The organism is Paenibacillus sp. MAHUQ-45 (assembly GCF_058133325.1).
This window is the reverse complement of record NZ_JBYUPV010000011.1, coordinates 77,331-124,701: the sequence shown is the minus strand read 5'-3', so window position 1 is coordinate 124,701 and position 47,371 is coordinate 77,331. Positions and strand designations below refer to the sequence as shown.

The window sequence follows — 47,371 nt, the reverse complement described above, 5'->3', positions numbered from 1 at the left end:
TATGAGTATGAGTATGAGTATGAGTATGAGTATGAGTATGAGTATGAGTATGAGTATGAGTATGAGTATGAGTATGAGTATGAGTATGAGTATGAGTATGAGTGTGAGTATGAGTATGAGTGTTAGTATGTATATGAGCATGTAGTATGGATTACGGAAGGAGATGTACACTGTGGAAGTAACTGCGCAGGATGTTGCCGAGTGGATGGTCAAAGAGATTCGCTTCACAGGAACCCTTTATCAGACGGCGGCAATTGAATATGTGAAGACGAATTTCGGCGAGCAATTTGTGTTTGTGAATGAGAATGGGAATGCTTCTCTGGACAAGGAAGTGAAAAAAGCCTTCCGCAAGCTCCACGGCGGCAGGATCGCTTGGGACCGCGATGGATTCTTGTGGGCCTGGACCTAAAAAAACGACCGGTGAGGGTCGTTTTTTTAGATTCAAGAGATCTGGACGGACGGGTTAAGGATCATAGCAGGTATGGGCTATTGTAGGCAGATAAGTAGCATAGTAGATAGCCAAGCTAGCGTCGGGGTCTCTGGAGAATAACAGGAATTACTCCTGTTATTCTAGATCTAGATCAGCAACACAATAATTTAACAGGAAATTCTCCTGTTAAATACTGAATGGAGCCCCGATTTAGCTTCTTCCCGGGGAATTAACTGGAGTTTTTCCAGTTAATTCTGGTTTATTGAAGAAAATCGCCGGATTAACGGGAGTTTTTCCTGTTAAGCTTGGCTACTTTCCTTTGGTTCATATAACAAGGGATATACGAGCTACTTGTTGGTAGCGTGACTAGCGACTCGTCAGCAGAATGAGTTTAACCACACAAAATTAGTTACCTAACAACAGAGAGTCTAATCACATAGGCTAGCTCTCCGCAACAGAATGAGCCCGATCACACAAAACTAGCATTCTCTAGCAGGACAAGACCAACCAGACAAATTATTTACTTTGCAACAGGATGAGTCAAATCACACATGCTAGCTACTCCGCAACAGAAACAGAATAAGCCTTCCCTCGCTCCGGGCTCAAGTTTGTCTAATTGACCCCGCTCTATCAAACTAGCCACAGCTTAATCTTCCCCCAAAGCGCGTTCTCATTCGTATTCTTTCTTACTTTCTCTTACTTTTTCTTACTCTTTCTTTCAAGCTGACCTAATGTCTCAGCTACCTAACTAGACTATATCTACATGTATCCCTCTATACCGGGACAACCCGGGTGCTCTTCTCCATTGGTGTGCTGCACAGCGGGCAGGGCTTGGAGGCCAGATGGTCCTCGGCCCCGCCTGCCTTCATGCGTGTCCAGCCGGGGCAGGACGCGCCGGTGCAGTTCCACACCGGCACGGTGTGGGTCCGGCCGGCCGGAGTTCTGGCGGCAGGCAGCGCCTTGGCCGTGACGACGGCGGCGCTGCGGTGCCCGGAGCCCGTCCGCGTGGACCCGGCAGCTGACCCTGTGGCAGCCGCCGAGCGAAAAGCGGACAGCATGAAGCGTGAGACGTCCGCTTTTTTGCCCCTGTGCCGGGCCGGGGAGCTGATGAACAGCTCCTCCCGAGCCCGGGTCACGGCGACATAAGCTAGTCGCCGCTCCTCCTCCAGCGCCGCTAGCGCCAATCCTGCGGCAGCGGCGCTACTGCTCCCGGCCCCGGATTTGCGATCCTTGAGCCGGTCGGCCTCCAGTGCCGAGCTATGCGGCAGGATGCCTTCAGAGGCTCCGATCAGGAATACGACCGGGAACTCCAGCCCTTTGGACTTATGAATCGTCATCAGCGCAATTCGGTCGCCTTGTTCCTTGAGTCCGGATTGGCGGCTGTGTTCGTTCCGTTCAGTCACATTGTCTATGAAATCAATGAATGTCTGGATGCTGTCAAACCGTTCTGCCGAGGCTTCCAGTTCATCCAGCATTTCTTTTAGCGTCTCCCGGTGTAGAGTAGCTTGATGTCGTTCATTAGCTTCGATGAAATAATCATAGAATTGTTTGCGGATCTGCCGAATTGCTAGTACCGGAATCTGTTCCCGCAGCCCGCGGATCAGATCCAGCCGCTCCCGCAGCTTGACGGCCTTGAAATCCTCCATGCCCGGCAGGGATAGCAGATGGATCAACGGGCCTTGCTTCGGCTGCACGGCCTCCATGCGGCGAATATGTTCCATTCCCTTCTCCCGGTTCATGTACAGGGTAGGAAGGATGTTCTCGATGGCGGCAAAATTACGCCGGTTCAGCGATAGCCGCAAATGGTCAACCACCGGTGAGATCAGCCAATGCTCATAGAGCAGCTGGCCTTCGCCGTAATCGACATACGGAATGTCGCGTAGTAGCAATAGTTCCAGCAAAGCCCGGTTGTTGCTGGAAGCCCGGTAGAGCATGGCAAAATCACGGTACTCCCGTCGCCCGGCTGCTACCTCGTTGACGATGAAATCCACCATCTGCTCCGCTTCCTCATCCGCTGTCTGCGGACGCAGATAACGCGGCTGGCTGCCGGTGCCTTTGGCGGCTTGCAGGGTCTTGGAACGTCGCCGCTGGTTATGGCGGATAATCCCGTTGCCGAGCCCGACAATGGCCGGGCCGGAGCGGTAATTAATATCCAGCGTAATGACCTTGGCCCCAGGATACAGCTTCTCAAATTCCAGAATGAACTCGCTGCGGGCACCGTTAAAAGAGTAGATTGTCTGGTCATCGTCCCCGACTACCATCAGGTTGTTCCGGGGCTGGGCGATCATTTTAACCAATTCGTATTGCAGAGCGTTGGTGTCCTGGAACTCGTCCACCATCACATAATGAAAACGCTCCTGGAGATCACTCAGCAGCCGGGGGCGATCCTTCAGCATCTGGTAGGCAATTAGCAATACATCGTCGAAATCGATTTTGAAATGCTCAGTCTTCCATTGCTCATAGAGACGCAGGACGGCCTTCATCTCTTGCTCGGCGATGGTGGACTCCGGCAGATCTTCCACGGTGCCCATGTTCATTTTGCAAGTTGACAGCACGGTCAACAGTGTTTCTGGCGGATAGGCATCCTTGGGTAGTCCCAGCTCGCGCATGATTTGTTTCAGTAGAATATGCTGACGGCGTGTTTCGCTAAAGATCTCCTGTTGCAGTCCCTGTCTGCGCAGGAAATACAGGAAGAAGGAGTGAAAGGTTCGGGCTTGCAGCCGCGAGACATCACTCTCATTCACACCTGGTAATAGGGCAATGCGCTCACGCATTTCTGCCGCCGCTTTATTGGAAAAGGTCAGCAGCAGCAACTGGCTTGCGGCAATACCACGCACAGACAGCAGATAACCGGTTCTGGCGATCAGCACTGAGGTTTTGCCAGAACCGGCTCCGGCCAAGGTCAGCAGCGGTCCAAGATGATGCCGAACAGCCGCGATCTGCGGCTTGTTCAGGTGAATGCCACCTTGTTCCAGCCTGCGAAAATAACCTGCATCCGATTCGCCGGACTTGACCAGCTCCTTGCTGGTCATAGCAGAGGCCACAGCCGCCTGCGGAATACGTTCCCCGGAAGCGCCCAAGGGGATATTATGAAATAAGAGCTTGTTCAATGAAATCACCTTCGTTTAATCCTTCTTATGCCGTAAAACAGACAATCTACAATATATCATCTGATTCCGAATGATGCACAAAGAAAAACTGTAAATCATGTATTTTGAGATAAAAAGTCAAATCTCCCAAATCTCGATATGATAATTTATAGACAAAGGAGGGAGCGCACCCATGAGAGACAAAGGGCATTCCAGAGCGGTGAAGAAATCGCTAGAGTATATCGAGGAGAATCTGACGGAAGCAGTGACGCTGCGCGAGGTATCGCGGCACATTACCTTCTCGCCACAGCATTTCTATAGAATCTTCACTGCGGCGGTAGGCAGCACTGTTGCGGGCTATATCCGTAGAAGAAGGTTGGCGAAAGCGGCGAGCGAGCTGATCTATAGCGATAAACGGATATTAGATATCGCTTTGGAATACCGTTTTCAATCCCAGGAGGCCTTCACCCGAGCATTCAAAAAGGATTATCGACTAACCCCTGGTCAATATCGAACCTATTCCAGAGAACTCGTTAAAGGAGGAAATACAATGCTTACAACAGATAAGGCGTTGCAGGGCTGGACTGTAACAGGTCAAAATAGCGGTAGCTACAAGGTGTCCGTGGACCAATCGGAGGTGCATACTGGGAAAGCTTCGGCACTGCTCCAATCAGTTCACTCCGTTGCTACTGGATTTGTTACTCTAATGCAAATGTTTAGCGCACAGGCTTACTTGGGCCAACGTCTCAAGCTGACGGCTTTTGTCAAAGCGGAGAACATCGAGGATTGGGCCGGACTATGGATGAGAGTGGATGGCAAAGGTGGAGAAATGCTTAAATTCGATAATATGCAGAATCGCCCTATCAAGGGTTCCAGTGACTGGAACCAATATCAGGTGGTCCTGGATATTCCGCAGGAGGCCCATGGAATTGCATTTGGCATATTGTTGAGTGGCACTGGAAAGGCTTGGAGTGACGAATATCGCTTTGAAGTTGTGGATGCCAAGACACCAACGACTGACGAATCTGCGGAAGATGGTCTGCCGCTGGAGCCAGTGAACCTGAATTTTGAATTGTAACTGAGTTTTTGAGAAAAGGCAGCTCGCTCCCAAAAGTCGAAAAAGCAGCGGGGAATTCTGCAGCGGGGCTGCTTTTACACTGAGTCAGTGTCCCGCTCTATCCAGAGCGGCGATTCTCCCCAGAATCTCGTTCACATGCCGCTCGAATAACTTGGGGCGGTCTTCTTTGATTTCCTCCAGTAAAAAGGAGAGCACCCGCTTGACCTGTGGTGGCATCCCTGCGGCAATATCGGCGTATTCGACCCGGCAGAAGTCATCTTTTAAAATTCTTTTATTCAGCACAATCGCCCAATCCCGGGCCGGTTCCAGCATGGCAGGCAGCGACTCTAGCAGCTGGGTCAGATACATCTCCGTCTGGTAGCTCTCCACGAAATGAACAAGGCTGAACATGACCTCCTCTTGCTCTGTTTCATCATCGAACACCCTGAAAATCTCATGAATGATTCTGTCTTCTGTATCCCCTGCAAGGCCCTCCAGTGTACGGTCAAACCGTTCGCATTCCAGCTCCGTGCGAAGAAACCGATTCTCGTATAGCGTGGCAATGCCGGGGTGCAAGTTTTCTTTCAAGGATATGACTCTCCTTCTCTTCACATTCGAATTAAATCCGTAATTACATATCTTTTATTTTAGAAGCCGTAGAAGAATATTTCTACCTTATTCAGCAGTGCTGGGATACAATATTATAAGATTTATCGATAGTTCATTTTACTGTGCGGGAGCTTGCTAGCATGAATAAAGGCTTGGTCTATAAAGTTGCATTGTTGCTGCTGGGCATAAGTTTGTTGGGATATTTTCTGGTTCAATTCTCGCTTGCTGGGGCCGGTACCAAGCTCAATGCAAGGGCAGGTTATCTGGATTTAAGAGGCTGGGATTTTAAAAAAGACGGCAACGTGGAATTGATGGGCGAGTGGTCATTCTATTGGAATAAGCTGCTGACGCCTGATGAGCTACGTGCCGCTGCCGCAGATGAGGACATCATCAAGGTTCCGGGAAGTTGGAATCGTCATCTTGAGGAGCAAGGAATAATGCAGCCTACTGGGTATGCTACTTATCGTCTGAGACTGCAATTAGATGATCACCAGGAGGGGATGTACGGCATCCGGACCGCCAATATCCGAATGGCGAACCGTATTTTTGTCAACGGAGTAGAGATTGGGGCAAGCGGTTCTCCCTCTTCGGACGGAAGAGAGGGCCGACAAGGTAACGTTCCTTATGCTAGTTTTTTCCCGTTATCAGGGGGAACGTCGGAGATTGTAGTGCAAGTATCTAATACGTTATATGCTTCGGGTGGAATGATCTATCCGCTTCTGTTCGGAGCGCAGGATGATGTTTTAGGTGTAAGAGAGCGCAGCGTCTTTAAGGATGGGGTACTGATCGCTGGTTTTTTTGTACCTGCTGCCTACTTTCTGATCTTATACCGGTTACGCAAACAAGAGCGATCAACGCTGTATTTGGGGCTTTTTTGCCTCTTTGTGATTCTCTATATGATGACACATGGTGAGAAATTGCTGGCGATGCTTATTCCGTCGTTGCCTTACACGGTTTTGATGAAAATACAGCCTATCTGCTCCACACTCGGCTACTATTTTCTGCTGCTATCTGCGGTTGAGTTAAATCCCCAGGCGATTCATAAAAGAATTGTGCAGGGGGCTCACTGGCTTATGGCGGTTGTGGTATCTTCAGCGCTGGTGCTGCCGATGAAGACGTTTTTTAAATGGGATCTTCAGATGATTGGGCTCGGCTTTTCTATGCTGCTGTTTGTAATGTACATTATGGCCAATTCGATTCGGACGCACAAAGCGGATGCTTTCTATATGATCATGAGTATGCAAAGTATTTTTGCGATTGTAGCCATCAGCACCATGCAAGTTCTAGGTATGTATGACGATCAAGTCCTCATTCCTTATGAAATGTTGATCTTCGTTGCTGCGCAAGCATTGATGTTTGCCAGAAGATTCGCTGAATCGGTCCGAGAAGTCGAGGCACTATCGAGCAAGCTACTCACGCTGGATGGGCTCAAAGACGAGTTTATGGCCAATACATCCCATGAACTGCGTACGCCGCTGCACGGCATGATCAATATTGCAGAATCGATGCTGGAGAGTGCTGCCGGTAACGCTAATAACGAGAAACAGGCCGAGAATCTGGCGATGATTGTGGCGACGGGCAAGCAGCTTTCCTCGCTGATTAATGATATTTTGGATTTTTCCAAGCTAAAGAACGGGGAGATTACGTTGCACAGGCGGTCTGTAGACCTACCTTCTGTAGCCCAATCCGTACTGGAAGTGATTCCTTATCTGCTCAAAAGAAAACCGGTGAAACTCGTGCAGCAGTGGCCGGATCAGCTGCCTTTGCTGGATGCCGATGAGGATCGGCTGAGACAGATCCTGTACAATCTGCTGGGCAATGCTGCGAAGTTTACAAGCAAAGGACAAATTACGCTATCCTCACATGCTGAAGGAGACGATGTCGTAATTATTATAGAGGACACCGGCATAGGGATTGAAGCGGAGCGGCTGGAGACGATCTTTGATGCTTTTGATCAGGGTGGAGACGCGGTTCATCGCGACTATGCGGGGACAGGACTTGGACTCTCCATTACCAAAAAGCTGGTCGAGCTAAGCGATGGACGGATCAGAGTGGAATCTGTGCCGGGTCAAGGTTCGCGATTCATTGTGTACCTGCCTTCTGCGAAGACAGTCTCGTCTCCAGTGTCGGCCGTTTCGGACAAGCCAACGAAGCTTGTTGAATCGATAGACTCCGCTTCTGGATCTGTTCGGTCAGTAGAAGTGCAGGAGCTGCGGTCAAGCCGGGCACGGGAGGCTGCGGATGCTGAATACCGGATAATGGTCGTTGACGATGATCCAGTCAATTTGCAGGTGCTGATCAACTTGCTAGAGCTTGAACATTATGAGGTAACGGCGTTCAGCGGGGGAGAGGATGCACTGGCAGCTCTGACTGGGACTCAGTCGTTTGATCTCATCATCACAGACTGGATGATGCCAGGCATGTCAGGACTGGAGCTTAGCCGGACCATCCGTGAACGTTTTATGCTATCAGAGCTGCCGGTGCTGTTGCTCACGGCCCGCAGCCGGCCAGAGGATATCCGGATTGGCTTTGAGGCGGGAATTAACGATTATTTGAGCAAGCCGGTGGACGCTGGGGAGTTAAAAGCAAGGGTGCGTACACTTCTGGAACTGCGTCAATCCGTGCGAACGGCGATTCAATCGGAGCTGGCTTTCCTGCAAGCCCAGATTAAGCCGCATTTTCTATATAACGCTTTGAATACTATTATCGCCATTTGTCCAACTGAGCCGTATCAGGCTATGGATTTGCTCATTGAGCTTAGTCAGTATTTGCGCAGCAGCTTTGATTTCCGCAACCGTGATCGCTTGATTTTGCTGGATAAGGAATTGGAGCTGGTTCAATCTTATCTGACGCTGGAGAAGGCGAGATTCAACGAGCGGCTCCAGGTTGAGCTGAATCTGGAGGGAGACCTTCGCACAATGATTCCGCCGCTTAGTATTCAGCCATTGGTGGAGAATGCGATTAACCATGGCATTATGAAAAAAGAATGTGGTGGCGTGGTTAAGGTATCGGTAAGCCAGAGCGATGACCATATCCGTATTGAAGTAACGGATAACGGTGTAGGTGTAACAGAGGAACGGTTGTCGCTTGCATTATCGGATAGCGAGGGCGGTAGAGTAGGTATGAAAAATATCAATCGCCGGCTGTTGATGCTATATGGTGAAGGTTTGCAAGTAGAAAGCGTGCCGATGCAGGGAACAACGGTTAGCTTCCGCATTCCGATGAAGAGAAGATAGTAGGACTTGAGCTTGTGGGATTCAATGCAGGCAAACTGCTGCCTGGATAATGCCAAAATGTACAAAAACAAGACACCTTCTCAGAAAGAGATAGGTGTCTTGTTTTTGCATTTTTATCCGGAAACCGCTGAGGGGATTGAGATTCTTTAGCGATCTCCATTTTTTCAAAGCCAAAGTACGGAGAACGAGAAAGTGGATCGTGCTCCGTACTTTTAGTAGGGACTAGTGTTGCATAAGAGATTGGTAAAGCGCAGTTGTCTTCGAATCGGGCTCGCTACCAAGCTCCTTGTGCAGCATCTCTGCGAATGAATGATAATAGGTTTGCAGCAACTCGTAATCTCTCAGGCTGGCACAAGCCTGAAGGAGTTGCTGGCAAATCTCCTCAGAGTAGGGGTCCTTATCCCGGGCGGACACCAGCCTTTTGATGGCTTGCGTCTCATGGCCCGCCGTCGTTTCTTCCCTAGCGATGGCGAGCACCAGCTCTATATATTGCTGCCTCAGCTGCTCTTGTCGCGGCTTGGCCCACCAAAAGTCGTGCTCCTCCAGGTAATGTCCGGAGTAGAGGCGAAGCGCATTGTCGTAATGGTGTGATGAAGCATTGGGGGAAGGAGACGGGTCCTTCAGAATCCTCTCCAGTTCCTGCACGAACAGTTCGACATCGGTAACTATTCCCTCCAGCGTCAGCCGATAACAGTCCTGTGCAAATTCAATACCAGCGCCCTCGTCCCATTCCCGTAGCAGCTTACGAATCTGATAGACAGAGGTATGCAAATGGGTCAATCCTTTGTCTGGGGCATAGTCTGGCCATAAAGTGTCTAGCAATAGGTTTTTGCTGACCCACTGTCCTTTGCTATGGAGCAGGAACGCGAAGAGCTCCTGCGCTTTGGAGGTTCGCCATTTCAATTTAACACCGGGCGTACCGCCCCGAAGCTCCAGACGGTGAAAGCATAGGATGGACGGCTCGTATTCTGTCTGCGTAGCCTGAGACAGTGTGTTGTTCTTACGGCGATAAATATCTAACATGCGTGTAACAGTTTTGGCAAAGCGGCCAGTGCTGACAGGCTTGAGCAAGTAATCAAGGGCATTTAGCTCGAATGCTTCGACGGCATATTCGGAGTATGCGGTGACGTAGACGATGCGAATGTCGGGGTCAAGCTGCAAAATATATTCGGCAGCAGCCAGGCCGCTCATCTCCGGCATGCCGATGTCTAGAAAGACAAAATCAACTTTGCATGTACGGAGATACTCCAGGCTTTCTCGTACGGTCGTGAAGGCGCCGATAACTTCGATCCGTCCGTCTGCTTTAATTAGTCTTTCCATTTGGATTAGTGCAGCCTTCTCATCATCAATCAATAGGGCTTTCATCGCGTTGGAAAAGAGGCTCCTTTCACATTATCTTCATGAATGAAATTGTATTTTATCGTGAAGCCAGATTTGAGACATTACTCATAGACACTTACCAGTGGCTAGAATTATACGATAATTTGGCCTCACTTAATATGGAGTTTATTGGTAATTAGAGAGGACTGCCCTCTTTGAAGTCTGTATTGGGAAAGAAGCCTTCTTTTTGCCGGGGCCCATTCGTTCCTCCACTGTCGTTCATATCCTAAAAGTAAAATGATAAATCTGGAGATGAACGTATGTCACTGCCAAATAAAGCAGGGATCTCACAAGCGGCCAAGATTGATGTGCTGATTCCTGCCATTGAAAAGGATCTGGCGACCTTACCACATGTGGTGAAAGCTGTTAGAACCCATGTTAAGCACCCCATTGGCCGAATCCTCATTGTTGCCCCGCGAAAGGAGCGCCTGCTGCATTTTTGCCGGGAGCACAGCTGTACTTTTATAGATGAGAATACAGTGCTCCCTATTACGAAAAAAGACATACATTACCGCTCACGTACTTGGGAACGTTCTGGCTGGCTGTTTCAGCAGCTGCTGAAGCTGGGCGGCGACAAGCTCTGTAAGGCCGATTACTTTCTGGTCATCGATGCTGATACGGTGCTGATTGCCCCGCATCGGTTTCGTCAGAACGGTCGAACCGTGTTTTTCAGCCGAAGCTGGAGCCAGCCGCAGTATTTTGTCACGTACAAAAAACTTATGGGACGCAAGGCCAGCGCACCGTCTTCGCTCGTCACTCATTATATGCTCTTTGAGCGGAGCAAGCTTTCCCGGATGAAGAAGGAGATCGAAGCCCGGCACGGCGTGCCCTGGTATTCGGCTATCCTCCGCAGTATGAATCGGAGTAAGCAGTTTGCTTTTTCGGAATTCGAGACCTACGGCAATTACGTGTACCAGAATAGCCCTGGCGGGATGCTGATTCGTAAGGCACGCAACAAGAGTCTGCACCGTAACGCTGGCGAGGTCTCCCAGACGGAGAAGGCGATGCTGGGCAAGAGTTATAGATCCTTGTCCTTTCATAAACGCAAAGGGTATTCCCGATCATCGCAGGCCAGTCGCCACTGATTGAAGGTGACGGCTGCCTGACATCAGAGATAAGGGGGCGTCAATGTGCGGATCGTTCTCCTGTCCGGAGGCTCTGGCAAGCGGCTGTGGCCGCTCTCCAATGAGATCAGGTCTAAGGTGTTTCTGAAGCTGTTGCGTTCTGACACAGGCGTTATGGAATCCATGCTGCAGCGGATGTGCAGAGAGCTGGACCGGGCCGGGCTGCTGGCATCCAGCTGTATTGTAACGCACGCGTCGCAGGTTGATATTACCGTTAGTCATGTGGGGGAGGGCATTCCCGTGCTTGGCGAGCCGCAGAAGCGGGGCACCTTTACCGCCGTTGCTCTGGCGGCCAGCTATTTCTATTCCGTGCTAGGCGCCAGCCCGCAGGAGACGGTGGTAGTTCTGCCGGCGGATGCTTATGCTGCGCCGTCTTTTTTTCAGCTCCTGCAGAGCTTTCCGGATGTGCTTAGAGATGGGGCGGCAGAGATTGCGCTGATCGGGAGTGTGCCGAGGTTTCCCTCCGAGGAGTTCGGATATATAGTTCCGCAGACAGGAAGCCCGGGCGAGGGCTATTATCATGTAGACCGCTTCGTCGAAAAGCCTGATTCGGCCACGGCGCGAACACTGATTGCGCAGCAAGCGCTGTGGAACTGTGGCGTCTTCGCCTGTTCATTGTCTTTTCTCTTGAATAGTCTGTCTGAACGGGGAATCCCACTAGCATATGACCAGCTGCTGAAGAGCTACGACGGGCTCCCTCAGGAGAGCTTCGACCGCGAAGTGCTGGAGCATTCGCGCCACACGGTAGTGATCCCGTACAGCGGTAACTGGAGTGATCTGGGGAGCTGGGATAGCTTATCAGCCCATCTGGAACACCAGGTTACTGGTAAAGGTAGCGTTTCTCCTGATGCGCACCAGACGTATCTGGTCAATGAGCTGTCCCTGCCGGTACATGTTATTGGCCTGACTGGCGCCATTGTAGCGGCTAGCCCGGACGGCATTCTCGTTGCGGACAAGAACCGGGCTAATGAGATCAAGACGGCGCTCGGGAGCAGTTATTCTGTGCCCAGATACGAGGAGACGCGCTGGGGAACCTCTGTCATTCTGGACGATGGCTCCAGTGAAGATGGACCTGTGACCATAACCCGAAAGCTGCAGATCCATCCTGGCAAGCATACCGAGTATCATCTCCACCACAGGATATCTGAAGTGTGGACAGTAATAGAAGGCACAGGAAAATATAGACTGGATGGAGCGGAGCATGCTTTATCCACTGGTGACATTGTGCAGGTTCCCGCAGGGGCGGGGCATGCGATCAAGGCGGTGACTTCGCTCATTCTGATTCAGATTGAGACGGGTGGACGACCGGAAGAAGCTGATTATGTAAGTTTAGCTCGCAGTTGGAACAGTGGGGCGGAGCAATCTTAGCCCGTCAGGTGAAAGGGTATGGGGTAATGAAGAAGCGAGAGGGAAAAAAGGACCGGGCGTGAATGCCCGGTCCTATCGTGTAGAAGAGGTTCTGTAACGAATGCTGGTGCTGCGTCGTTATTTTTTATTTATCACATGCCGAATTCCTGCAGCCACGCCATCTTCATGGTTGGTCGTTGTGATGTAGTCACAGTTCTCCTTGAGAAGCGGTGCGGCATTTGCCATGGCAATACGGTAGCCGGCAGCCTCGAACATTGGCAGATCGTTATAGCTGTCGCCCATGACTACGGTTTGCTCCATCGGAATACCGTAATGGGCGGCCAAAATGGCCAGGCCTGAACCCTTGTTGGCCTCTTTATGGTTGATTTCGATATTATTGACATGGGAAGAAGTGATGATCAGGCCAGGAATGGAAGCAAATCTCGTAGAAGCCTCTTTCAGCAGCTCGCGGTTAAGCGAGAAGGCTAGCGTTTTATAAATAACACTCTCTTCTTTGCTCCAGACCTCCTCCATGCTCTCTACATAGGTTACGGCTGCCTGACGGAACTGTTGATCGATAACGCTTTTCAGCAGTAATTGCATTTCTTCTGGGAGTTCGTCACCGCCTTGTGTGGACAGCTTCTCCAAGTGTACGCGTTTGTTCAGCTCTACGTAGACGTTGTCTTCTGTGTAGACCTCATAATATAAGTCAGGGATCTCGCTCATCCAGCGCAGCGCCGGGATCACATCTTCTTTATGCAGCGGCTTGCTGGCAGCAAGCGTTCGGTCCTGTAGCGTGACTACAGCGCCGTTGAGACTCACCACCGGTAATTCCAGCTCGGCCAGCCGGAGCTGCTTTTCTGCATCCATATACGAACGTCCTGTAGCAATAATGACAATAGCCCCATGATTTTGAGCCTGTACAATAGCTTCGCGGTTCCCCGGACTGATATTGCCGTTATCGTTCAACAGGGTGCCGTCCATATCCAAAGCAATCAGCATATTCTGGCTCTCCTTTAACGTTAGTAGTCCCTGTAAAGGGCGATGAAAGTGTCAATGATATTTTATCACTAGTTTCCTGAAAACGTAAATTCCATTTTCATCAAATAGACACTAACATGTACAGAATGGGGGCCAATCGTGGTACAATAATGGATAGTGAACTGATAGGCCGGACAAGGTCGCCAGTCCCTTGCCGTCCTGCGGCTTGAGCTGGCGGTCTTTAGCCTGCAAGGTATCTGGCAGGTTGCCTATGCTGTTGTACCCAAGGAGGACCCTTATGAGATCTAGACATTTAGCTACAATATCACTCGTCGTTATGGCGATCGGCTTTCTGATTACGTTATTTCTGCCGGAGAACCTGGCTGTTATTCTGCTGAGAGGCGGCTTTGAAGCCGGATTGGTAGGGGGAATTGCGGACTGGTTCGCAGTGACAGCATTGTTCCGCCATCCCATGGGGCTGAAGATTCCCCATACCTCCCTGCTGCTTAAGAACCGGGATAAAATCATCCAGTCACTGATCCACGCGATGGAGAATGAACTGCTCAATAAGAAGAGTATCGAGGACAAGCTGCGGAAGTTCGGCTTTATCACAATCGCTTCTCGCTTGTTGACCAGGGTGTTCAGCCGGAAGAAGGCCCGCCAGGAAATGCTGGAGCAATTGAAGAGTATCCTGCTGAAGGTGCCTGCCGAGAAGGCCGTTCCGTATCTGCAAAAGGCGGTCTCCAGCTACCTCAGTCAGGCTGATCTTGGCACTGCAGCCGATGTTGTCTTGAGTAAGTTGATGAAGGACAACAAGGATGTGGCCGCACTCGACTTTGCGCTGCAGGGCGTGTCCTCGTGGACCGCGCGTCCGGAGACCAAGCTGATGCTGGGCAAGCTCGCCAGCCAGAAGCTGGCTGAAGTCAAGCTGGGCGGCTTCAAGGGCATGGCCTTTCAAGCTTTTGTCGGATTCGTTGATGAAGAGATGCTCGGCGATATGCTGCAGGGCATGTTAATCTCCGGGATACGGGATTTCCAGGAAGAGGACAGCCCTTACCGCGAAGAAGTTATCCGTGAGATTCGTACGGGATTGTTCCAGCTTATAGGTGACGAGAAGCGTCTGACCTCCTTGAAGTCTTGGGCGGTTGAACAGGTGGAAGGCCCAGCGGCCAACGGCTTCCTGGTGGCTCAACTTGAGCTGCTGCGCAGCAAGGCTGTGGCGCTGCTGGAAGAAGAGCAGGCGACAGGTGGGCGCAAGCTGTTCGCACTGTATGCCATGCTCGCCCGCCGTATCCGCGGAGAGCAGCAGTGGATTCTGAGCTGGGAAACGCGTGTCCGCGATTCCCTGATTGCCTTTGTAGAGGCCAACCATTACCGGATTGGTCTGCTGGTGAAGGAGAATCTGGACAGCATGGACGATGCCAGCCTAGTGAATATGCTGGAAGAGAAGGTGGGCAAGGATCTTCAGTGGATTCGGGTCAACGGGGCATTATGCGGCTTTGTTGTCGGATTGGTTCTTACCGTAATCCAATTGATCTGACCCAAGTCTTGAATAATTGAAAGAAGCGGAGCAGTGAATGCAATCCGGAGGTGGCTTAATGCCCCCCGGAGGGCTTCGCTGCTTTTTTGCTTTATCGGAGCAAGCCAATACCCACTCGCCAGCAATTGGAGCGGTCATCTGGCGACAAGGAATACCGATCGGGGTACCCTCGGCCTCAGCCGTTCGCGGCTAACATGAAGCCTCCCTCTGACTGTCGGCATGCTTCTATGTGCAGATAGCTTACTCCTCGCTGCAAAGGCTTTGATACAGCACCTCTAGCCGCTCCGCGGTGTGCTGCCACTCAAAGGTCTGCAGCGCATCGCTGCGCCCCTGTGCCCCGATTCGGGCGGCTAATGCGGGATTGCGCGCCAGCCGCAGCAAATATCTGGCGAAGGGCAGCGCCTGCGTATAGCGCTCTACAAGATAACCGTTATGTCCGGGAACGATGATTTCCCGGATACCGCCATTCTTGGAGGCGACGACCGGTAGTCCGGAGGCCATGGCCTCTACGTTCACCAGGCCGAAGGATTCATGGCGCTGGGAAGGACAGACGAAGGCATCCGCGGCCTGGTATAAGCCGTGGATGTCTTCGTGGGGGACACTGCCGGGAAAGGTGACCGGCACACCCAGTCGGCGGGCGAGCCCTCTCAGCCGCCGGATGTACGCCGGCTTGCCTCCGCCGGCGACGACCAGATGCGTGCGGGTGTGCCGGTTCAGGAGGGCGACTGCCCGGATCAGTACCGGCACACCCTTGCGCGGAATGATCCGGCCGACGAACAATACGGTGAAGGCCGGAGGTAATCTGTGGAGCCTCCGCAGTCGCAGCCGCTCCGGCTGTGACACGGGGGCGAATCGAGACAAGTCCGCGCCTAGCGGGACGACACGAATGCTCTGTCTTATGCGCGGGAACCGCCGGGCTAGCCGCCGCTGCAGGGAGGCGCTGTTGGCCACGATGAGATCGGCCCGCGCCAGTCGGGAGGCTGTCTTGTTCGAGGCCGGCACAAAGGTCAGGGAATGGAGGAAGAGCACAGCAGGCGTTCGGGGGTGCTTCTGCTTCACGGCAGCCAGCAGATACGGGCGGTTATCTACCTGAACTATATCGAAGTGTTTGCCTTCAAGATAGTTCAGAACCGAGGTGCGGTATCTAGCTGGACTCCCGGCTGGCAACCGCACGATCTCGACACTGGCCAGTTCTTCGGTAACCGGTAGCTGTGGCATGCTGCGGCTGACAATGGTAACTTTGTGCTTCACCGCCAGTCTCTTGGCTATGGCCCAGATACAGATTTCCACCGATCCGCCCCCAGGCACCGGAAACTGTTCCGGCGCGATGATACAAATGTGCATAGTCCCATCCCTCCTGTCCTCACTTCCTCTCGCTCTTTTACCATATGCAACCCGTTGGGCTAAAGATACAGATTGAGTAGAGAGAAGGCGTTTACCCCATTCGAACAGTAAAATGCCCGCATACAATACAAGGGCGATCATGTCTGAGCGAATGATTCTGACTTAGAACAGGGGAGTGGGCTGACTTGGGAACGAAGCATAGAACAGGATTGATGAGCAAATGGATCAAAACCAAAGTGTTGCTGCGAAGTCCAGAGATTTCGCCGCTGGTTCCGGATACACAAAGATTTACCAAAGCAAACCTGCAGAGCATGCTGCATAAGTACGACATGGTCTATGTGAAGCCGGTCAACGGTACTTATGGCAAGGGTGTCATGAGGGTGGAACAGAAGCGGGGTTCGGGTGGAACAACCTATAAGTACCAGAGTGGGACGACCATCCGTACCTTCGGATCCTTCGATGCCTTCCACCTTTCGCTCAAGAAAGCAACCGGCGGACGCAGTTATTTGATCCAGAAAGGGATCGAACTGCTAAAGCATAAGGGAAAGCGTTTTGATCTGCGGGTCATGGTCCAGCTCAGCCCGAAGGGGAAATGGGAGACAACGGGGCTGATTGGCCGGGTGGCCCAAAAAGGCAAGATTGTTACGAACTATCACAGTGGTGGCAAGCCAACCGCGATTGAGACACTGCTGGCCCCGCATCTAGGCGCGGCTCAGCAGGTAGATGTCATAAGAAGGCTGGAGAAGCTAGGACGGGATACCGGGCGATTCTATCATAAGAAATATCCCGGATTTAAGCAGGTTGGTGTGGATGTCGGTCTTGATCGCAAAATGACACCATGGATTATTGAGGTGAATACCAATCCCGATCCCTATATTTTCAACCAGCTTAAAGATAAAAAAATGTACCGTAAGGTGATGTCGTATCGCCGTGCTCACAACAAGGCAAAGACGACTAAGAAATAAACTTGATTCTAGCTGCCCGTTTAGGATGCAAGCTGGGTCTTGGCGGTAGCAATGACGGCAGCTACTTTCTGTTCCGACTCGATGATTTTCTGTTTGGCTTCGGCAAGCTGCCGGTATTGGGAGGCCATGGAGGACAGGGACTGTGAAGTCAGGCTGGCGTTCTGCTTGCGGATGGCGGCCTTGAAATCGCTCCAGTCTGCTGTTAGCCGCTTGTTTAATGCGGAGACGACGCTTTTTTGCGCCTTAATCGTCGACTGCGGGCTATCGATCCCGCTTAGGGTCTTGCGGACCGCCGTGGTCTTCTTGCTACGAGCGTCCTTGGCAGCACGCAGTTGAGTTTCTTTGTTGCGGATGTCCTGACGGGCGATCTGAACTGTAATCTTCATGGCATCAGCTTGGGTTCGCAGAATCGCATTAAGATCTTTATCCTTCAACTTCTTCGCCAGGTCGATCCTGTTGTTAAGCGCAGTGTACTGGTCGAACAAAGGTTGGTAGCGCTGCTTGAGCTTAGCAGTCTCCCCCTCCAATCGGGTCACTGCTGTGAGATCAATCTCCTTGATTTGCTGGCGTATGGCTGTCAGAGACTGCTCATTATTGTAATGCAGGGACCGGATATTGCTCTCGCGATTGTCATCCTGCAGCTTCAGAACAGACAGCTCGCCATATAGGCCGTTCAGCTTGTTTTTGACTGCGCCCTCGGTTGTGGCGGTTGTCAAATCAAAGGCAGCCTTCACCGAAGGGGTGAATTCAATAGCAGGCGCCCCAAAGGCTGTAATGGGGGTCAGTGGTAACAGCAAAAGTGTGAGAACCAGCGTGAATATTGCTTTGATGTTCATTGGGTTGTTATCCTCCTTTAATGGTTCCCTGTTGGACGCAAAAAAGCACCCGTAGCAAAGGCAATAAGCCTTCGTTACGGGTGCTTCCGTCGTAACAGGTCACGAATAATATATTGATCTCATTGTAGTTTTCACAACCTATAAAAGTCAATAATTTCAATTGAAATTATTCTCTCTTTTTCTTGTTTCAGGTGCAGACTCCCGATTCCTTTCTCTGCCTTCATTAACGTATACTGGGTTATAGAATGAGAGAGAGTCGCTGGATCAGACTCGTGAGGGAGGAGGGCCATTGATGGATCACTTTTTGGCAGAAGACCGCAATATTCTGAATCAGGCATTCATGAGGTCCCCTGTAGGAATGGCTATCCTTGCACCTGAAGGAAATGGCTGCCTGAAGGTCAATCCAGCTCTATGCAGGCTGCTGGGTTATCATGAGACGAAGCTCCACACTTTGGATTTCTTTAAAGAGAATAAGAAGGATGGAGACAGCTCCCTTTTGTCATTCCAGGGAATCATGGACGGTCTTAAGGCCTCTGCTGATGGTGTGTTGGAGAAGGAACTGCGTTTTCTTACCGGCAAAGGGAGATATATTTGGCTCTCTCTGACGTTCGCTCGCACGGAGAATGGACAAGCACCTTCAAGTCTGATTGTGTATGCCCAGGATATCACAGACCGTAAAATCGCCGATCAGCTGACGGTGGACAGCAGCGATCTGTACAATTTATTTATCAAAGATGACCAGAATCTAATCTCGCTGACCTTGCCCGATGGAACGCTTTCCTTCGTGTCCCCTTCTTGCTATCCGCTCCTCGGTTACCGTCCGGAGGAGATGATTGGTACGAACCGGCTGGATTATTACCATCCTGATGATGCTGAAGAGATTAGTCGGTACGGCAAATTTCTGGAGAGCGATGCGGTTGCCCGCCGTGTGCGACACAAGGATGGTCATTATGAGTGGATTGAGACAGCCTTTAAGGTGAGACGGGACGAGAATAATGAGAGCACTTATATTCTAGGCATCGGGCGTAACGTGACTCAGCGCAAGAAGAATGAGGAAGCGCTGGCGACAGCCCAGAGAGTGGCTCGTATCGGTTCATGGATTTGGGAGCTGCCCAGCGGCCGGGTGAAGTTATCGGACGAATTGCAACGGATGCTGCCCTACCCAATGGATAATGAAACTATGTATTATGACGATTTCAAACAATTTGTGCATCCTGAGGACCAGACTTTTGTGATTGAGACGGGTCAGAGAGCTATCGCACAGGGAGGGTCAGGAGAGGCCTCTTATCGTTTGCTGCTGCCGAATGACCGTGTCGTTGGGGTGCATGTCCAGTGGGATGTCATCATGGGACCGGGTGGCAAGCCGGTTCAATTAATAGGGATGATGCAGGATATCAGCGATCGGCTGAAGATAGAAGAACAGCTGCGGGAGAGCGAATACCATTTTCGGTTGTTGTCCGAGAATTCCAAGGATTTAATCTCAAGGCATGCAGTCAAGGATATCACCTTCCTGTACTGCTCTCCGGCCAGCCGCACACTGTTGGGATATGAGCCAGAAGAAATGACGGGTACGAGTGCGTATGATTATGTTCATCCTGATGAGCTGGACATGATTAAAGGCTATATGGAGAGAAGCCTGAGCACCGGCATTCTTTCGGTCATCACCTACCGTTTCCGCCGCAAGAATGGGAGCTATGTCTGGGTGGAGTCGAACAGTCGGTTCATCTATGATAAGAGCGGAAATATTGTGGAGATCATTTCGGTGGGACGGGATATTACGGAACGCATACACCATACCGAGCAGATTGAGAAGCTGAGTAATGAACATACGTTGATCCTGAATGCCTTGTCCGAGGGCATTCTTCGTCTTGATCCCGAGGGAAGAGTTACGTTCATCAACCCAGTAGGAGCGGCTATGCTCGATTTTCAGCAGAATGAAATCATTGGCCGTGCCTACCTGAAGCATATCCAGCAGAGTGAGTACGACGGGATGAACTTTGGTCCGCAGGAGTCACCGTTAATGCAGGCCATTCGGTCCGGCATATCCCATGACAGCAAGGATGCAGTCTTATGGCGCAGAGATGGCTCCAGCTTTTTGGCAGAGTATCAGGTGACACCGTTGTTCGACCAGGGAGAGCGTATTGGAGCCGTGCTGGTGTTTCGGGATATTACGGATGAGAAGGAGATTATCCGGGCCAAGGAATCCGCTGAAAAGGCCGATCAGGCCAAATCGGAGTTTCTGGCTATCATTAGTCATGAGCTACGTACCCCGATGAATGGAATTATGGGTATGACCGATTTGTTGTCAGAAACTGAGCTTAGTGAGGAACAGCGTGGATATACCGACATCATCAGCCAGAGCAGTGAATCCCTGCTGTCCATTCTGAATGAAATCCTTGATTTTAGCAAAATAGAGGCGGGCAAGATGAGCCTCGTCGATGAGCCGGTATACCTCCATAGCGTTATGGACAGCGTAACGGAACTGTTCACAGCCAAGGCTCTGGAGAAAAGCATCGTTCTGTCCTGTCAAATCGACGCTGATATCCCGGCGGTGATTCGTGGAGACGCAGCCCGGCTGCGGCAGGTGCTGGTGAATCTGGTCAGCAATGCGGTTAAGTTCACTGAAGCGGGTCGGGTTGTAATGCATGTGGAGAGAGAGGCGAGCCCCAGCAGTAGCCCCACGCTGCTCTTGAAGTTTAATGTCAGAGATACGGGCATCGGTATTCCAACGTTCAAACAGAACCAATTGTTTCAGTCCTTCTCCCAGCTTCATCCGTCGGTTAACCGCAAGTACGGCGGAACCGGGCTTGGGCTGGCAATCTGCAAGAAGCTGGTGGAACTGATGGGCGGAGCGATCGGTGTGGAGAGTACTGAGGGGGAAGGATCGAATTTCTATTTTACCCTGCCGCTTAATACCATTGATGATGGAACGCATAGTCATGACAACGGAATAATGTTAATGGATACAGGGCATTGGGTGGAATCTTTCGGGGAAGAAGTGGCTACGAAGGCAGCATCAGAGGCAGGTGTTGGACAGTCGGAGGAAGCTAAGGGGTTTGGATGGCTCCCGGGGGAATCTACATTAACCGGGCCCAAGTATGGGCCGTTGTCAATTCTAGTTGCTGAGGATCATCCGGTGAACCAGAAACTGCTCCTGGCGATGCTTGAAAAAAGAGGATACAGCGCCGATCTCGTCGAGAACGGGGAACAGGCGGTGGCCGCAGTTATGCAGCAGTCGTATGACCTTGTCTTTATGGATGTGCAAATGCCGGTTATGAGCGGTTTTACGGCAGCAGCCCTCATTATGGACAGGGCTCCAGCAGAGCGCCGTCCTTACATTGTGGCTGTGACTGCTTTTGCCGGACCGGAAGACCGCGAGCGGTGCAAGGCAGTGGGAATGCAGGATTTTATCAGCAAGCCGTTCCTTTCTTCAGAGGTAGAGCGGATATTGCGTGAGCACCGGGAAAAGATATCCTTATAAGTCATGAATTCACTTCGTGCAAGTTGAAAAATAGAGCCACTAATAGCGGAAGCCAGGCGTGTTCTTGTCTGGCTTCCGCTGCGGACCAGCGACAATAGCTGCGATTATGAATAAAATCAGTTCAAACGTTTGCACTCCGTTCATAATCAGATTATAATATCCAGTTATTACAGGGTAAAGGGGAGCGTTGCTTTGGCGGTACAAAGAGAAAGGGAAGAACCTATTCATTACGGCGATCCGGGAGTCACTGGCGGGATCTCTGTCTTTGAGCAAGGCTTTGACGATCTATTCAGTTACGATGGAGATGACTTGGGATTCACGTATGCGCCGGATCGCTCGCTGTTTCGGCTATGGGCTCCAACTTCGCAGGAGGCGGAGCTGGTCCTGTACGAATCATGGAAAGACGAGGCCCCAGGCCGTCGCTTACCCATGGCCCGTGATCGTAGGGGAACCTGGACGGTCGCTGTTGAAGATGATCTCGCAGGCAAATTCTATACCTACCGCGTTCTAATCGGTGGACGCTGGAATGAGGCAGTTGATCCCTATGCACGGGCTGTGGGCGTGAATGGCGACAAGGGCGCCATTATAGATTTAAGGGACACAGATCCGGAGCGGTGGACTGAGGACAAACCGCCGCTAAATCATGGCATCGATGCGGTCATTTATGAGCTGCACCTGCGGGATTTGTCCATTCACCCGGCCAGCGGCATTGACCATAAGGGGCAATATCTAGGCCTTGCCGAGGCGGGCACGCGCGGTCCGGGCGGGATTCTTACCGGACTTGATCATATTGTTGATCTCGGTGTGACCCATGTCCAGTTGCTGCCTTTCTATGATTTTGCCACCGAAAGTGTAGACGAGACCAAGCTGGACCAGCCTCATTATAATTGGGGATATGATCCCAAGAACTACAACACTCCCGAAGGCTCCTATGCAACAGATCCCTATGTTCCGGGCCTCCGGATTACCGAGCTGAAACAGATGATTCAGACCCTGCATGACCGCGGCCTACGGGTGATCATGGATGTTGTGTATAACCATGTCTACGACGGATATCGTATAAATTTCACGAAATTGGTTCCGGGATACTATCTGCGCTACAAGCCGGATGGCAGTCTGTCCAACGGCAGCGGATGCGGCAATGATACGGCAACCGAGCGGGCGATGATGTCTCGTTTTATCGTTGATTCTGTCCTCTATTGGGCCAAGGAGTATCACATCGACGGCTTCCGGTTCGACTTGATGGGCCTGATCGATGTGGGAACGATGGCAGACATTCGCCGTCGTCTGGATGAACTGGATCCGTCGATCCTGACCATCGGCGAAGGCTGGGTCATGGATACAGAACTGCCTATGGACCAGTTGGCCAATCAGAACAATGCTGATGTGCTCCCGGGTATCGGGCACTTCAACGACGGCTTTCGGGATGCGGTCAAAGGGAATATCTTTCTGTACGATCAACCGGGTTTTATTAGCGGGAAGTCCGGGCTGGAACAGGCGGTGAAGACGGGCATCACCGGAGGGATTGTCTACAGCCAGGATATTGGGCAATTTGCTGACGAACCGCTGCAGTGTGTGAATTTTATGGAGTGTCATGACAATCATACACTGTGGGATAAAATCGTGCTGTCCACAGAGGGCGTCAGTGACGAACAGCGAGGGGCCATGCACAGGCTGGCTTCAGCTATGGTGCTGACGAGCCAAGGGATAGCCTTCATCCATGCTGGGCAGGAATTTATGCGCACCAAGGACGGTATAGAGAACAGCTACAAATCCCCGGTAGAAGTTAACCGGATGGACTGGGAACGCTGTGCAGACCGCCAGGAGGATGTCGCTTATATGAAGCAGCTCATAGCTCTGCGCAGGGACCATCCGGCCTTCCGGCTGCGGAGCGCAGAGGATATCCGTAGTCACCTCGTGTTCGAGAAAACACCCTCCGGGGCGGTGGCATACACTCTGCGAGACCATGCGGGAGGGGATGCGGAAGAGCACTTATACGTCATTTATAATAGCCTCCCTGAAGGAGTTGCCTGCACCTTGCCTGATTTGGGCAAGTGGGAAGTGCTGTTTGGCGGCGATCTTGTAAGCAAGCTTGCGGGGAACCGACTGGTCACCGCTGGAATCGGCATGGTTGTGCTTGTCGTGCAGCAGGCCTGAGGACAAAATCAAATAGAGAATAGACATCGTTGCAAAAGTTAATATCCACCCTTGGAAGGGGCGTTCTGCCAGGCCGGATGGCAGTAGAGCGCCCCTTTCTTTTTTTTGGGCACAAATTTAAGTAATTATACTTCACCTGTCGTAGTAATTATGCTACAATTATTACTACGACAGGTGAAGTACGACAGATGCAGTAAAGGAGGCAGACTATTGATCAGTAGTGACGTGATCCGGGGATACAACGATACCCTCATCCTCTATATGCTGATGGACGGCGAATCTTATGGCTACGAGATATCCAAGAAGATCAGAACGCTATCGGAGGAGAAATACATTATGAAAGAGACCACGCTGTATTCTGCCTTCACCCGGCTGGAGAAGAACGGATATATCGTGTCCTTTTACAAGGATGAGACGTTCGGCAAGCGGCGCACCTATTACCGGATTACCCCGGCCGGCCTGGCCTATTACCGCGAGAAATGTGTGGAATGGCAAGTTACTCAAGAGGTCGTTAATAAATTTATTAAGGAGCTGTGAGGTCCATGGATACGATCATCAGCTATTTGAACAACATGTTCGCTACCCTGCCCAAAAGTGGTCAAATGCTGAAGCTGAAGCAGGATTTGCTGGCCAGCATGGAAGAAAAGTATCACGAGTTGAAGATGGACGGGAAGTCGGAGAATGAAGCCGTAGGGATCGTAATTTCGGAGTTCGGCAATATTGATGAGCTGACCAGTGAACTGGGTATTATGCCAGAGGTGGAGGAAGAAGCACTCCCTATGCTGGCAGATGATGAAGTTGAAGGCTTTATGGCAGCCAAAAGAAGAGCAGGTCTACTGATCGGCATCGGTGTAGCCCTGGTTCTGACTGGCGTGGCACTGTTGATTTTTATCAGCACTTCCGTTGAGACGGGGATTCTGGGTGGACTCTTTTCAGAGGATACCGCCAGTATGGTTGGGCTGATTGCAATGTTTCTGTTCATCGTTCCAGCCATTGCTATGTTCATTTATAGCGGTATGAAGCTGGAGAAATACAAATATTTGGGATCTGATTTCGCCCTACCCTACCACCTGAAGGCTTATATTCAACAGAAACAGGAATCCTTTTCCTCTACCTACACCTTGTCCCTGATCATGGGTGTATGTCTATGTGTCGTCTCACCGACTGCGATCTTTGTGGGCTCGGCATTCAGCGAAGCGGCGACTTTATTAGGCGTTGTAGCGATGCTGGAGATCATTGCTGTAGCTGTGTTCCTCTTCGTCTATTATGGGAATATCAAGGATAGCTTTAGCGTCTTGCTGCAAATCGGCGACTATTCGAAGGCCAAGAAAGAAGAGAACCGGGTTATCGGAGGCGTGGCTGCGATTATTTGGCCGCTTGCGACCTGTATTTTTCTGGTCAGCGGTCTGGTTTTCCAGCAATGGCAGATCAATTGGATTGTATTCCCGATTACCGGTATCTTATTCGGTATGTTCAGTGGGGCTTATAATATCTTCAAGAGTAAAGGTCGATCTTAATCCAGCCATCGGTTTGTAAATTCATTTTTTTTATAAAAGCAGGCAGGCTCAGTTGTGGGCACTGCCTGCTTTTGTATGCGATTCTAAGTTCCATGAATCTAAAATGTGACTGATTCATCCGACGGTTACGATAACGTTAATTTGATTATGTCGTTCTGCGTAAAAGGTGATATTGCTCATTTTCGACAAGGCATCGCAGTGTTAATATGGTCTCACTTATTCCCCTGTTTTACTTTACAAGCAGTAGCAGCCGGGATTTGAGGCCTCTAGATCACTTCTCGCTTTGCTGCTTTACAGTGGTATATTTCTAGTCGGCTGCAGCATGTGAACTCTCCTGGAAGCCGAATCAGCGCAAGGGACACCGCCATGTCTTTTCACGGCGGCATTTAATAAGACTCGGAGGATGACTGTTATGGGCAAAGCAACCGGATTTATGGAGTATGCGCGGCAGACGCCGGCAGAATGTGCGCCGCTGGAACGAATTAAGAACTGGAATGAATTCTCTATCAAAATGGATGAAGAGAAGCTGCAAGAGCAGGGAGCTCGATGCATGGATTGTGGTACCCCATTCTGTCATGTGGGCCGCCTGCTGTCGGGTATGGCTTCCGGCTGTCCGCTCCATAATCTGATCCCGGAGTGGAATGACCTTGTCTATCGTGGGAACTGGGAGGTAGCGCTGAAGCGGCTGCACAAGACCAATAACTTTCCTGAGTTCACCGGCCGGGTCTGTCCATCTCCGTGCGAAGGCTCCTGTACCGTTGGTATGAACGGTAAGCCAGTAACGATCAAGTCGATTGAGAAGGCAATTGTAGACAGGGGCTTTGCTGAAGGGTGGATCGTGCCGGAGCCGCCACTGGTGCGGACAGGCAAGAAGGTGGCTGTGGTCGGTTCGGGACCGGCGGGTCTGGCCTGTGCAGCCCAGCTTAATAAAGCGGGACACACGGTAACAGTATACGAGCGGGCTGACCGCATTGGCGGATTGCTGACCTATGGTATCCCCAACATGAAGCTGGATAAACAGACGGTACAGCGGCGTGTGGATTTGCTGACGGCGGAAGGCGTTAGCTTCGTGACCGGGACGGAGATCGGCAAGGACATCCCTGCAGAGCAAGTTCGGGAGGAACATGACGCCGTGGTTCTCTGCGGTGGTTCCACAGTCGCCCGTGATCTGCCGGTGGAAGGACGTGATCTGTCCGGCATCCATCAAGCGATGGAGTTCCTGACGCTGAACAAGAAGAGCCTGCTGGATTCCGGGCTTACAGACGGCGAGTATCTATCCGCGGCAGGCAAAGATGTTGTCGTCATCGGAGGTGGCGATACCGGCACCGACTGTGTGGCAACCTCGATCCGGCACGGCTGTCGCAGTGTGGTCCAGCTGGAGATTATGCCGCAGGCACCGTTATCGCGGCAGCCTGGCAACCCTTGGCCGGAATGGCCGAAAGTGCTCAAGGTCGATTATGGCCAGGAAGAAGCAGCTGCACTGTACGACGAGGACCCGCGCCGCTATCTCGTCTCAACCAAACGATTCATCGGCGATGATGGTGGACATGTGCAGGAACTGCACACCGTGCGGATTGAATGGCAATCCAACGAGCAGGGCCGGCTCGTGCCGGTGGAAGTGCTAGGCAGCGATGAAGTGCTACAGGCACAGCTTGTGCTGTTGGCTCTGGGCTTCACTGGACCGGAGAACACGGTGCTGGATCAGCTTGGGATAGCGCGTGACGAGCGCTCCAATGTCGCCGCGGAGTTCGGCCCCCAGGCAACAAACGTGGAAGGTGTATTCACCGCAGGCGATATGCGCCGCGGACAGAGTCTTGTAGTATGGGCCATTAATGAAGGGCGACAGGCTGCCCGTGAGGTAGATCGTTTTTTAATGGGAGCCTCTAATTTGCCCTAAGGTACGATAGGGAATAGTATAGATAGAGCAGGACGCCTACATAGGCGTCCGCTTTGCGTTGTTGCTTTGCGTTACTGCCTTGTGTTGTTGCATTATGTTACTGCATTATGTGGTGTGTTTAGCGGACATTTTCATTTTTTATGGATCTGATTTGAACAAAATCAAGGGCTGACCTACAATGGAAGTACCTCTGAAATAACGAGATAGAAGGGTTGGATTGTGATGAAAGTGATGTTTATTTCCGATATTCATGGATCTTTATACTGGCTGGAACGGACGTTGGAAAAAGTAGCCGAAGAACAGCCGGATCAGCTTGTCTTGCTAGGTGACTTTATGTACCATGGACCACGGAATCCGCTGCCGGAGGGTTATGATCCGCAGGGTGTTGCTAGCAGGCTGAATGCCTACAAGGAGAAAATCACAGCCGTTCGCGGCAATTGTGACGCCGAAGTGGATCAGATGCTGCTGGAATTTCCGATGATGGGGGATTATGTTCTGATTCTGCATGAGGGCAGACGAATCTACGCGACACATGGTCATGGCTTCAGCATAGACCAACTGCCCGCACTTTCTCCGGGGGATATCTTTATTCAGGGACACACGCATGTTCCGGTGGCGGATATTAAAGAGGGGATCTATGTACTGAATCCAGGCTCTATCTCGCTGCCCAAAGAAAATTATCCGAATTCCTACGGAATTCTTGATAAGGGAGAATTCCGGGTAAAGGATTTCGAAGGAGATACGATTAAGGGAATCAAGCTGTAAGGATATGTTGTCAGTGGGTATTCCGAAGTGTGTGGAATAGATTTAAGGATCTATGTAACACGCGTAACGTTACCTCGCTAAAGTCCATCTTGCTGATGTGCTCTGCACTCAGATGGTTCCTTCTGTTCTGGGCTGCAAGAATCGGCGTGGTTGCCGTGCTTGGCTTTTCTTATTACCCATAACATGGCTCCCAGATTCACGCCCAGTATTAGGATCAGATCGAGTATCTGTTCAGTGGTCATAGCCTCAAGAATAGGAAAAAGCATGATATCCTCCAGACCTAGAGCTTGTCCGTGAATTAAATGTTGACATGACTAGTTAACCATCAGCTTGCGTTGATATTGATTCAACAGTTCGTCCAGGATCATGGACTGCTCTATGACCTTAGGATGTGTTAAGAATCCGTATCGCTGCTGTGTTTGGTATAGATTCTCACGGGCTTTTTCGACTTCATGCAAGATCGCAGGATGGTTAAAATGCATGGTACATCCCTCCTATATGTAACATTATAGGATTGTCTGTCAAAAAATAGGAAATTGGAGATACGACAAGGATAAATAAAAAAGAGGCATTCAAGGTTTGCACCTAAGAATGCCTCTTTATATTATATCTAATATCGCATTCAGTACTTCCCATTTTCTTCAACTTGATACGAAGATCGTATTCTCGATTCTAACCGCCCCAACCATGGGTCATAGGCTTAAAGATTAATTGCTCAAGACCTAAATCAGTGCTGTATGCTTGTACTTGAGGAGTAAGAACAATCAGTATAATTACAGAAGCTATGAATAAAGATATCTTCTTCTTCATTTATGCTACACCTCGCTAATTAAATTATTTTGAGTCCTCTATTACTGTGAAAAAGTGGTTCTGTTTTATTTCGCATTGCATCTTTCCTTTGTCCATCCTGTAAATCTTGTTCATTTCCCATTTCTCGCCCCCTTTCGTCACACCTCTAGAGGATCAAAAAAATGATTCTATATGTTAGTTTGAAGCTTATTCCAAACTGTGGGTTAAATGACTTTAGGAAATAATCATTAATTTCGATTATCAATAGATCAACATTTTACTAGGTGACTACAGCAATGAAAGAACTTTTTCTTCTGTTTCATGTATTTGACTAATTAAGCTTGAATATGTTTCTAGTTGATAAATTGGTGCTGATTTTCGATATTTTTCAAACAAACCAACGCATCTTACAATGTTAACACTGCTTCTGTTCCTCACGGAAAATTCTAGACCATTAATTAAGTGATTAAAGCCAACCTCTGTTTCTTTTTTTCCCAGATAATATGTGGCTAGCTCTATAAGGAAGCGGGTGTATCTATCATCCGTTAGTTGGTGATTGAATTTCCCTAATTGGCTTTGCGGTATGTTATATACCAGATGACTTTTAAACTGCTCTAGAATACCATCGATATTTAAATTGAAGTGGTTGGCTGCTTGTGTAATCTTGTATAAAGCTGTGAAAATTTCTTCATCTCGTGTTGATATATAGCTTACGTATTCATCTAAAATTTCAACTTGACCACTCATCAGTCGGTATACGTAGGTGTTAGCCGTTGCCCATTCTTTAAATTGATCCAAGACCAGTTTTTCTTCTTCACTTAGAGGGGGCTTAATCCAGTCTAGATTTGAGTATAAAGATGTGTAGTAAAGGGCCTTTTCATACTCTCCACGTTCGTCAGCAACTGCTGATCTTGATAAATACGCATATAATATGTAAAAAACATATGGGCGGGTTGATTTTTTCTTCGCTTGATCTCTTCTCCAATATTTGAATTGGATTTTTGCTTTGTTTTCTAATAATTCAGCTAATTGTTCTACCTTGTCCAAACGATCTAAAGACCCGTATATATCCGCCAAATGCTTTAAGGCATCCAGCTGATCGGCCTCATCCAGCCTCTCGACAAAGGGCTCGAATTGATTGGCTGCACGCAGGTTCTCATCCTGGTCTTCGCCCAAACGAATGGCAAATAGTCTGTACTGACATAGGGCGAGTCTTTCGGAATGCTGCAGCTTTTCCCCTTCTGCTACACTATCATAGAGAATCCCAGCTGCATCACGGTAGCCTTGCGTAAATAATGATTCCGCGGATTCGAATAGCAAAGGTGAATACATTAGGTTGTCCATAACATGCTGTACGACGCGTTTGATTTCGTCTAGCTTGTCCAACTCCGCACATCGCTGTAGCAGTGGTCCGATGCGTCTCCAATCGGCTGCCCCCTCAATGACGTATTCCTGGATATACAGATCATAGAAGAAACCTTCTGTCCGCCCTATTGCCGAAGTAATCCGGTCAAGTTGCTGCATAGCAATCGGGCGACGACCGTGAATGATATTACTGAGGGTCCCAGAATGCAAGCCGCTACGTTCCGCGAATTGGGCTAGCGTCAAGGCTTCACTTTTCAGATAATAATCAAGTTCGGTCAAAATTGTAGATGCAGCTTTCAAGGCAACCCCGCCTTTCTCACTGAAAACCATAATTTACATAAATATACTTTTGATTATCATACTGAATAGAACAGCGGTCAATAGTGTAAATGAGTCTAAAACATGTTTTTTTCACTGTTTGTAGAAGTATTTCTGATTTACAGGATAATTTCAAACATTTGGAGACTCAAAAATAACCAGTACACCTTTTACACTCTGGTAATTGAGCCGGGGGGCATATTATTGTATGATATGTAAGGAACTTTGGGGGCAATCCCGGTTCTAAATTTAACTTGTAGAGGTAGCTAACGAAATGTATCCTAAAGAACTGAACTATACGATGCCGCCGGAGTGGAGCCAGCATGAGCGCACCTTTATCTCCTGGCCTGTGCAGGCATCCATGTGTTTTCCCGATAATCATGAGTCTGTGTGCCAAGGGTATGCGGAAATTATAAAAGCAATGGCAGAGTTCGAGCCGGTGACGGTGATCGTGAACCCGGATGAACTGAAGACAGTGGAGGGCCTGGTCGGTGGACCGCGAGTTTCCCTGCTGCCGATTGCACATAATGATGCGTGGCTGCGCGACAATGGCCCTACGTTCGTAGTGAACGGAGAAGGCGCACTCGCAGGTGTGAACTGGAAGTTCAATGCCTGGGGCGGCAAATATTCTCCTTGGGATCTCGACGACGAGGTCGCTCCACAAATTCTGGAGCATCTTAAGGTCACCCGCTATGATGCACCTCTAGTAATGGAAGGCGGCTCCATTCATACGGATGGAGAAGGGACGATTCTTACCACGGAAGAGTGCCTGCTGAATACGAACCGGAACCCAGAGCTGGGACGCGGTGAGATCGAAGAACAACTGCGTAATTATATCGGCGCAGAGTCGGTGATCTGGCTGAAGCGTGGTCTGAGCGGCGATGAGACCGACGGTCATGTCGATAACATTGCGTGCTTTGCGGCACCGGGCAAGGTCATTATTCAGGTTTGCGATGATCCGCAGGATGAGAACTATGAGATTACGCAAGAGAATTTGCGGATTCTGGAGAACGCCACTGATGCGAAAGGCCGGAAGCTGGAGATCGTCAAGATTCAGCAGCCGCCTCGCGTGGATGGGGAAGAAGGACGTCTGACCCTGAGCTACCTGAATTTCTATTTTGTGAATGGTGGTATTATTCTGCCTGTATTCGGTGGAACTGCTGCGGAGACAGATAAACTGGCTGCTGAGACGCTGGCTGGGCTATTCCCGGACCGCCGCATCCGCACAGTGAACGGCATGGCCGTGATCGGCGAAGGCGGAAATGTTCACTGTACTACACAGCAGATGCCTGCGGTGAAGTAAGCAAGTTTTAACGACGAACCAATAAGACTGGTTTTATATACAAGGAGGACCGATACGTGAGAAATGTAAAAGTAGCTGCAACACAGATGAGCTGTTCCGGCAACATTGATGAGAATATTAGCAAAGCCGAGACGTTGGTGAGAGAAGCGGCGGCACAAGGCGCGCAAATTATTTTGCTGCAGGAACTGTTTGAGACCCCGTACTTCTGCCAGAAAGAGAAATCGGACTATTATGCATACGCGACTGAGCTTGAGCAGAACAAGGCTGTTAATCACTTTAAAAAGATAGCAAAAGAACTGCAGGTCGTGCTGCCGATCAGCTTCTATGAGAAGAAAAACTATGCTCGCTACAACTCGCTCGCTGTGATTGATGCTGACGGTACAGTGCTTGGCAAATACCGCAAGAGTCATATCCCGGACGGACCGGGCTATGAAGAGAAATTCTATTTCAACCCGGGCGATACCGGCTTCAAGGTCTGGAATACTCGTTATGCCAAAATCGGCGTCGGCATTTGCTGGGATCAGTGGTACCCGGAAGCTGCCCGCGTGATGAGTCTTATGGGGGCTGAGATTCTCTTCTATCCAACGGCCATTGGTTCGGAACCTCAGGATGGAAGCATTGATTCCAAAGATCACTGGCAGATGTGTATGCGCGGCCATGCTGCGTCTAACCTGATTCCTGTCGTGGCGTCTAACCGGATTGGCGAAGAGATTGACGAGGATTCCAGCATTAACTTCTATGGCTCTTCTTTCATCGCCGGACCGCAAGGCAACAAAATTGTTGAGGCTGGTCGTGACGAGCAGACAGTCTTGGTTAGCGAGTTTGATTTGGATGCCCTGGAAGTTCAGCGGATTGAGTGGGGCATTTTCCGTGACCGCCGTCCTGAGCTGTACAGATTGATTGCTTCGTATGATGGAGATTTGACATTTTAATCGTATTTGACGAGTACCGCCGGAGATGAATCATGCTCATGGCGGTATTTTTTATGGATAAAGTAAGCTAAAGGGCTAATTCTATCTTTATAATCCGGCAAGTCGTATGTCCGTTTATCTGGAACTACCGGCGGGGTTTTGCGTAAATAATGTTTGCGAGATTACATGAATTGATTTTACCGGAGGCGCAAATGTGGCATGAATGGGTTGAATGATTTTTTCAGAAATATTAGTGAGAATTATGGACATTTTTTCTCCTGGGGCGATATTGTAGGGGCGCTTTCCGATCCTGTAAGCTGGGGAATTATCGGTAGCTTGATTCTTCTGGAGGGCCTACTCTCAGCAGATAACGCGTTGGTACTGGCCGTAATGGTTCGACATTTACCCAAGGAGCAGCAGAAGAAGGCCCTGTACTACGGGATTGTGGGTGCCTATCTGTTCAGATTTCTGGCAATCGGGCTGGGCACTGTCCTTATCAAGTTTACGCTGGTCAAGGTTTTGGGCGCACTCTATCTCTTCTATATCGCGTATAAGGGTCTGTTCAAGGTCGGCCAAGAGCAGGAGATGCAGAATAAAGGAGCTTCCTTCTGGAGGACTGTACTGCTAGTAGAATTGATGGATATTGCCTTCAGTGTTGACAGTGTGATTGCCGCATTTGGTCTTAGTGATCAAGTATGGGTATTGTTCCTGGGGGGGATACTCGGCGTGTTGATGATGCGTGGGGTCGCGCAGGTATTCTTGAGGCTGATTGAGAAATTTCCTGAACTGGAGCAGACAGCCTTCCTATTGATTGCGATAATCGCCAGTAGAATGATGATTGCCGTATTCGGGTATGAAATGCCTTATGCTGTTTTCTTCACGATTCTTATTATCGTCTTCGTTGGAACCATTCTCTACAGCTGGGGACGCAAGAAGAAGGCTAACAAGAAAGAATAGCCCTACTATGGCTTCGTCTTAAGAAAATGTTTCAAATTTGTTGGGTATATTAACCAAGATGTTGTATAATCAGTCCAATATCGGCTGCAAAAATACCCCCAAACGGAGGACATATGGAGAACGAAGCGCTGCTACAGGTTGAACGGCTGGCTCTCAAGAAGCAAAAGATTTTTCGGCAAAGCGTACTGCGCTATATTGCCAGGGCTATGCTAGCCAGTATGTTTATCGGATTCGGTGTCATCGTGGCGTTTAAGACAGGCAACTTTTTCTACATGGAGCATTCACCGATGACGTATCCTATGGCCGCTATTACATTCGGGGCCGCGATCATTCTGATCTCCTACGGAGGCGGTGATCTGTTCACGGGCGATACCTTCTATTACTCTTACGCCGCGCTGCGGCGGAAAATGCGCTGGTTAGACGTGATCCGGATGTGGGTTGTCACTTATATTGGCAACATCCTGGGGGCGACGGCCTTTGCGCTGCTGATCTATTTGACGGGATTGTTCTACGACTCGAACGTTAACGGATTTCTGCTAAGTGTGGTAGCTCACAAGATGGAGGCGCCGGCGCTGCAACTATTTTTCCGGGCAATTCTATGTAACTGGCTGGTATGTCTGGCGTTCTTTGTCCCGATGTCCATGAAAAATGATGGTGCCAAAATGTTCGCCATGATGCTGTTCGTCTTCTGCTTCTTCATCTCCGGCTATGAGCACAGCATCGCCAATATGTGTACCTTTGCGATAGCGTTGGTGCTTGATCACCCCGGGACGATCTCATGGGGCGGTGTGCTGCATAACCTGGTCCCAGTAACCCTCGGGAATTTAATCGGTGGTGGTGTGCTGATGGGTTATATGTATTATTACGTGAACAAACCGTTTCTCGAGGAAGAGCAGCATTAAGACAAAATGTCAGGCTCCGCCCAATCGGGCGGAGTTTTTTTGTTGTAAAACAAGAGGATTACCGGTTGTTTTCGTTCGCAATAAGGAACTATCTGAATTTTTAACAATGGAAGGATTAAGTTATATGAAGTAGAATAAATAATTAGTGTTAAAAAATTGAAACTTATTTATAAAACGAGGGATATGTTCTTGGAAAGAGCGGTGGTAGCCATGAAAACAATGACGGACAACCAAATTATTCAGGATTCTAAACAACAGTGCAAGCTTAGAGGCGTAGACCCTGAACAGCCACCCGTTTTTGCGAATCGCTTGTCTGCCGAGCAACTAAAGTCGCAATTAAGCAAGTATCGTGAAGTCATCGAGGTCATCGATTTCTTTGTTCATAAATTCCTTTCCTCTATTACGGGCACTCCCATTCTCGTCGCCATTTCCGACGATAAAGGCTATCTACTAGCTTTTCAAGGCGACCCTACGATTATCGACGTTGTTCGACAGATCGGCTTAGGTGAGGGTGTGCTGATGAATGAGGATGTAGGAACCAATTCAATAGATCTATGCCTTCACCACAAGAGACCATTCCAACTGGTCGGACAAGATCATTATCAGCGGATTCTCCATAGCCTGGCGTGTTGCACCGCCCCTTTTCATAAAGGGGATAACCAGATCCTAGGGACCATTTCGTTCATGGCTGATATAGATGTAACTCATCCGCATCTGCTGCCACTGCTGTGCACAATGGCCGATTCCATTGAGCGGGAGCTGCTGCTGCGCCAGAGTAATGAACAGCTTGAACTGCTGAATCAGATGCTGCTGGAGACGAATTATCTAGGCGTCATTATTACGGATGAACACGGAAAGATCGCTGATATAAATGAGAATGGCATGAATATGTTGGAGATCGAGCAAACTCGGTATTACGATATTATCGGCTCTAGTGTATTTGAACTTACGGAAATTGGTCATTACTTTGAGCGGACGCTCATGCTGAATGACCAGTGTACAGGCATGGAGCTGGCCCTGGAGAGGAACGGATCGGTGCAGCACTTTATGATGGATGTTGTGCCAGCCTATGATAGCACTGGGAAGCTGTCCCGTGTGATAGGAAGCCTACGCAACATTACCGAGATGAAACGGACGGAAGAGGTGCTGCGCAATACGGAAAAGCTGGTATTCGCAGGTCAGCTCGCGATGAGTATCGCCCACGAGATTCGGAATCCGCTCACTACGGTGAAGGGAATGCTTCAACTGTCCAACAAGGATAGTAGGCTACCACATTATGATCTCATTATGTCCGAAGTGGAACGTATGAATCTGATCGTCAGCGAGTTTCTGATTCTGGGTAAACCGCAGGCGGTGCATTTCAAGAATGAACGCTGCAGCGCCATTCTACAGGAAATGCTCGGGATATTTGCGATCCAGGTTCGCATGAACAATATTACCGTCACCAGGGACTTCCAACAGGATATTGAGATTGAATGTGACCGCAATCAGATTAAGCAAGTGTTCTTGAATATTCTGAAAAATGCGATGGAGGCCCTGCCGTTCGGCGGTGATATCGCGATCACGCTGGCGGTAGAGGACGGCTTCCAAACCATTACTTTTGCAGACAATGGGGAAGGGATGAGTGAGGAGGTGCTGCTGAAGCTCGGCGAGCCTTTCCATACGACCCGCTTCAACGGCAACGGACTTGGCATGATGATTGTGAAAAAGATTGTATCCGCGCATAAAGGCCACATCACGATCAAGAGCGAGATTGGACAAGGCACCGCGGTGAAGATTTTCCTCCCAGCATAGTAAAAAGAGAAAATGCCGCCCCGGACTTATGTCCTCGGGGCGGCATTTTTTACATTGACGGTATAGTTTATCCGAAAGATCGCTGGCTGTCTCCTGCTTTTCGCGATTTTATCAAGGGGCTGCAGGAGTCGTAACCACATAGAGCTGAAAGTGAAAAACCCCTTCAGACCTGCAATAACTGCAATTTCTGAAGGGGTTTATATTCAATGAAACAGGGATTCTGACTCCATGTGATCTACCACTTGGAACCGCCGGAGGATCTGTCGTTGTCTCCGCTGCCCCAAGAGGAACCACCAGAGGATCTGTTGCTGTCTCCGCTATCCCATGAGGAGCCGCCAGAGGAATGGTTTCCGCCACCGAACGAATTGTTGTTATGGGCCTGTTGCTGTCGTTGTTGCTGCAACTGCTGCTCAAGCATCAGTGCCATTGCAGCCTGGCGCTCCTGTTCTTGTTTCTGGCGGACGAGCCGGTTCGCCTCTTCCACAAAGGCGCTGATTGCCGATTCATAAGACCGGGCGAGCGTCTCCAGTTCATCCAGGTGGAATGGCGGCGAGACCAGCCGCTGTGTAAGCTTCTCATAATCGACGAGCAGCGGATTATGGGAACGCGCCTGGCGGGCCAGACCGTTCCGCTTCAGCAGGCTCTGTGCGGCATCGACCCGGGCGGGCCCTTCTGCGAGCAGCCGGTTGATTTTGTCTAACCGGCTGTTCAGGGCATCCAGCCCCTCGGAGATGTCGCTAAACTGCGCGGAAGCTTCGTCCTGAAGCGACAGGAGCCGGTCCAGACCGCTGCGCGCTTGATCGAATTCCCCGCGTTCATCACTGGTCCAGGTCTCGATCTGTGGCACTTCGCCTGCGCCTTCCCGCAGGCGTGTACCCCACGCCTCCAGCGTTTCTCGGGCACTCGCCAGATGCTGCTCCGCGAACCGGCCTCCGGCATCGCTGAGGCGGCTTTGCAGTTCATCCCGCCGCTGCTTGAGGCGGGTCCAGTTCATACGAACCGTCTCGAGATCCCGCCGGTTCTGTCCCCGAATCTGTCCCTGCCGCTCAGTCATCGCCACAGCCTCTGACAGGAGCAGGTCCATACGGGCGGCGATGCTGCGCACCTCGTTCATGTCCCCGCTCTGGAGTGGAGCCTTCATCGCTTCGGCTTCGCTGCTGGCCTGTTCCAGATGGTCATAGGGTCTGACCTTCATATTCTGTAGTGAATGCTGCACGATCAGTGAAGAAATCGTTGTTCGGGTGTCTGACAGCACCCCAGGAAATGCTTTTAACTTATCGTTATATACGCTCACATCCTGAAGGTCTTTCCCGATCTTCGTCTGTATTTTCTGCGCATCCTCTGTGAATTCCTGAGCGGCAATGGGGTCGAACAGCTCCAGCTGATCGGCTTTGGCTGCTTTGTCAGCCAATATATGGAAATCATGGACCATCGTCTGCAGGCTGTAGCCAGTCCCTCCGATCAGGGCGTGCAGAGCTTCTTCCAGCTCGGGAATTTCCTTCTTGAGGGCAGTGATACGTTGCTTCACATGCCGGTCGGCCTCGCTGATGACCTCAATTTCCTTCTCATCTTCTTCAAGTGCTGAGCGGAAGGCGCCATTGTCTTGACGAAGCTTCTCCAAGACTTTTTGCAATTCCCCCAAGCGGTACAAAGCCGGTTTAGCATCTTGACCTGTACGTGAGGAGATGTCTACTAAGCGGGCTGACAAGCGCGTGGAGATAGCTTCAACCAGCGCGCCCGTCTTGCCTTGCACAATTCCCTGAAACGGCTGCAGAGATTCCAAAGCCTGATTGGTTCGTACCAGCAGGCCGGAGAGCTGTTCCTTCTGTTCGCCGAGCTGCTTGCTACGGCGTAGACCTGTCAGCAGGATGAACAAGGCGCCGAGCAGCAGGACTGCCCCGACAACAACTGCAGCCCGGGCCGCAGTTGTTGATCCGGAGCTTCCGTTCTTCAGCGGGGCTGATCCTGTCCCTGCCGAACTGGAGCCGTGCGATCCAGCTCCTGATCCTGCAGCGCCGGAACTGTGTGAACCAACTGCTGAGCCAGAGCCCTGCGACCCAGCGGCGGCTCCACTTCCAGAAGGCGCTGCCCCGCTGTTGCCTGCCGCGCCGCTAATCTCCTGTACGGCATTCATAAGAGAGGTGATACCTTCGCCAATGTCTCCATTTTTGGCAGAGGGAACGAAATACGTATCTAGCAGCTTGGTAAGGGCGGCGCTTCTACCAGACACCCCTTGACTCTTTGCCCACGAATTAATCGCGGATTGCAATGGCAGATTCTCGAAGACCAGTTGAACATCATGCTCTTGAGCAGAGATGAGCAGTAGCACATCCCTGGCGGCAAGCCCCCAGGAATTAAAGACATCATTGGCATAATCCGCGGCAGACCTTCCTTCTGTCGAGTCCACAGTTAGGATATGAAAGGTAACAGCTTCACCTGCGGTTAATTGGGAGATGGCAGTTATATCGCGGGCATTCAGCAATCCGGCCTCATCCTGAACCCGGTTCGGTCCCTGCGCAGGTATGTCTGCGGCAAAGACGCCCGGTACCCATAAAAGGCTAATCATCATGAACAACAGTATAAACCTTTTCAAGATGGCACACTCCGATCTCCAGGGGCATCAACTCACCCTGTATTATGTTGAATATTATACTATATAATGAACCCTTCGTTATTCCTCTGTTCACGCCTATATATTATAAAACACTACGCGATCCAGCCGCTGTTGGTTTCCAAGGTAACGCACAAAAAAAGCCGCATCCCCCAAAAAGGGAATGCGGCTGTCAGGTCGTTATCTGGATTGCAGACAGAGGATGTATTGCAGTCTGGATTTGATCTCCTTCTGCCATTTCAGATCGCCGACTTTTACGGCTAGGTTGAGGAGGTCCAGGTAATCGTCAACCTGAAGTGTCGTCCGGGAAGTGGCTGCGCTCATCGGTGTTCAGTCTCCTTTGTACTCAAATTATAGTGAGTTTGCATATTTTTTATTCAATAATGATAATCATTATCAACTATAATTGTTATTATCCACATTTTAGAGTCAAAAATCAATACAAAATTGAAGAACTTCTCTGTTACGTTGCACATTTTATGTTCACCCCACAGGGAACTGGCAGGAACCTTACCATTTTTTGTCGAATAAAGCTGGAGATAGGGCTGTTATTTGATTTTGGAAAAAGGAGAACTTACGATGAAGCGAAGTGCATTGCTGCTTCTATTTAGTATTCTGCTTATCTTCACGTTTCCTGCGGCCGCTGCTCATGCGCAGCGACAGGAGATTAAATACCAGGCCGAACTGAACTATCCCCCCTACAAATACATACAGAACGGCTACCTTACCGGCTTTGATGTTGATTTGATCAGCATGATTTTTGACAAGCAGGGGTACCTCGTTCATTACAGCACCGGTGATTGGGGAGATGTGTATGAACGGCTGATCGATGGCGAGATCGATACTGCCGGGCTGATGGTCGTTACCGATGAGCGTAAGCAGGAGGCCCTGTTCTCAGTGCCTGTATTCAAGAGTAAAATCTCCGTGTACGCCCGCCAATCCCTCAAAGAAGAAGTCACCCTGAACACATTGGGCCACTACAAGATCGCTGTAGGAAAGAACCAATACACCGAGGCTATACTGCGTGATAAAGCAAACATCAAACAATACATAACATATCCCACAATACCTGCTGCATTGGAGGCGCTAAAAAAAGGTGAAGTCGACCTGCTGTTCGAGAACCAGGGTGTTGTTGATTACCTGATTGTCGATCAAGGCCTGACCGGTACCATTGTCCACAAACTCAGCGATCTTTACCCGGTGAATGTGGCTATCGGGGTAAGCAAGTCCAAGCCTGATCTCGTCTATTATTTGAACAATCGTCTGGAACGGCTGCAGGAATCCGGGGCATTCGAGGAGCTGTACCAGAAATACTTTTTCACTCATTCCGATAGCTACAGAAATAAGGTATTCACTCAGGTGGTTGCCGGCGTGATTATTGCTCTTTGCCTGCTGGTAGTCGGTGCTTTTCTGCTGAAGATGTATATTAATCGCCTGCGCAGGGAGATCCATGCAGAGCAGCAATTCTTCGAGGATGTCATCGAGAATACAGGTATGATGATCTGGGCTGTGCATAGTGACAAAAGGATTGTGCGATTCAATCATTATGCCGAAAGGCTGACTGGGCTTAGCGAGCGGGAGATGCTGGGTACAAACCTTGAGGATCTGAGTGGTCTCGAGGGCAGTGTGGCAATGCTCAGAGATTTACTGCTGCAGGCAGTGAAGCTGGAGTACGTCAGCGATGTTGAGCTGAAGCTTCCAGAGGGCGAACCGGACGGTAAGTATTTTATCATTCGCACCACACTGATTAAGGGGCTGGATCGTCAGGCGGAGGATATCTTCGTGCTGGCTGGTCTCGATATTGATATACGCAAGCAGAATGAGCTTAAACTCCAGTTAAGCTATGAAGAGCTGGAATCTACATACGAAGAACTGGCGGCAACCGAAGTGGAATTGCAGGACCAGTTCGATAAATTACGTATCAGCGAGCGCCGGTTCCGCTTGGCCTCCGAAGGCTCCGGAGCTTACATGTGGGAACTTGACTGGGAGACTGGCTACTACAGGCTTTCGGACCGCTGGTACGAGGTGATGGGTTACACTGAGGAAGAGATCAATTCCTATGAAGGCGGTGTGCTCAGCATCATTCATCCTGATGAGCAGGCGTCGTCGAATAAAGCCCGACAGGAGCATTTGAGCGGACAAACCCCGATTTATGAGACAGAATATCGCATGCGGACCAAGGACGGGGACTACATCTGGTTTGAGGTCAGAGGGAAGGCGATTGTCGACCCACGGGACAAAATTCTGATGTTCCTCGGCTCACTGATTGATATTAGTAATCGTAAACAGGTGGAGCGCAAACTGAACAACAGCTATCAGGAGCTGGAAGCGACCTACGAGCAGCTCACAGCGACTCAGCAAGAGCTTATGGGCCAGTACGAGTTGTTGCTGGAAAATCAGAAGAATATGCACCGTCTGGCCTATATCGATTCCCTTAGCGATCTGCCCAACCGTGCCAGTTTGCTGGAGGCGATGGAGAGGTATTTCCGGAAGCCGGGAGGTTCGGCGGCGCTGTTGTTTGTGGATACCGATAATTTCAAATATATCAATGATACGCTCGGTCACAAGTTTGGGGATGTGCTGATTCGCAAGGCCAGCGAGCGATTGCAATCGCTGGTGGGTGAAGAGGGGATGCTCTCCCGGTTGGGCGGAGACGAGTTCGTGATTTTCCTCAAGGATATTCAGGACAAAGAGGCCGTTCTTGGATTGGGCGAAAAGATCATCGAGGCATTCAGAAGATCCTTCCTGATCGGAGAGAGCAAATTGTACGTTACGGTCAGCATCGGGATTTCTTTTTACCCAGAGGATGGGGATACCACGGAGGAAATGCTGAAGAATGCTGATGTGGCCATGTACCGTGCCAAGGAAGAGGGCAAGGGTAGATATAGCGTATACGATAAGTCGATGCATAAGGCCTTTAATGAACGGATGAACATTGAGAAACATCTGCGAAGTGCCGTGAAAAACAATGAGTTTGAGCTGCACTACCAGCCACAGGTAGATATTCGAACAGGCCTGATTTCTGGTTTTGAAGCCTTGATCCGCTGGAACAGTCCCGAGCTGGGCTTTGTTTCCCCGCTTGCTTTTATCAAGGTTGCGGAGGATTCCAGACTGATCACCAATATCGGGGAATGGGTGCTGCGCGAAGCCTGCCGTTTCATGAAGGATGTGCATGATCGGGTAGGGATTCCCTACAAAGTATCGGTAAATATCTCCGTGATTCAAATGCTGCAAGACGATTTCATTGATGTGGTGCTGAATGCGCTGGAGGAAACCGGGCTGCAGCCGGAATGCCTGGAGCTGGAAATTACGGAGTCTATCTTTATGGAATCCTTTGAGAGAATGGTTACCAAACTGGAGTATTTGAAATCCTGTGGGATTCGTATTGGGCTCGATGACTTCGGTACAGGCTATTCCTCGCTGAGTTATTTGCAGCAGCTGCCGATATCGACACTCAAAATCGACAAGGCATTTATAGATTCTTTGTCCGACAGTGCCTACAGCCAATCCTTTGTACAAATTATCGTTCAGTTGGGGCATAAGATGGGTCTGGAAGTGGTCGCAGAGGGTATAGAGAACGAGGAGCAACTGGTATTTCTTAAGGATTCCGGCTGTGACAAGGTGCAGGGCTATCTCATTAGCCGACCAGTTCCCGGACGTGGTGTAGGCAAGCTGCTGGAGGTCGAGCGCTACTTCTGAGAAATAGACGACAGTGTTCCTTATAGAGGCGTATAGGAAGTATAAACTCAAAAAACGAGCTGCTCCTTATTGGAGGGCTCGTTTTTTTTGAAAGTTTTTATAGAGCTACAATTCGGTTTTTTCCCGATTTCTTCGCTTCGTACAATGCATCATCGGCTTTCTGGAATACATAGCTCTTGGAGTCGGCACCTGCAAAATCATGCATGCCAATGCTCACGGTGATAACCTGACCCTCCATCTCCTCAATGGGGTGGCCAGCAATTTCCGCACGGATAGTCTCCATAATTTCATGTGAGCTTTCGAAAGACTTGGCATTCAAGATCACAACAAATTCCTCTCCACCGTAACGTGCGGCAAAATCATCGGGATAGATGTGTTTGAGGACAACGGATGCCACATGCTTCAGCACGATATCTCCGACCCAATGTCCGAACCTGTCATTGACCTGCTTGAAATTGTCGATGTCCAGAACCGCCAGTTGCATCGGGAACGGGTTGCTCTGCTGATGCTCAATCAGCCAGCCCAAATATTCGTGGAAGGTCTTATGGTTGTATAAGTCCGTCAAAGGATCAATCTTGGATAATCGGTCCATGATGATATTCTGTATCCGTAGATCCTGCTCTGACTTCTCTGAATTCTCCAGCGATTGAATCAAGTCTCGCCCGCGTCCGATGATTGCGAACCCGGCTAGTGAGGTTCCTGCAAATATGGTAATGATGATAATGTTCTCGGTGTACTCTATATAGCTATAATTCACACCTGTTCCGAATAATACTGCTGAGTAGATCAGGCAGATCACAGAAGATCCGATCAGATAGCAGCTCTTCAGATAGATCATGGATACAAGCAATGGCATCAGCAGAATGAACTGTTCCACGGCTACATCCGGTGAGATGTGCAGAATAATAATCATGGCATACACATGACTGGCCGCAATAATCGAGATCTCGGAAAAGGAGGGCTTCCAGCGATAGATTCCTTCTAGCAGCAGAAGCAGCATCAGAATCATGGAATCGGGAAGTACCATGCGGATATGAATATACTCGCTCTCCGAAATCAGCAGCCTGCCATTGCCCATGACCAGCAAAATGAGCAATTGACCGGCGAAATAGACCAGGAGAATGACCCAGAAAGCGTTCAGTAGCATGCGATTCCAATATTTTTCGCGAGGATTTTGTAGTAGGGACTGCATAAGATGTTCCTCTTTTCAAGTGGCAATATACTTATATATTCGACAAGGTCCTATCGTTTCCTTCTATAACTTGTCATAGGGATAATGTTCGGTTTTTGGTGTTAAAAATAAACCCAAACAGGAAAAAAATGTTTAATATTTAACTATATACGAACTATATATGATATTTAAACTTGACACATACGTATGTTTTCTATAGAATTCGTATTGAAAGTTCGTATATCCCCGAAGATAGGGTTTGGGGGTCTCTACAGGGAACCGTAAATTCCTGGCTACGAATAGGGTGCTTTGGCATACCTATAAGTAGCCGGGATTTTTTTGTTGTTGAATGTTCTAGTAAGCAAAGGTTGGACTGTACAGACGCCCGGTTCTCGTCATAGTTCTGTCAAACAAGCACACAAAGTGATCATATTGTGAGAATGCGTACCGTCCGCAGCAAGGACGGAGAAGCCTTATCTTCGTGGGAGGAACAAATGAGTAAATATGATGTAATTGTCGTTGGTGCCGGTCCGGCCGGAATATTCGCTTGCTATGAGCTAACACGCAAGGCCCCGCATTGGAAGGTGCTGCTCGTAGATAAAGGTCATGATATTTATCGCCGCAGTTGTCCAATTCTGGAGGAGAAAATCAAGCTCTGTCCGCCAGCCTCCGGTCGCAAGGAGTTTGCGGGCTGTCTGCCTGCTTGTTCCATAACCGCCGGTTTTGGGGGCGCGGGCGCATACAGTGACGGCAAGTTTAATATCACAACCGAGTTCGGTGGGTGGATGACGGATTATCTGGCACCTTCGAAGGTGCTCGAGCTAATCAACTATGTAGACGGGATTAACCTGGAGCATGGGGCCACCGATCTAATTACCGATCCTACAACGGACAGTATCCGGGATATCGAGCAGCGTGGTTATGCGGCTGGATTGAAGCTGTTGCGGGCGCAGGTTCGCCACCTCGGAACAGAGCAGAACCTCGAGATTCTGAAATCTATATATGAATATTTGAAAACACGTATCGATATGATGTATAAAGCAGAAGTACAGGACTTGATAACGGTCAAAGAGGATGGAACTCACCGGGTGACCGGCATTTCCATGAAGAACGGGGAGAGCTACGAGGCCGATCTGGTCATGATTGCACCGGGCCGTGACGGCTCGGCCTGGTTGACTGAGGTGCTGAAGAAGCGCCGTCTGAAGATGTACAACAATCAGGTGGACGTTGGCGTTCGAGTCGAGACTTCGGATGTCGTGATGCAGGAGATTAACGAGCATCTTTATGAAGGGAAGTTCATTTTCAATACTTCTGTGGGTACGCGTGTCCGTACCTTCTGCAGTAATCCATCCGGTCATGTGGTGGTGGAGAATCACAGCGGGGTCATGGCAGCGAATGGGCACTCCTATAAGGATCCGGCACTCGGGTCCAAAAATACGAATTTTGCCCTACTGGTCTCGCATAAGTTCACAGACCCGTTCGACAAACCGAACGAATATGCCCGGGAAATCTGTAAGAGAGCTAATGACTTGTCCAGCGGCGGCGTCATCGTCCAGAAATATGGTGATATCCTGCGTGGACGGCGCTCTACGGAGACACGGATCAGCGAAGGATTCCTGGAACCAACGCTGAAGGAAGCCGTGCCGGGTGATTTGGGACTGGTGTTGCCTTACAACACCATGAAGAGCCTAATCGAGATGGTAGAGGCGCTGGAGAAAGTCACGCCGGGAATTGCTTCCGAGCATACACTCTTCTATGGCGTGGAAGCGAAGTTCTACTCCGCCCGTCCGAAGCTTACGGAAGCGATGGAGACGGAGATATCCGGCCTCTACTGCGGCGGAGACGGTGCGGGCATTACCCGCGGTCTAGCGCAGGCCGGAGCGGCAGGCGTATGGATCGCTCGCGGAATGGTTGAGCGGGCGGGAATATAAAATACAGGGACCAGCTTCTGAGCGCGTATTCTGCTCATAGCCGGTCCCTTTTTGAATATCGTTATTGATGAGTGTCTTGCTCTCTCGCGGTGTAATGGTGGTGATGGTGATGATGATGGTGGTGATGATGAATGTGGTGAATACCCTGGGGGGAGCTGTAGATATGGAAATAAGGATGGGGTGAGGGATAGGGATAGGGATGTTGCGTATGTTCATGACCGTAATATTGTTGTTGGGGATCTCTTTGCTGAAAGCCTTGAACTCCATTGTTTTCTTGTCTCATTGAAGTTCTCCTTTCGTCTATTAATACTGCATTTTATGCCTATGCATAGATAGTGACACTTGACCTAGGTGAATTGGGCTACCTAAACAAGGGTAGGAAAATCATCAACAGCACTTGATGTATGCAGATGAAGTTGGCTCCAGGTCTGTTGCCAGTTTTTTCGCGCGATCCGCTCTACAAAGATTGGGTGGCGTTCCTTGTCTGCTGCAAAATTAGGCGTCGGTTTTAACACCATATTCACCGCATCATCGATCCCGTGTGGAGCTGTCAAGATGATTCGCTTCTCCTCGTCCAGACTAAGCCCAAGCGCAGTTGCGGTCTCAGTGAAGTTCGAAATAGCTTCTGTGGAGGATGAGAATGGTAACATGTTATTAATCAGATGCATGCGAGCTTCATTTTTAACCGACCAAGGGACTGAAGGATCTATGCTTCTTAGTTGCTCCTCCAGTCGTTTCTCCTCTGCTTCATCGAGATTAGAGGGGTCAAAATAGACAACATCAACATCCGGCAAAGGTGTTCTTTCCACGAAGCCATGGAGCGTGTCCCATATTTTTGAACGGACAAAGCCTGCGCACACCCACCAATCTGGTAGATGGAGTAGACTGGCTGTTTCCAGTACCCCCATCATCCACGGATCGTTTTGGACAAGTCGCAGAATATCTTCCTCATTGTTTATTTTCATAGTTATCGCCTCCGTTATTGTAAGCCTCCAGCAAATTTCCCCCAGCCAACCGCTCTAATGCCCCGCTAGCGTTGCCGTTAATACCGCGAACTAGCAATATGGAACAACGTGCGGCTGCAGAAGTCCACAAATACCATGAACCAGCAATATGGAACAATGTGCGGCTGCAGAAGTCCACAAATACCGCGAACTAACAATATGGAACAACGTGCGGGTGTAGAAGTCCACAAATACCGCGAACCAGCAATATGGAACAACGTGCGGCTGCAGAAGTCCACAAATACCACGAACCAGCAATATAGACCTCTTACGGACCCAGGTGACGTTATTGCTCCTGCATCAGCTTTTTTAGTACCTTACGGACTCAGAAGCAGCTATCTACACAGAATCTAACAAAAGAAAGACTAAAGTTTGTCAACAACGGCTCTGGAGTCCGTTAAATCCCCATAAAGTCCTCTTCGGAGGGAATAAGGTCACTGAGGTCCGTTGGTGGTATCGTCATGTATTCATTATAAATATGAATGAGGATGTTACCTAGTGGAAAAGAGGATGATTAGTTCTGAGTTTCGTTGTTCATCTGCCGATAGTCTGTCTAGCTACATAGAGAACTGAAGGATGTACAGATTCGGCCTACAATTGGACAGCGACGGGAACTATAACTATAATGACCGATATATTGTTCTTGGAGGCCGTGACAATGCAACACACGTTTTCTATTTTGATGCAATTGTTCGAAAGAGCCGCGCTACTGCTGATGTGTCTGTTCGTGCTGACCCGTCTGCCGCGGTTTAAAGAGATTTTTCAAAAAGGTGCGTACGCCCCTCAGGAGCTGGCGATTGTAACGGTGGTGTTCAGTCTGTTTGCCATTTTCGGCACCTACAGCGGCATTAACGTGGAAGG

At 49.9% G+C, this 47,371-nt stretch carries 36 protein-coding genes and 1 riboswitch (1 of these 37 running past the window's edge); of the genes, 22 read left to right on the top strand and 14 right to left on the bottom strand.

All coding sequences use genetic code 11. The features are described 5' to 3' along the window. Window positions 1–172: 172 nt before the first annotated feature. Entirely contained in the window at window positions 173–409 is a 237-nt protein-coding gene (locus AC3Y23_RS22010; protein WP_379203038.1) for a DUF6953 family protein, read from the top strand. A 794-nt stretch (window positions 410–1,203) separates the two neighbouring features. On the opposite strand, the gene AC3Y23_RS22005 is transcribed toward AC3Y23_RS22010, so the two are convergent. Beyond that, window positions 1,204–3,540, bottom strand: a complete 2,337-nt coding sequence (locus AC3Y23_RS22005; protein ID WP_379203036.1) for a UvrD-helicase domain-containing protein — start codon at window positions 3,538–3,540, stop codon at window positions 1,204–1,206. Window positions 3,541–3,712: 172 nt separating this feature from the next. Between AC3Y23_RS22005 and AC3Y23_RS22000 the strand changes: the two genes are divergently transcribed. Next, window positions 3,713–4,597: a helix-turn-helix transcriptional regulator gene (locus AC3Y23_RS22000; RefSeq protein WP_379203034.1), complete on the top strand. Its 885-nt coding sequence runs from the start codon at window positions 3,713–3,715 to the stop codon at window positions 4,595–4,597. 84 nt (window positions 4,598–4,681) lie between these two features. Here AC3Y23_RS22000 and AC3Y23_RS21995 read toward each other — a convergent pair whose 3' ends face one another. Continuing rightward, window positions 4,682–5,164 (bottom strand): Imm30 family immunity protein, encoded by a 483-nt coding sequence (locus tag AC3Y23_RS21995; protein ID WP_379203032.1) that lies wholly within the window; start codon window positions 5,162–5,164, stop codon window positions 4,682–4,684. Window positions 5,165–5,325: 161 nt separating this feature from the next. On the opposite strand from AC3Y23_RS21995, the gene AC3Y23_RS21990 reads away from it, so the two are divergent. Continuing rightward, on the top strand, window positions 5,326–8,421 hold the full coding sequence (locus tag AC3Y23_RS21990) for a hybrid sensor histidine kinase/response regulator (protein WP_379203030.1): 3,096 nt from the start codon (window positions 5,326–5,328) through the stop codon (window positions 8,419–8,421). Between the two features lie 222 nt (window positions 8,422–8,643). Here AC3Y23_RS21990 and AC3Y23_RS21985 read toward each other — a convergent pair whose 3' ends face one another. Continuing rightward, window positions 8,644–9,786 carry a response regulator gene (locus AC3Y23_RS21985; protein ID WP_379203028.1) on the bottom strand — a complete coding sequence of 381 codons (1,143 nt, stop codon included), beginning with the start codon at window positions 9,784–9,786 and terminating at the stop codon, window positions 8,644–8,646. Window positions 9,787–10,061: 275 nt separating this feature from the next. On the opposite strand from AC3Y23_RS21985, the gene AC3Y23_RS21980 reads away from it, so the two are divergent. Both AC3Y23_RS21980 and AC3Y23_RS21975 read left to right on the top strand, forming a co-directional pair. Continuing rightward, window positions 10,062–10,886: a DUF6492 family protein gene (locus AC3Y23_RS21980; RefSeq protein ID WP_379203026.1), complete on the top strand. Its 825-nt coding sequence runs from the start codon at window positions 10,062–10,064 to the stop codon at window positions 10,884–10,886. A gap of 45 nt (window positions 10,887–10,931) precedes the next feature. After that, window positions 10,932–12,293, top strand: coding sequence for a sugar phosphate nucleotidyltransferase (locus AC3Y23_RS21975; RefSeq protein ID WP_379203024.1), 1,362 nt, complete (start codon window positions 10,932–10,934; stop codon window positions 12,291–12,293). 117 nt (window positions 12,294–12,410) lie between these two features. Here AC3Y23_RS21975 and AC3Y23_RS21970 read toward each other — a convergent pair whose 3' ends face one another. Next, window positions 12,411–13,274 (bottom strand): Cof-type HAD-IIB family hydrolase, encoded by an 864-nt coding sequence (locus AC3Y23_RS21970; RefSeq protein WP_379203022.1) that lies wholly within the window; start codon window positions 13,272–13,274, stop codon window positions 12,411–12,413. 277 nt (window positions 13,275–13,551) lie between these two features. On the opposite strand from AC3Y23_RS21970, the gene AC3Y23_RS21965 reads away from it, so the two are divergent. Both AC3Y23_RS21965 and AC3Y23_RS21960 read left to right on the top strand, forming a co-directional pair. Then, window positions 13,552–14,793 carry a DUF445 domain-containing protein gene (locus AC3Y23_RS21965; protein ID WP_379203020.1) on the top strand — a complete coding sequence of 414 codons (1,242 nt, stop codon included), beginning with the start codon at window positions 13,552–13,554 and terminating at the stop codon, window positions 14,791–14,793. A gap of 58 nt (window positions 14,794–14,851) precedes the next feature. Further along, window positions 14,852–14,986, top strand: a complete 135-nt coding sequence (locus tag AC3Y23_RS21960; RefSeq protein WP_379203018.1) for a hypothetical protein — start codon at window positions 14,852–14,854, stop codon at window positions 14,984–14,986. A 47-nt stretch (window positions 14,987–15,033) separates the two neighbouring features. Here the strand turns inward: AC3Y23_RS21960 and AC3Y23_RS21955 are convergent, their stop codons facing one another. Next, window positions 15,034–16,137 (bottom strand): glycosyltransferase family 4 protein, encoded by a 1,104-nt coding sequence (locus AC3Y23_RS21955; RefSeq protein WP_379203016.1) that lies wholly within the window; start codon window positions 16,135–16,137, stop codon window positions 15,034–15,036. A 212-nt stretch (window positions 16,138–16,349) separates the two neighbouring features. On the opposite strand from AC3Y23_RS21955, the gene AC3Y23_RS21950 reads away from it, so the two are divergent. Next, a complete protein-coding gene (locus AC3Y23_RS21950; protein WP_379203013.1) occupies window positions 16,350–17,102 on the top strand; it encodes a YheC/YheD family protein in 753 nt (250 codons plus the stop codon). A 20-nt stretch (window positions 17,103–17,122) separates the two neighbouring features. On the opposite strand, the gene AC3Y23_RS21945 is transcribed toward AC3Y23_RS21950, so the two are convergent. Continuing rightward, window positions 17,123–17,938 carry a hypothetical protein gene (locus tag AC3Y23_RS21945; RefSeq protein ID WP_379203011.1) on the bottom strand — a complete coding sequence of 272 codons (816 nt, stop codon included), beginning with the start codon at window positions 17,936–17,938 and terminating at the stop codon, window positions 17,123–17,125. Window positions 17,939–18,230: 292 nt separating this feature from the next. Here AC3Y23_RS21945 and AC3Y23_RS21940 point away from each other — a divergent pair, with 292 nt between their 5' ends. The 6 genes from AC3Y23_RS21940 to yfcE all read left to right on the top strand — a co-directional run bounded on the left by AC3Y23_RS21940 (window position 18,231) and on the right by yfcE (window position 27,755). Beyond that, a complete protein-coding gene (locus AC3Y23_RS21940) occupies window positions 18,231–21,419 on the top strand; it encodes a PAS domain S-box protein (RefSeq protein ID WP_379203009.1) in 3,189 nt (1,062 codons plus the stop codon). Between the two features lie 192 nt (window positions 21,420–21,611). Then, window positions 21,612–23,576, top strand: a complete 1,965-nt coding sequence (gene pulA / locus AC3Y23_RS21935; RefSeq protein WP_379203007.1) for a type I pullulanase — start codon at window positions 21,612–21,614, stop codon at window positions 23,574–23,576. 210 nt (window positions 23,577–23,786) lie between these two features. After that, on the top strand, window positions 23,787–24,113 hold the full coding sequence (locus AC3Y23_RS21930) for a PadR family transcriptional regulator (protein WP_379203005.1): 327 nt from the start codon (window positions 23,787–23,789) through the stop codon (window positions 24,111–24,113). 5 nt (window positions 24,114–24,118) lie between these two features. Next, window positions 24,119–25,093, top strand: a complete 975-nt coding sequence (locus AC3Y23_RS21925; RefSeq protein WP_379203003.1) for a permease prefix domain 1-containing protein — start codon at window positions 24,119–24,121, stop codon at window positions 25,091–25,093. A gap of 412 nt (window positions 25,094–25,505) precedes the next feature. After that, the gene (locus AC3Y23_RS21920; protein WP_379203001.1) at window positions 25,506–26,990 is read left to right on the top strand and encodes a glutamate synthase subunit beta; all 1,485 of its coding nucleotides are present in this window, start codon (window positions 25,506–25,508) and stop codon (window positions 26,988–26,990) included. Between the two features lie 222 nt (window positions 26,991–27,212). Next, window positions 27,213–27,755, top strand: a complete 543-nt coding sequence (gene yfcE, locus AC3Y23_RS21915; protein WP_379203194.1) for a phosphodiesterase — start codon at window positions 27,213–27,215, stop codon at window positions 27,753–27,755. A 314-nt stretch (window positions 27,756–28,069) separates the two neighbouring features. Here the strand turns inward: yfcE and AC3Y23_RS21910 are convergent, their stop codons facing one another. The 3 genes from AC3Y23_RS21910 to AC3Y23_RS21900 all read right to left on the bottom strand — a co-directional run bounded on the left by AC3Y23_RS21910 (window position 28,070) and on the right by AC3Y23_RS21900 (window position 30,209). Continuing rightward, a complete protein-coding gene (locus tag AC3Y23_RS21910; protein WP_379202999.1) occupies window positions 28,070–28,237 on the bottom strand; it encodes an aspartyl-phosphate phosphatase Spo0E family protein in 168 nt (55 codons plus the stop codon). 190 nt (window positions 28,238–28,427) lie between these two features. Further along, window positions 28,428–28,565, bottom strand: coding sequence for a hypothetical protein (locus tag AC3Y23_RS21905; protein WP_379202997.1), 138 nt, complete (start codon window positions 28,563–28,565; stop codon window positions 28,428–28,430). A 267-nt stretch (window positions 28,566–28,832) separates the two neighbouring features. Then, entirely contained in the window at window positions 28,833–30,209 is a 1,377-nt protein-coding gene (locus tag AC3Y23_RS21900) for a helix-turn-helix domain-containing protein (RefSeq protein ID WP_379202995.1), read from the bottom strand. Window positions 30,210–30,501: 292 nt separating this feature from the next. Here AC3Y23_RS21900 and AC3Y23_RS21895 point away from each other — a divergent pair, with 292 nt between their 5' ends. The 5 genes from AC3Y23_RS21895 (at window position 30,502) to AC3Y23_RS21875 (ending at window position 36,094) form a co-directional block, all read left to right on the top strand. After that, window positions 30,502–31,530: an agmatine deiminase family protein gene (locus tag AC3Y23_RS21895; protein ID WP_379202993.1), complete on the top strand. Its 1,029-nt coding sequence runs from the start codon at window positions 30,502–30,504 to the stop codon at window positions 31,528–31,530. A 56-nt stretch (window positions 31,531–31,586) separates the two neighbouring features. Then, a complete protein-coding gene (aguB, locus tag AC3Y23_RS21890; protein WP_379202991.1) occupies window positions 31,587–32,462 on the top strand; it encodes an N-carbamoylputrescine amidase in 876 nt (291 codons plus the stop codon). Window positions 32,463–32,660: 198 nt separating this feature from the next. After that, a complete protein-coding gene (locus tag AC3Y23_RS21885; RefSeq protein WP_379202989.1) occupies window positions 32,661–33,398 on the top strand; it encodes a TerC family protein in 738 nt (245 codons plus the stop codon). A gap of 113 nt (window positions 33,399–33,511) precedes the next feature. Continuing rightward, window positions 33,512–34,300 carry a formate/nitrite transporter family protein gene (locus AC3Y23_RS21880; RefSeq protein ID WP_379202987.1) on the top strand — a complete coding sequence of 263 codons (789 nt, stop codon included), beginning with the start codon at window positions 33,512–33,514 and terminating at the stop codon, window positions 34,298–34,300. Between the two features lie 210 nt (window positions 34,301–34,510). Then, entirely contained in the window at window positions 34,511–36,094 is a 1,584-nt protein-coding gene (locus AC3Y23_RS21875) for an ATP-binding protein (protein WP_379202985.1), read from the top strand. 235 nt (window positions 36,095–36,329) lie between these two features. Here the strand turns inward: AC3Y23_RS21875 and AC3Y23_RS21870 are convergent, their stop codons facing one another. Together AC3Y23_RS21870 and AC3Y23_RS21865 are read right to left on the bottom strand one after the other, a co-directional pair. Further along, complete coding sequence (locus AC3Y23_RS21870) at window positions 36,330–38,687, bottom strand: TPM domain-containing protein (RefSeq protein ID WP_379202983.1); 2,358 nt, start codon at window positions 38,685–38,687, stop codon at window positions 36,330–36,332. Between the two features lie 198 nt (window positions 38,688–38,885). Continuing rightward, a complete protein-coding gene (locus AC3Y23_RS21865) occupies window positions 38,886–39,029 on the bottom strand; it encodes a hypothetical protein (protein ID WP_379202981.1) in 144 nt (47 codons plus the stop codon). 255 nt (window positions 39,030–39,284) lie between these two features. Here AC3Y23_RS21865 and AC3Y23_RS21860 point away from each other — a divergent pair, with 255 nt between their 5' ends. Next, window positions 39,285–42,404 (top strand): EAL domain-containing protein, encoded by a 3,120-nt coding sequence (locus tag AC3Y23_RS21860; protein ID WP_379202979.1) that lies wholly within the window; start codon window positions 39,285–39,287, stop codon window positions 42,402–42,404. Between the two features lie 97 nt (window positions 42,405–42,501). Here the strand turns inward: AC3Y23_RS21860 and AC3Y23_RS21855 are convergent, their stop codons facing one another. Beyond that, the gene (locus AC3Y23_RS21855) at window positions 42,502–43,596 is read right to left on the bottom strand and encodes a GGDEF domain-containing protein (protein ID WP_379202977.1); all 1,095 of its coding nucleotides are present in this window, start codon (window positions 43,594–43,596) and stop codon (window positions 42,502–42,504) included. A 195-nt stretch (window positions 43,597–43,791) separates the two neighbouring features. Next, window positions 43,792–43,891: riboswitch (purine riboswitch) on the top strand. A gap of 178 nt (window positions 43,892–44,069) precedes the next feature. Between AC3Y23_RS21855 and AC3Y23_RS21850 the strand changes: the two genes are divergently transcribed. Continuing rightward, a complete protein-coding gene (locus AC3Y23_RS21850) occupies window positions 44,070–45,506 on the top strand; it encodes an NAD(P)/FAD-dependent oxidoreductase (protein WP_379202975.1) in 1,437 nt (478 codons plus the stop codon). Here the strand turns inward: AC3Y23_RS21850 and AC3Y23_RS21845 are convergent. Both AC3Y23_RS21845 and AC3Y23_RS21840 read right to left on the bottom strand, forming a co-directional pair. Further along, entirely contained in the window at window positions 45,441–45,773 is a 333-nt protein-coding gene (locus AC3Y23_RS21845; RefSeq protein ID WP_379202973.1) for a hypothetical protein, read from the bottom strand. The genes AC3Y23_RS21850 and AC3Y23_RS21845 overlap by 66 nt on opposite strands. A 98-nt stretch (window positions 45,774–45,871) precedes the next feature. Beyond that, window positions 45,872–46,471, bottom strand: coding sequence for a nucleotidyltransferase family protein (locus tag AC3Y23_RS21840; protein ID WP_379202971.1), 600 nt, complete (start codon window positions 46,469–46,471; stop codon window positions 45,872–45,874). Window positions 46,472–47,168: 697 nt separating this feature from the next. Between AC3Y23_RS21840 and AC3Y23_RS21835 the strand changes: the two genes are divergently transcribed. Further along, window positions 47,169–47,371, top strand: the beginning of a protein-coding gene (locus AC3Y23_RS21835) for a LytS/YhcK type 5TM receptor domain-containing protein (protein ID WP_379202969.1). It continues 1,462 nt past the right edge of the window; 203 of the gene's 1,665 nt are visible here — the first part of the coding sequence; its start codon is at window positions 47,169–47,171; its stop codon lies off the right edge, out of view.

Coding starts and splice junctions, on each gene's coding strand:
- AC3Y23_RS22000 (WP_379203034.1), top strand. CDS start 3,713: ATGAGAGACAAAGGGCATTCCAGAGCGGTGAAGAAATCGCTAGAGTAT.
- AC3Y23_RS21990 (WP_379203030.1), top strand. CDS start 5,326: ATGAATAAAGGCTTGGTCTATAAAGTTGCATTGTTGCTGCTGGGCATA.
- AC3Y23_RS21985 (WP_379203028.1), bottom strand. CDS start 9,786: ATGAAAGCCCTATTGATTGATGATGAGAAGGCTGCACTAATCCAAATG.
- AC3Y23_RS21980 (WP_379203026.1), top strand. CDS start 10,062: ATGTCACTGCCAAATAAAGCAGGGATCTCACAAGCGGCCAAGATTGAT.
- AC3Y23_RS21970 (WP_379203022.1), bottom strand. CDS start 13,274: ATGCTGATTGCTTTGGATATGGACGGCACCCTGTTGAACGATAACGGC.
- AC3Y23_RS21965 (WP_379203020.1), top strand. CDS start 13,552: ATGAGATCTAGACATTTAGCTACAATATCACTCGTCGTTATGGCGATC.
- AC3Y23_RS21960 (WP_379203018.1), top strand. CDS start 14,852: ATGCCCCCCGGAGGGCTTCGCTGCTTTTTTGCTTTATCGGAGCAAGCC.
- AC3Y23_RS21955 (WP_379203016.1), bottom strand. CDS start 16,137: ATGCACATTTGTATCATCGCGCCGGAACAGTTTCCGGTGCCTGGGGGC.
- AC3Y23_RS21950 (WP_379203013.1), top strand. CDS start 16,350: ATGAGCAAATGGATCAAAACCAAAGTGTTGCTGCGAAGTCCAGAGATT.
- AC3Y23_RS21945 (WP_379203011.1), bottom strand. CDS start 17,938: ATGAACATCAAAGCAATATTCACGCTGGTTCTCACACTTTTGCTGTTA.
- AC3Y23_RS21940 (WP_379203009.1), top strand. CDS start 18,231: ATGGATCACTTTTTGGCAGAAGACCGCAATATTCTGAATCAGGCATTC.
- AC3Y23_RS21925 (WP_379203003.1), top strand. CDS start 24,119: ATGGATACGATCATCAGCTATTTGAACAACATGTTCGCTACCCTGCCC.
- AC3Y23_RS21920 (WP_379203001.1), top strand. CDS start 25,506: ATGGGCAAAGCAACCGGATTTATGGAGTATGCGCGGCAGACGCCGGCA.
- yfcE (WP_379203194.1), top strand. CDS start 27,213: ATGAAAGTGATGTTTATTTCCGATATTCATGGATCTTTATACTGGCTG.
- AC3Y23_RS21910 (WP_379202999.1), bottom strand. CDS start 28,237: ATGCATTTTAACCATCCTGCGATCTTGCATGAAGTCGAAAAAGCCCGT.
- AC3Y23_RS21905 (WP_379202997.1), bottom strand. CDS start 28,565: ATGAAGAAGAAGATATCTTTATTCATAGCTTCTGTAATTATACTGATT.
- AC3Y23_RS21895 (WP_379202993.1), top strand. CDS start 30,502: ATGTATCCTAAAGAACTGAACTATACGATGCCGCCGGAGTGGAGCCAG.
- AC3Y23_RS21885 (WP_379202989.1), top strand. CDS start 32,661: ATGAATGGGTTGAATGATTTTTTCAGAAATATTAGTGAGAATTATGGA.
- AC3Y23_RS21880 (WP_379202987.1), top strand. CDS start 33,512: ATGGAGAACGAAGCGCTGCTACAGGTTGAACGGCTGGCTCTCAAGAAG.
- AC3Y23_RS21875 (WP_379202985.1), top strand. CDS start 34,511: ATGAAAACAATGACGGACAACCAAATTATTCAGGATTCTAAACAACAG.
- AC3Y23_RS21865 (WP_379202981.1), bottom strand. CDS start 39,029: ATGAGCGCAGCCACTTCCCGGACGACACTTCAGGTTGACGATTACCTG.
- AC3Y23_RS21860 (WP_379202979.1), top strand. CDS start 39,285: ATGAAGCGAAGTGCATTGCTGCTTCTATTTAGTATTCTGCTTATCTTC.
- AC3Y23_RS21855 (WP_379202977.1), bottom strand. CDS start 43,596: ATGCAGTCCCTACTACAAAATCCTCGCGAAAAATATTGGAATCGCATG.
- AC3Y23_RS21850 (WP_379202975.1), top strand. CDS start 44,070: ATGAGTAAATATGATGTAATTGTCGTTGGTGCCGGTCCGGCCGGAATA.
- AC3Y23_RS21845 (WP_379202973.1), bottom strand. CDS start 45,773: ATGGAGTTCAAGGCTTTCAGCAAAGAGATCCCCAACAACAATATTACG.
- AC3Y23_RS21840 (WP_379202971.1), bottom strand. CDS start 46,471: ATGAAAATAAACAATGAGGAAGATATTCTGCGACTTGTCCAAAACGAT.